Source organism: Alphaproteobacteria bacterium, from assembly GCA_033344895.1.
Lineage (GTDB): Bacteria > Pseudomonadota > Alphaproteobacteria > UBA8366 > Aestuariispiraceae > Pacificispira.
This window is the reverse complement of the sequence record JAWPMN010000001.1, coordinates 1420421-1476395: the sequence shown is the minus strand read 5'-3', so window position 1 is coordinate 1476395 and position 55975 is coordinate 1420421. Positions and strand designations below refer to the sequence as shown.

Annotated in this window: 58 protein-coding genes and 1 tRNA gene (2 of these 59 cut by a window edge); 21 read left to right on the top strand and 38 right to left on the bottom strand. The window is 64.2% G+C overall.

Annotated features, from left to right (window positions below; genetic code table 11):
* From R8L07_07210 to R8L07_07200, 3 genes are all read right to left on the bottom strand, one after another.
* A protein-coding gene (locus R8L07_07210; protein MDW3205318.1) for a FecR domain-containing protein crosses the window boundary here: on the bottom strand, positions 1–516 show its start. Its footprint begins 1011 nt before the window's first position; the window shows 516 of its 1527 coding nt (coding positions 1–516); the start codon lies at positions 514–516; its stop codon lies beyond the left edge, outside the window.
* Between the two features lie 94 nt (positions 517–610).
* Positions 611–2041: a hypothetical protein gene (locus R8L07_07205; GenBank protein MDW3205317.1), complete on the bottom strand. Its 1431-nt coding sequence runs from the start codon at positions 2039–2041 to the stop codon at positions 611–613.
* Between the two features lie 166 nt (positions 2042–2207).
* Positions 2208–3422: an argininosuccinate synthase gene (locus R8L07_07200; GenBank protein MDW3205316.1), complete on the bottom strand. Its 1215-nt coding sequence runs from the start codon at positions 3420–3422 to the stop codon at positions 2208–2210.
* Between the two features lie 321 nt (positions 3423–3743).
* Between R8L07_07200 and R8L07_07195 the strand changes: the two genes are divergently transcribed.
* Entirely contained in the window at positions 3744–5561 is a 1818-nt protein-coding gene (locus R8L07_07195; GenBank protein MDW3205315.1) for an ATP-binding protein, read from the top strand.
* Here R8L07_07195 and R8L07_07190 read toward each other — a convergent pair.
* Positions 5555–6085 (bottom strand): hypothetical protein, encoded by a 531-nt coding sequence (locus tag R8L07_07190; GenBank protein MDW3205314.1) that lies wholly within the window; start codon positions 6083–6085, stop codon positions 5555–5557. The two genes, R8L07_07195 and R8L07_07190, sit on opposite strands and share 7 nt — an antisense overlap.
* On the bottom strand, positions 6079–6243 hold the full coding sequence (locus tag R8L07_07185) for a hypothetical protein (protein ID MDW3205313.1): 165 nt from the start codon (positions 6241–6243) through the stop codon (positions 6079–6081). Before R8L07_07185 ends, R8L07_07190 begins: the two co-directional genes overlap by 7 nt.
* A gap of 249 nt (positions 6244–6492) precedes the next feature.
* Here R8L07_07185 and betC point away from each other — a divergent pair, with 249 nt between their 5' ends.
* Positions 6493–8046 carry a choline-sulfatase gene (gene betC / locus R8L07_07180; protein MDW3205312.1) on the top strand — a complete coding sequence of 518 codons (1554 nt, stop codon included), beginning with the start codon at positions 6493–6495 and terminating at the stop codon, positions 8044–8046.
* A gap of 3 nt (positions 8047–8049) precedes the next feature.
* Here the strand turns inward: betC and R8L07_07175 are convergent, their stop codons facing one another.
* From R8L07_07175 to R8L07_07125, 11 genes are all read right to left on the bottom strand, one after another.
* A complete protein-coding gene (locus tag R8L07_07175; GenBank protein ID MDW3205311.1) occupies positions 8050–8736 on the bottom strand; it encodes a nitroreductase family protein in 687 nt (228 codons plus the stop codon).
* A 27-nt stretch (positions 8737–8763) separates the two neighbouring features.
* Positions 8764–10263 carry a cobyric acid synthase gene (locus R8L07_07170; protein ID MDW3205310.1) on the bottom strand — a complete coding sequence of 500 codons (1500 nt, stop codon included), beginning with the start codon at positions 10261–10263 and terminating at the stop codon, positions 8764–8766.
* A gap of 32 nt (positions 10264–10295) precedes the next feature.
* Entirely contained in the window at positions 10296–10985 is a 690-nt protein-coding gene (locus R8L07_07165) for a lipid-binding SYLF domain-containing protein (GenBank protein ID MDW3205309.1), read from the bottom strand.
* A gap of 49 nt (positions 10986–11034) precedes the next feature.
* Positions 11035–11658: a cob(I)yrinic acid a,c-diamide adenosyltransferase gene (gene cobO / locus R8L07_07160; protein ID MDW3205308.1), complete on the bottom strand. Its 624-nt coding sequence runs from the start codon at positions 11656–11658 to the stop codon at positions 11035–11037.
* Positions 11659–11816: 158 nt separating this feature from the next.
* Positions 11817–12185 (bottom strand): LapA family protein, encoded by a 369-nt coding sequence (locus R8L07_07155; protein ID MDW3205307.1) that lies wholly within the window; start codon positions 12183–12185, stop codon positions 11817–11819.
* 37 nt (positions 12186–12222) lie between these two features.
* Positions 12223–12504 carry an integration host factor subunit beta gene (gene ihfB / locus R8L07_07150; GenBank protein ID MDW3205306.1) on the bottom strand — a complete coding sequence of 94 codons (282 nt, stop codon included), beginning with the start codon at positions 12502–12504 and terminating at the stop codon, positions 12223–12225.
* Between the two features lie 242 nt (positions 12505–12746).
* A complete protein-coding gene (gene rpsA, locus R8L07_07145; GenBank protein MDW3205305.1) occupies positions 12747–14435 on the bottom strand; it encodes a 30S ribosomal protein S1 in 1689 nt (562 codons plus the stop codon).
* Positions 14436–14686: 251 nt separating this feature from the next.
* On the bottom strand, positions 14687–15415 hold the full coding sequence (cmk, locus tag R8L07_07140) for a (d)CMP kinase (GenBank protein MDW3205304.1): 729 nt from the start codon (positions 15413–15415) through the stop codon (positions 14687–14689).
* Positions 15412–16008 carry a class I SAM-dependent methyltransferase gene (locus tag R8L07_07135; protein ID MDW3205303.1) on the bottom strand — a complete coding sequence of 199 codons (597 nt, stop codon included), beginning with the start codon at positions 16006–16008 and terminating at the stop codon, positions 15412–15414. The genes cmk and R8L07_07135 overlap by 4 nt, the downstream gene beginning before the upstream one ends.
* Positions 16008–17354 carry a 3-phosphoshikimate 1-carboxyvinyltransferase gene (aroA, locus tag R8L07_07130; protein ID MDW3205302.1) on the bottom strand — a complete coding sequence of 449 codons (1347 nt, stop codon included), beginning with the start codon at positions 17352–17354 and terminating at the stop codon, positions 16008–16010. The genes R8L07_07135 and aroA overlap by 1 nt, the downstream gene beginning before the upstream one ends.
* Positions 17355–17506: 152 nt before the next feature.
* Complete coding sequence (locus R8L07_07125; GenBank protein ID MDW3205301.1) at positions 17507–18166, bottom strand: hypothetical protein; 660 nt, start codon at positions 18164–18166, stop codon at positions 17507–17509.
* A 205-nt stretch (positions 18167–18371) separates the two neighbouring features.
* Here R8L07_07125 and R8L07_07120 point away from each other — a divergent pair, with 205 nt between their 5' ends.
* From R8L07_07120 to R8L07_07110, 3 genes are all read left to right on the top strand, one after another.
* A complete protein-coding gene (locus R8L07_07120) occupies positions 18372–18713 on the top strand; it encodes a TIGR02300 family protein (protein ID MDW3205300.1) in 342 nt (113 codons plus the stop codon).
* 98 nt (positions 18714–18811) lie between these two features.
* Positions 18812–18887, top strand: a tRNA-Ala gene (locus R8L07_07115).
* Positions 18888–19125: 238 nt separating this feature from the next.
* Positions 19126–19290, top strand: coding sequence for a hypothetical protein (locus tag R8L07_07110; GenBank protein ID MDW3205299.1), 165 nt, complete (start codon positions 19126–19128; stop codon positions 19288–19290).
* A gap of 548 nt (positions 19291–19838) precedes the next feature.
* On the opposite strand, the gene R8L07_07105 is transcribed toward R8L07_07110, so the two are convergent.
* The 4 genes from R8L07_07105 to R8L07_07090 all read right to left on the bottom strand — a co-directional run bounded on the left by R8L07_07105 (position 19839) and on the right by R8L07_07090 (position 23086).
* Complete coding sequence (locus R8L07_07105) at positions 19839–20120, bottom strand: helix-turn-helix domain-containing protein (GenBank protein MDW3205298.1); 282 nt, start codon at positions 20118–20120, stop codon at positions 19839–19841.
* 83 nt (positions 20121–20203) lie between these two features.
* Positions 20204–20773, bottom strand: a complete 570-nt coding sequence (locus R8L07_07100; GenBank protein ID MDW3205297.1) for a helix-turn-helix transcriptional regulator — start codon at positions 20771–20773, stop codon at positions 20204–20206.
* Positions 20774–20894: 121 nt separating this feature from the next.
* A complete protein-coding gene (locus tag R8L07_07095) occupies positions 20895–21653 on the bottom strand; it encodes a helix-turn-helix transcriptional regulator (GenBank protein MDW3205296.1) in 759 nt (252 codons plus the stop codon).
* A 68-nt stretch (positions 21654–21721) separates the two neighbouring features.
* On the bottom strand, positions 21722–23086 hold the full coding sequence (locus tag R8L07_07090) for a hypothetical protein (GenBank protein MDW3205295.1): 1365 nt from the start codon (positions 23084–23086) through the stop codon (positions 21722–21724).
* 169 nt (positions 23087–23255) lie between these two features.
* Here R8L07_07090 and R8L07_07085 point away from each other — a divergent pair, with 169 nt between their 5' ends.
* A complete protein-coding gene (locus R8L07_07085) occupies positions 23256–23933 on the top strand; it encodes a hypothetical protein (GenBank protein MDW3205294.1) in 678 nt (225 codons plus the stop codon).
* Between the two features lie 44 nt (positions 23934–23977).
* On the opposite strand, the gene R8L07_07080 is transcribed toward R8L07_07085, so the two are convergent.
* Together R8L07_07080 and R8L07_07075 are read right to left on the bottom strand one after the other, a co-directional pair.
* Entirely contained in the window at positions 23978–24706 is a 729-nt protein-coding gene (locus R8L07_07080) for a hypothetical protein (GenBank protein MDW3205293.1), read from the bottom strand.
* Between the two features lie 274 nt (positions 24707–24980).
* Positions 24981–26993: an ATP-binding protein gene (locus R8L07_07075; protein ID MDW3205292.1), complete on the bottom strand. Its 2013-nt coding sequence runs from the start codon at positions 26991–26993 to the stop codon at positions 24981–24983.
* Positions 26994–27160: 167 nt separating this feature from the next.
* Here R8L07_07075 and R8L07_07070 point away from each other — a divergent pair, with 167 nt between their 5' ends.
* The 3 genes from R8L07_07070 (at position 27161) to R8L07_07060 (ending at position 29749) form a co-directional block, all read left to right on the top strand.
* A complete protein-coding gene (locus R8L07_07070; protein MDW3205291.1) occupies positions 27161–27592 on the top strand; it encodes an NUDIX hydrolase in 432 nt (143 codons plus the stop codon).
* 74 nt (positions 27593–27666) lie between these two features.
* Positions 27667–28839, top strand: coding sequence for a pyridoxal phosphate-dependent aminotransferase (locus R8L07_07065; protein ID MDW3205290.1), 1173 nt, complete (start codon positions 27667–27669; stop codon positions 28837–28839).
* 103 nt (positions 28840–28942) lie between these two features.
* The gene (locus R8L07_07060; GenBank protein MDW3205289.1) at positions 28943–29749 is read left to right on the top strand and encodes a tetratricopeptide repeat protein; all 807 of its coding nucleotides are present in this window, start codon (positions 28943–28945) and stop codon (positions 29747–29749) included.
* Between the two features lies 1 nt (position 29750).
* Here R8L07_07060 and R8L07_07055 read toward each other — a convergent pair whose 3' ends face one another.
* The 13 genes from R8L07_07055 to R8L07_06995 all read right to left on the bottom strand — a co-directional run bounded on the left by R8L07_07055 (position 29751) and on the right by R8L07_06995 (position 41421).
* Complete coding sequence (locus R8L07_07055) at positions 29751–30728, bottom strand: type II secretion system F family protein (GenBank protein ID MDW3205288.1); 978 nt, start codon at positions 30726–30728, stop codon at positions 29751–29753.
* Between the two features lie 13 nt (positions 30729–30741).
* Positions 30742–31725, bottom strand: a complete 984-nt coding sequence (locus tag R8L07_07050) for a type II secretion system F family protein (GenBank protein MDW3205287.1) — start codon at positions 31723–31725, stop codon at positions 30742–30744.
* Between the two features lie 2 nt (positions 31726–31727).
* Positions 31728–33383 carry a CpaF family protein gene (locus R8L07_07045; GenBank protein ID MDW3205286.1) on the bottom strand — a complete coding sequence of 552 codons (1656 nt, stop codon included), beginning with the start codon at positions 33381–33383 and terminating at the stop codon, positions 31728–31730.
* Positions 33371–34579 carry a hypothetical protein gene (locus R8L07_07040; GenBank protein ID MDW3205285.1) on the bottom strand — a complete coding sequence of 403 codons (1209 nt, stop codon included), beginning with the start codon at positions 34577–34579 and terminating at the stop codon, positions 33371–33373. The genes R8L07_07045 and R8L07_07040 overlap by 13 nt, the downstream gene beginning before the upstream one ends.
* A gap of 10 nt (positions 34580–34589) precedes the next feature.
* A complete protein-coding gene (locus R8L07_07035; GenBank protein ID MDW3205284.1) occupies positions 34590–35177 on the bottom strand; it encodes a CpaD family pilus assembly lipoprotein in 588 nt (195 codons plus the stop codon).
* A 12-nt stretch (positions 35178–35189) separates the two neighbouring features.
* Positions 35190–36599: a type II and III secretion system protein family protein gene (locus R8L07_07030; GenBank protein MDW3205283.1), complete on the bottom strand. Its 1410-nt coding sequence runs from the start codon at positions 36597–36599 to the stop codon at positions 35190–35192.
* Positions 36596–37507 carry a Flp pilus assembly protein CpaB gene (cpaB, locus tag R8L07_07025; GenBank protein ID MDW3205282.1) on the bottom strand — a complete coding sequence of 304 codons (912 nt, stop codon included), beginning with the start codon at positions 37505–37507 and terminating at the stop codon, positions 36596–36598. Before cpaB ends, R8L07_07030 begins: the two co-directional genes overlap by 4 nt.
* Before the next feature lie 14 nt (positions 37508–37521).
* On the bottom strand, positions 37522–38037 hold the full coding sequence (locus R8L07_07020; GenBank protein MDW3205281.1) for a prepilin peptidase: 516 nt from the start codon (positions 38035–38037) through the stop codon (positions 37522–37524).
* 123 nt (positions 38038–38160) lie between these two features.
* Complete coding sequence (locus tag R8L07_07015) at positions 38161–38403, bottom strand: Flp family type IVb pilin (GenBank protein ID MDW3205280.1); 243 nt, start codon at positions 38401–38403, stop codon at positions 38161–38163.
* Between the two features lie 379 nt (positions 38404–38782).
* Positions 38783–39616 carry a serine protease gene (locus R8L07_07010; GenBank protein MDW3205279.1) on the bottom strand — a complete coding sequence of 278 codons (834 nt, stop codon included), beginning with the start codon at positions 39614–39616 and terminating at the stop codon, positions 38783–38785.
* A 15-nt stretch (positions 39617–39631) separates the two neighbouring features.
* Complete coding sequence (locus tag R8L07_07005) at positions 39632–40051, bottom strand: DUF350 domain-containing protein (protein ID MDW3205278.1); 420 nt, start codon at positions 40049–40051, stop codon at positions 39632–39634.
* A 44-nt stretch (positions 40052–40095) separates the two neighbouring features.
* Complete coding sequence (locus R8L07_07000; protein MDW3205277.1) at positions 40096–40800, bottom strand: hypothetical protein; 705 nt, start codon at positions 40798–40800, stop codon at positions 40096–40098.
* A gap of 30 nt (positions 40801–40830) precedes the next feature.
* Complete coding sequence (locus R8L07_06995) at positions 40831–41421, bottom strand: TetR family transcriptional regulator C-terminal domain-containing protein (protein ID MDW3205276.1); 591 nt, start codon at positions 41419–41421, stop codon at positions 40831–40833.
* Between the two features lie 198 nt (positions 41422–41619).
* Between R8L07_06995 and R8L07_06990 the strand changes: the two genes are divergently transcribed.
* From R8L07_06990 to R8L07_06970, 5 genes are all read left to right on the top strand, one after another.
* The gene (locus R8L07_06990; protein MDW3205275.1) at positions 41620–44169 is read left to right on the top strand and encodes a helicase-related protein; all 2550 of its coding nucleotides are present in this window, start codon (positions 41620–41622) and stop codon (positions 44167–44169) included.
* A gap of 78 nt (positions 44170–44247) precedes the next feature.
* On the top strand, positions 44248–44553 hold the full coding sequence (locus R8L07_06985) for a metalloregulator ArsR/SmtB family transcription factor (GenBank protein ID MDW3205274.1): 306 nt from the start codon (positions 44248–44250) through the stop codon (positions 44551–44553).
* Positions 44540–45448: an alpha/beta hydrolase gene (locus tag R8L07_06980; protein ID MDW3205273.1), complete on the top strand. Its 909-nt coding sequence runs from the start codon at positions 44540–44542 to the stop codon at positions 45446–45448. Before R8L07_06985 ends, R8L07_06980 begins: the two co-directional genes overlap by 14 nt.
* Positions 45449–45456: 8 nt before the next feature.
* Positions 45457–46071, top strand: a complete 615-nt coding sequence (locus R8L07_06975; protein ID MDW3205272.1) for a VOC family protein — start codon at positions 45457–45459, stop codon at positions 46069–46071.
* Positions 46072–46163: 92 nt separating this feature from the next.
* Positions 46164–46538 (top strand): RNA-binding S4 domain-containing protein, encoded by a 375-nt coding sequence (locus R8L07_06970; protein MDW3205271.1) that lies wholly within the window; start codon positions 46164–46166, stop codon positions 46536–46538.
* A gap of 98 nt (positions 46539–46636) precedes the next feature.
* Here the strand turns inward: R8L07_06970 and R8L07_06965 are convergent, their stop codons facing one another.
* Positions 46637–47137 carry a lactoylglutathione lyase family protein gene (locus tag R8L07_06965; GenBank protein MDW3205270.1) on the bottom strand — a complete coding sequence of 167 codons (501 nt, stop codon included), beginning with the start codon at positions 47135–47137 and terminating at the stop codon, positions 46637–46639.
* 115 nt (positions 47138–47252) lie between these two features.
* On the opposite strand from R8L07_06965, the gene R8L07_06960 reads away from it, so the two are divergent.
* From R8L07_06960 to R8L07_06935, 6 genes are all read left to right on the top strand, one after another.
* Positions 47253–48146, top strand: a complete 894-nt coding sequence (locus R8L07_06960) for a LysR family transcriptional regulator (GenBank protein ID MDW3205269.1) — start codon at positions 47253–47255, stop codon at positions 48144–48146.
* Positions 48147–48353: 207 nt separating this feature from the next.
* Positions 48354–48575, top strand: coding sequence for a hypothetical protein (locus tag R8L07_06955; protein MDW3205268.1), 222 nt, complete (start codon positions 48354–48356; stop codon positions 48573–48575).
* A 168-nt stretch (positions 48576–48743) separates the two neighbouring features.
* Positions 48744–50000 carry a sarcosine oxidase subunit beta family protein gene (locus tag R8L07_06950; GenBank protein MDW3205267.1) on the top strand — a complete coding sequence of 419 codons (1257 nt, stop codon included), beginning with the start codon at positions 48744–48746 and terminating at the stop codon, positions 49998–50000.
* 14 nt (positions 50001–50014) lie between these two features.
* Entirely contained in the window at positions 50015–50317 is a 303-nt protein-coding gene (locus R8L07_06945) for a sarcosine oxidase subunit delta (GenBank protein ID MDW3205266.1), read from the top strand.
* Complete coding sequence (locus R8L07_06940; GenBank protein ID MDW3205265.1) at positions 50317–53328, top strand: sarcosine oxidase subunit alpha family protein; 3012 nt, start codon at positions 50317–50319, stop codon at positions 53326–53328. The genes R8L07_06945 and R8L07_06940 overlap by 1 nt, the downstream gene beginning before the upstream one ends.
* Positions 53321–53929 carry a sarcosine oxidase subunit gamma family protein gene (locus tag R8L07_06935; protein MDW3205264.1) on the top strand — a complete coding sequence of 203 codons (609 nt, stop codon included), beginning with the start codon at positions 53321–53323 and terminating at the stop codon, positions 53927–53929. The genes R8L07_06940 and R8L07_06935 overlap by 8 nt, the downstream gene beginning before the upstream one ends.
* A 21-nt stretch (positions 53930–53950) precedes the next feature.
* Here R8L07_06935 and R8L07_06930 read toward each other — a convergent pair whose 3' ends face one another.
* Positions 53951–54418, bottom strand: coding sequence for a RidA family protein (locus R8L07_06930; protein MDW3205263.1), 468 nt, complete (start codon positions 54416–54418; stop codon positions 53951–53953).
* A gap of 191 nt (positions 54419–54609) precedes the next feature.
* On the opposite strand from R8L07_06930, the gene R8L07_06925 reads away from it, so the two are divergent.
* Complete coding sequence (locus tag R8L07_06925; GenBank protein MDW3205262.1) at positions 54610–55488, top strand: N-formylglutamate amidohydrolase; 879 nt, start codon at positions 54610–54612, stop codon at positions 55486–55488.
* A 3-nt stretch (positions 55489–55491) separates the two neighbouring features.
* Here the strand turns inward: R8L07_06925 and R8L07_06920 are convergent, their stop codons facing one another.
* A protein-coding gene (locus R8L07_06920) for a HAMP domain-containing sensor histidine kinase (GenBank protein MDW3205261.1) crosses the window boundary here: on the bottom strand, positions 55492–55975 show its 3' portion. It continues 920 nt past the right edge of the window; 484 of the gene's 1404 nt are visible here — the last part of the coding sequence; its start codon lies beyond the right edge, outside the window — the gene reads right to left on this strand; it ends in the stop codon at positions 55492–55494.

Genomic DNA, 55975 nt, shown 5'->3' with positions numbered 1-55975 from the left:
GCCGACCCGCTCCTTGGTCGCGCCCTCGTCCCCCGGCCCGATCAGAACGACCAGCGCCCGATCCCCGGACACGACGCCCGCGACGATGGTGCCGCGAATGCCGATGGTGCCCAGCGGCGTGCCGATGGAGACGGCATCCGGATCTTCCTGGCCCACCAACCCGGTGGTAAAGCGGAACGCGCCCTTCAGGACCTGGGCAGCGACCTTGCCGGCATTGGTTTCGGGGTCATAGACGAATTCGTCTATGACCAGTTCCGAATTGGGGCCGATGGTGAAGACGGTCTCGTCCAGCAGCAGAACCTGCATCTGACTGTCGGCGGAAGAGGAGATCGAATCGCCGAGGAAGATCTCGTCCCCGCTGACCACATCGCGGCCGACCGTGTCGGTCAGCCGGGCGACCTGGATGGAGCCGGTGACCCCGGCGGCGACCCCGGCCATTTCAGCGCCCTGCGCCGGCGGAAGGGCGGTCAGCCCTGCCAGCACGAGGGCCGCGGTCATCGATTTCCAGCAACGCATGCTTCGTCCTCCGCCTTTCACCGCCCCGGCGTCCTACCCCTGCACCCTATCGCACCGCACCGGCCGCCGGTAAGTGACATCGGTCACAGCCACCTCAGAATGTCCATTTCCGGGTCAGCAGCACCTCGGCCCGCCGGTTCCAGTACTGGAAGTTCCGAATGTTCGACGTCGACCGAAAAACTTCCCCCGTGGCCGAAGCGACGGTCTTGCCCAGACCGAGCCGGATCGGATCGGGCAGGCCGTCGAGATCGACCATCGAATTGATCGGGGCGCCGACCCGCGCCCGCATCCGGACGATATCGTCCTGGCGCTGGCGGTTCGGGTCGACGAAGGGATCGCCGCGAAAATCCTGCCGCCGGGCCAGCCGCAGGTTGCCGCCGACGAAAACCCCCTTGTCCAGGATGCGCAGATAGTCTGCCTCGACCCCGTGCCGCCAGTAGTGATCGAAGTTCCGGGCACCGTATTTCGAGCGCGCGTCATAGCTCAGGGTCAGACGGTTGCGCGCGTCCAGATCCCATTCCAGGCCGATCCGCCCGTCCAGGCGCCAGCCGGAATCCTGAACGGCGGCCGTGGTCTCCGATATCCGGTTGAAGGCTTCGTTCGTGTAGCCGGCCGAACCGAACAGGGCCATGTCCGGCGGCAGGGGCACCCGGATTCCGACCCGGCCCCCGAAATTCGCATAATAGCGTTCGTGCGACAGCCACAGGACGCTGTGAAAAACTTCCGGCGTCACCGTGACGCCCGGAAACCGCAGGCGCAGGCCGCCGTCGACGGAATAGGAGCCGATATCCAGCCGGTCGACGTTGACCTTGTCGTTGAAATAGCCGGTCGCGGAAGCGATCAACTGGTGGCGGGCCTGAAAGCCGAGGTCATAGGCGACGTCGATGCGGCTGAACGCGGTATAGGCGACGTCGCCCGTCCGGTCGGACTGATCGTCCAGCCGGGCAGGGACACCGGCGAAGACCACCTGGCGGTTGGCCGGTACGCCGGTGATGTTCCAGTCGTAGCTGACGCCGACCCCGTTCAGCAGGCTCGCTTCCCAGCGCCGGCGCTTGTTGTTGATCTGGGCGATCAGTCCATCCAGTTGCGCGCGCAGATCCGGCGGCATGTCCAGCTGCTGCAACTGCGCCAGTTCGCGTTCGGCCGATTGCAGACTGTCCAGCCGGATCAGCACCAGGGCATAGAACAGCCGCACCTCATGAAGCTGCGGTTCGACCAGCAGGACCCGCTCCAGGGTCGTGGCGGCGGATTTCAGGCGCCCCTGTTCCACCTGCTGGCGGGCATAGGCGACGTTCAGGGCGATATTGTCGGGGTCTTTCAGTATCTCGGCGTAGGAGACCTTGCGGGCATTCTCCGCCTGCAGCGCCTGGCGCACCTGGGTCAGCGCGTCGATATCATCCTCGGCGGCATCGACGTCGCTGCGCGTCCGATCGGGGTCCTCGATCTCGGCCGAATTGCCCGTGCTCTGGGCCTGGGCCTGGGATATGCAAACAGGCAGCAGCAGACAGACAAAAAGGGCGGCCAATCGGCGCGCCCGCACTATCCCGCATTTTGCCCTTGCGCTGCGACGCACGGCACTCCCCCAGACTCCAGCGATTCCGCGTCAGCGTCCAATGCCGCTGTGCCGGTGCGCCTCCCCAACGCCCGGCCGGGAGTCTACAATTCAGGATGTTGAAATGGAAAGGGTTTCGTTACCGCCCCATCAGCCGACCGCGCAGCCGCAGGCGCAGGGCGTTCAACTTGATAAAGCCCTCCGCGTCACGCTGGTCGTAGACGCTGTCTTCCTCGAAGGTGACGATGTCGGCGTCGTACAGGCTCTTCGGTGCGCTGCGGCCAGTGACGATGACGTTGCCCTTGTACAGTTTGGCGGTGACGCGACCTGTGACCGCCTGGCTGGCATGGTCGATCGCCGCCTGCAGCATCTCGCGTTCCGGCGAGAACCAGAAACCGTTATAGACAAGTTCCGCATAACGCGGCATCAGCTCGTCCTTCAGATGCATGGCACCGCGGTCGAGCGTCAGGCTTTCCACCGCCCGGCGCATGGCGAACAGGATGGTGCCGCCGGGGGTCTCGTAGACGCCGCGCGACTTCATGCCGATGAAACGGTTCTCGACGATGTCGATGCAGCCGACGCCGTGCTTGCCGCCCAGCTCGTTCAGCTTCGCCAGCAGCGCGGCCGGGCTCAGTGTTTCGTCGTTCACCGCAACCGGGTCGCCGTTGACGAAATCGATCACGATCTCCTCGGCCTGGTCCGGCGCGTTCTCCGGCGTGACCATGCGGCTGAGGATCAGGTCCATGTCGGCGGGTTGGGCCGGATCCTCCAGGATCTTTCCTTCGGAAGAGATGTGCAGCAGGTTGGCGTCCTGCGAGAAAGGCGCTTCGCCGCGTTTGTCCTTGGGCACCGGAATCTGATGCTTCTCGGCATAGTCGATCAGCTTCGTGCGTGAGGTCAGGTCCCATTCGCGCCACGGCGAGATGATCTTGATATCCGGCTTCAGGGCGTAATAGCCCAGCTCGAAGCGGACCTGATCGTTGCCCTTGCCGGTCGCGCCGTGGGCCACTGCGTCCGCCCCGGTCATTTCGGCAATCTCGATCTGGCGCTTGGCGATAAGCGGCCGCGCGATCGAGGTGCCCAGCAGATAGGTGCCTTCATACAGCGCGTTCGCCCGGAACATCGGGAAGACATAGTCGCGGGTGAATTCCTCGCGCAGATCGTCGATGAAGATCTCCTTGATCCCCATCATTTCCGCCTTCTGCCGCGCCGGCTCCAGCTCCTCACCCTGACCCAGATCGGCGGTGAAGGTCACGACCTCACACTGATAGGTGTCCTGCAGCCAGCGCAGGATGACCGAGGTGTCCAGACCGCCGGAATAGGCCAATACGACTTTCTTTACGGATTTGGTCATCTCACTTGTTCCCTGTGCTGACGCAATGTGGTGTTCGATGCGGTAGAACCATGACGGGATGCCGGTTTTCTCGCCTGTCACGGCGTTCTAGTGGGCCTGCGCGCCCTTGGCAAGCGGGGCTGGCAAGCGGGGATTTTCATGTTGGGGAGACGGTGGCCCCTTTCGCGATGCCGCAAGGAAGGATAGCCTGAACGCAGCGTATCGGATGACCCGAGGGGTGATATGACAGAGGGCAATCGCGATTCCGGAACTTCGCCCGATAGTCGGCTGGTGTATCGGAAACTCGCCCTGAGAGTTGTGTTGGCCCTGGCGCTTGTGGGCGTGTTGGCAAGTACCGAATTCCTGATCTCGAAGCAGGTCGTCGATTCCCAGAGTGCATATGCGCAACTGATCAATGTCAGCGGCCGTCAGCGGATGCTGAGCCAGCGCATTGCGGCGCTTGCCGTGGAGGCATCCCGTGAGGCAGCGCGGCACGGTGCTGCGCGGGAAGGGACGCGCGACGACCTGCATGCGGCAGTGGATCAGATGCGGGCGGCGCATACCGCCCTCGCCCATGGTGATTCCGTCTGGGGAATGCCGCCGCCCGACGAGACCGTGGCGGCATACTATTTTGCGGGTGACCCCACCCTGGACATGCAGGTCCGCTCCTTTCTGGAGGCGGCGGAACGGGTTGAGCGCGATACACGTACCGGTGTCGCGTCGGAGAACGACCTGGACCAGCTGGCGCGGGAGGCGCGGCACCCCCTGCTGCAAGGACTGGATGGTGCCGTCCTGCTCTATCAGAAGGCCGCCGAAGACGCCCAGACCAAGCTGTCGGTCGTGACACTGGTGCTGTGGCTGGCCATGCTGGCCACGCTGCTGATCTGCGGCGTGTTCGTGATCTGGCCGGCTCTCCGCCATGTGCGCGACAGCATGGCGCGGGTGGAGGAAGCGCGATACGACGCAGAGCGGGCCAATGCGGCGAAGACCCAGTTCCTCTCCAGCATGAGCCATGAAATCCGGACGCCGATGAACGGGATCATCGGCATGGCGGATCTTCTGGCATCCGGACCGCTTGCGCCGACGCAACGACGCTATGCGGAAATTGTTCAACGCTCCGCGCGGTCCTTGCTGTCGATTCTCAACGACATCCTGGATGTCAGCAAGATGGAGGCCGACCAGCTGGTCCTCGAAGCGGTGCCGTTCAACCTGTCGCGCCTGATCACGGAGGCTGCCGAGGTTTTCGGCAGCGATTGTTCGGAGAAGGGGCTGGACCTGTCTCTGGACCTGCGGCCGGAGCTGGATACCGTCGTTCTGGGGGATCCGACGCGGATACGGCAGGTGCTGACGAACCTGATCAGCAACGCCCTCAAGTTCACGAAGAAAGGCGGCGTCACGATCCGGGCCCAGCGGACCGAGGTGACGGAAAACAGGATCCGGGTCCGTATCGAAGTGGTCGACACCGGGATCGGATTCGACCCCGCTGCGGCGGAACAGCTGTTCGAGGCCTTCACGCAGGAGGACGAGTCCACGACCCGCCGCTTCGGTGGTACCGGGCTGGGCCTCGCCATCGTCAAGCGGATCATCGACGCGATGGACGGAACCGTCCGGGCCGAGGGACGTCCCGGTGCCGGCGCGACCTTTGCCTTCGAAGTGCCGTTGGAACTCAGTGCAGAGATTGTGGGGGACTCGCCGAAACCGTCGGTCATCGCCGATGAGGGGGATGATGCGCCGGACTGGTCATCCGCCCGCCTGCTGGTGGCGGAGGACAACGAGACCAATCGCGAATTGATCGGCACCCTATTGGCGGCTCTGGGGTGCGGCCTTGTCGACTTCGCGGAAGACGGCATCGTCGCGGTGCAGAAGGCCGGCGCCATGCGCTACGATCTGATCCTGATGGATTCGCAGATGCCCAACATGGACGGGATCGAGGCGGCCAGGACCATCCGGTCCACCGGCGGCCCGAACGCGGCAGCAACGATTGTGGCATTGACGGCGGATGCGCTGGACCGGGCGCGGGAACGCTATCTGGGACACGGTTTCGACGATTATCTGCCGAAGCCGGTTGTTCCCAACGCCCTGTTCGACGTTCTCAACCGGCATATCGTACCGCCGAAGCAGGGGCCTCAGAAAGCGGAGGCGACGGCGGAAAGTCAGTGAACCGCGCGCTGGTGTTGCGTAGAGGTCGATTCAATCTGAACCGGACCGCGCAGCTCCGGCAGGTCCCAATCGCGAATTGGCAGGACCAGGCCGGCGCGTTCCAGGCACGCCGCCCAGACGGAGAGGGGGGCCTGCACGGCGCGGGCGGTTGCGGCGGGCGCCAGGGTGTCCAGCACCGGTCGCGCGGCCGGGGCCGCCCCCGCCTGATAGCAGGCCAGCAGATGTAGAAGGCGGCGCTCATCCTCCGAGAGCGTTGCCGTGCAGGGATATCCGACGGACAGTTTCCTGTGGCCGCCGATCTGGAACGCCCAGAGCGTTCCGTCGATGGAGGGCATGGCGTCCGGTGCGCCGGCCTTTTCATAGGCGATGGACAGGATGTTTCGGTGAGACCCGTCCGGCGCGACCGATTGATTCCAAAGGCGAAGAGTCCAGACCGCAAGCCGCTCGGCGAATTTCAGGTCGTCGAAGCGGACCGCGTGGTACAGCGCGTCGATCGGTCCGGGTCCCGCCATTCGGATCAGCATGCCGCCACGACCTCCATCGTTCCGTTTGCCGCCTGGCGTCGCGACAGGCGACGACCGCGCAGCAGAAACAGGCTGTCGGCCCACCCACAGGTCATCGCGCGGGACGCGTTTTCCGATCTGCAGCCGGCGCGGGCGCCGGTTCCTGAGGCCAGTGTCATAAGCTTTCTCCTTCCGTTGCGCATCGGCTTGGCGATCCGCTTAACTCTCAATAACGCAATTGATAATCATTCTCAATATTAATTTCGACCTTTGTCCAGGCGGTCATTCACGCCGTATCTGGGCGCCATCCATGCCGTTTATGGATCGGCTGATTTTCGCGGTTTTCGCCGGTTTTCCGCTTGCGGGGGCGCCCATTCGCTGCCACAGGGCAAGAAGGGTTCACGCCGAAAATACGGGGAGATCACGTCATGGGCGCGCGCAACATTCTCATCTTCATGGCCGATCAACTGACGCCTTTCATGGTGGGTTGCTATGGAAACGACGCTGTTCGGACCCCGCATATGGATCGGCTGGCATCCGAAGGCGTCCGCTACGACGCCGCCTATACCAACAGCCCGCTGTGTACACCGGGCCGCTATGCCTTCATGACGGGACAGTACATTTCCCGCTTCGGCGGATGGGACAATGCCGCCTATCTGCCGTCGACGGTTCCGACCTTCGCGCATTATCTGCGCATGATGGGATATCGCACCGGTCTGGCCGGCAAGATGCACTTTGTCGGCGCGGATCAACTGCACGGATTCGAGGAGCGGCACACAACCGACGTCTATCCCGCAGATTTCGGCTGGGTGCCGGATTGGCGCCAGCCGGAGGAGCGGATCGACCTGTGGTATCACAACATGTCCTCAATCATTCAGTCGGGGCCGGCTGCGATCACCAACCAGCTGGAATATGATGACGAGGTCGGGGCGGCGAGCCTGAGGGCGATTTACGACGCCGCCCGTTCCCAGGACGGCCGGCCCTTCTGTCTGGTCTCCAGCTTCATCCATCCGCATGACCCCTATGCCGCGCGGCCGAGCTTCTGGAACCTGTACGAGGATACGGATATTCCGATGCCGACCGTGCCGCGGCCCGCGCGCGACGAAAACGATCCGCACAGCCTGCGGCTGGAGAAGGTCTCGGCCATCGACGCGGTCGATTTCGGACCGGAGGACATCAGGCGGACGCGGCGGGCCTATATGGCCAATGTCTCCTATGTCGATCACTGGCTCGGAAGGCTGCGTGAAGCGCTGGACGAATGCGGTCTGGCGGACGACACCGCGATCATGGTGGTCGCCGACCATGGCGACATGCTGGGTGAGCGCGGGCTGTGGTACAAGATGAGCTTCTTCGAATGGTCCTGCCGGATACCGCTGATCCTCCATGTGCCGGGTCGGACGCCGCAGGGCATGGTGGTCCGGGAACCGGTCAGTCAGGTCGATGTAACGCCGACATTGATGCAGATGGCCGCCGAAGGAACTGGTGCGGCGATACCGGACCCGGTCGACCCGCTGGATGGCGAAAGCCTGCTCAACTTCGCGGACGGCACGACGGCACGGAACCGCACCGTCGCGGAATATACGGCGGAGGGAACCGGCCAGCCGATGCTCCTGCTGCGCGAAGGGAGCTGGAAGTACACCTGCTGTCCCGGCGACCCGGAGCAATTGTTCGATCTATCCAGCGACCCGAACGAACTGACCAACCTCGCCGGGAACCCTGATCAATCCGACCGCCTCGCCATGTTCAGGGGCTGGGCTGGCGATCACTGGGATCCTGCCGCGATACGCGACCAGGTGCTGGACAGTCAGAATCGCCGACGGGTCCTGTCCGGCGCTCTTCGCATCGGTCGGCAGCATGCCTGGGACTGGCAGCCCAAACGCGACGCGACGGAGGAATACACGCGCAGTCATATGGACCTGACCCAGCACGATTTCGCATCGCGATATCCACGACCGGTCCCGTTCGAGCCGCGCTGGAAGTAACCGTCAGATCCAGCTGGTGTAGTCTTCCGGCGGGCGACGCGTGCCGCCGAAGACCGGAACGGTGCAGTCGGCTGCGGGATAACCCGTGACCAGAAGCAGGTAGGGCTTCTCGTTTTCCGGGCGTCCACAGATTTCGGACAGGAATCCCATGGGGCTGGGGGTATGGGTCAGGGTGGCCAGCCCCGCATGGTGCAGGGCGGCGATCAGAAACCCGGTCGCGATGCCGACGGATTCGGGGACGTAATAGTGCTTCACCCGGGTTCCGTCGGGCAGGCTCCCATAGCGCTGGGCAAAGATCGCGATCAGCGTTGCCCGTTCCAGGAATCCCTTGTCGGCGTCGGTGCCAAGCGGGGCCAGCGCGCGCAGCCATTCCTCCGGTGCGCGACCGTCGTAGAAGTCACGCTCTTCCTCTTCCGCAGCGATCCGGATCCGGCGCTTGACCGCGGGGTCCTCGATCACGGTGAAATGCCAGGGCTGCATGTTGGCGCCCGACGGGGCGGAGGCCGCGGCCTCCAGACAGGCTTCGAGGACCGCATGCGGGACCGGCCGGTCCTCGTAATCGCGCACCGTGCGTCGACGCTTCAACGTGGCGCGGAAGGCTTCCGCCCGGGCGCGCATTTCTTCCTCCGGGTAGCGGATATAGCCCTCAAGGGGCTCAAATACCGGCGTCTCGAAATCCGGTCCGGACATCGTGCTTCTCTCCCGTAACGGTCTTGATCAGGGGGCCGTGCGGCTCCGTGCAATGAACAGCATCCGGTCCAGATCGCAATGCTGCTCCAGATGGTCGGCCAGCCTGTCCAGTGTACGCTCGACCGTGGCCTCATACTGTGACCCGGCATCCCGGCCCTGACGGAACTGGGCCAGATAGGCGGCGCGGAACGCGTCGGAGGCGAAGATGCCGTGCAGATAGCAACCGGAGACCTGTCCATTGGCGCTTACGGCACCGTCCGGCCGCCCATCGATCTCCACGGCGGGCGTGTCGCAGCCCGGGCCGGTTGTCCGTCCCATATGCATCTCATAGCCTGAAATCGCCTGTCCGGTCGCCAGATCGCGGCCGGTTGCCTCGACCAGGCGCTTCGGCCCCTGAAGGACGGTGTCGACATCCAGCAGAGACAGGCCGTCCACTGTGCCCGGCGGCCCTTCGATACCCTGGGGGTCGGCGATTGTGCGTCCCAGCATCTGATAGCCCGCGCAGAGCCCCAGTACCCGCCCGCCGCGCCGCAGATGGCCCAGCAGGTCGATATCCCAGCCGTTGCGGCGAAAATCCTCCAGGTCGGCAATGGTGGCCTTCGACCCCGGAAGCAGGATCAGATCCGCGTCGCCCGGCAGCGGCTTGCCGGCCGGCACGATCTCGACCGATACATCGGCCTCTCCGCGCAGTGGGTCCAGGTCATCGAAATTGGCAATCCGGGACAGGCGGGGGACCACGATCCTGATCGGCTTCTGACCAGTCCCGGTGGTTGCGACGACCCCCCGGTCGATGGCGACGGCATCTTCAGCGGGCAACATAACCGCGTCCGGGAACCAGGGCAGAACCCCCAGGCAATCCAGGCCCGTGCGGCTTCCGATGGCGCTTATCCCGTCGTCGAACAGCGAGATGTCGCCGCGGAACTTGTTGATCAGATATCCGCGCAAACGTTCCTGCTCGGCCGCATCCAGCACGGCATGGGTGCCGACAACGCTGGCGATGACCCCGCCGCGGTCGATATCGGCGACCAGAATGACGGGCAGGTCCGCAGCTTCGGCGAAGCCCATATTGGCGATGTCACCGGCACGCAGATTGATTTCGGCCGGACTGCCCGCGCCTTCGACCAGAACCAGATCCGCATGCCCTGCCAGCCGGTCGAAGCTTTCCAGTGCCTTCGGCAGCAGGGTCTGCTTCAGGCCGTAGTAATCCCGTGCCTTGGCGGTGCCGAAGACCTTGCCCTGCACGATGATCTGCGACCCAAGATCGGTCTGCGGTTTCAGCAGGATCGGGTTCATGTCGGTATCGGACGGCCGGCCGCAGGCCCGGGCCTGAAGCGCCTGGGCGCGGCCGATTTCACCGCCGTCGGGGGTGACGGCGGCATTGTTCGACATGTTCTGCGGCTTGAACGGCGCAACCTTCAGGCCGCGCCGGGTAAAGGCCCGCGCAAGGCCCGCGACCAGCAGGCTCTTGCCGACATCGGAACCGGTCCCCTGAAACATGATTGCGGGGGTATCGGGTGCGGCCGTCATACCGCCAGGCTCCCTTGGGCCAATGGGATGGACTACTGGGAAATCAGGCTCTTCAGGGTGTTCCGCAGCGAATCCGCGTGTGGATTGCCGACTTTCCCTTCCAGCACGACGCCGTGCGGCGACACGTTCTGGCCGTAATAGGACCGGATCAGGCCGCCACGCGGCACCAGGGCGGTACCCTCGATATTCACTCCGACAAAGGCACCCTTGGAAATCGAATAGGCGATGATGTCGGCATCCAGATTGGTCGTGGTCGACGCCTCGGCGCTGCCGCCATAGGGGCCGATTGCGCCGCTCAACTCGCCGCCGATCTGAACCTGATCGTCCAGGATGGCCTGCAATCCGCGACCCGTCATGATGATCAGCATCAGTTCGGATGTCTGCCCCCCGATCTGCAGCCCGATCGAAGCGGATCCGACGGAGACGAAGGACGGGTAGCTCCATTCATTGTTCTGTGCCCGGGCCAGCAGCACGCCGGAGCCGCCCTCGCCGCCAATGATGAACCCACCCTTCAGCAGGGTCGGGACGACTACGACACCCTTGGCGCGACGCAGATAGGTGCGGATGTATTCCTTGAACTCCGGATGATCCCACATCCGCTTCACGGTGAATTCGGCATCATTGACCAGTTGTTCGGCATCCAGCTTGTCGGCACGTGCATTGCCGAAGGGCAGCGCGGTCGCCAAGGCGAGTGCAAGGGTAAACGCGGCGATCATACGCATAATGTCGTTTCCTTTCGTTCCGGCGCGCGGCTGCCCGTCCGGGCGCGGTTCAGAATTCGATACCGATCTGCGCCTTCACACCGGCGCGGAACGGATGTTTCACCTGGGTCATTTCGGTCACCAGATCGGCTGCCTCGATCAGCTCCTCCTTTGCGTTCCGGCCGGTCACCACGACGTGCAGCATTTCCCGTTTGCCCTTCAGCGTCTCCATGACGTCCGCCAGATCCAGGTAGTCGTAGCGCAGGACGATGTTCATTTCGTCCAGGATAACCATGTCGAAGCTGGGGTCGGCCATGGCCTCCTTGGCGAAATCCCATGCCGCCTGCGCCGCGGCGATGTCCCGGGCGCGGTCCTGGGTATCCCAGGTGAAGCCTTCGCCCATCGCCTTCATGACGCATAAATCAGGAAAATGTTTCAAAACTTCGCGCTCGCCGGTGTTCCAGACACCTTTGACGAACTGAACGATGCAGACCTTCTTGCCGTTTCCGACGGCGCGCGCGGCCAGGCCCATGGCGGCTGTCGTCTTGCCCTTGCCCTTTCCGGTATGAACGATCAGCAGACCCTTCTCGATATTCTTGTCGGCGAGCATCTTGTCGCGCGCTGCCTTTTTCTTGGCCATCTTCTCGGCATGGCGGCGGTTGATCTCTTCTTCGGTCATACCGTCGGTTTTCATCGCTTCGACCCTTCAAGCATACAGCTTCCGGAAGGGACCTGTGGTCCCGGATACGGGCGGAGAGTGCCGCCGATTCGTCGGCGACGCCAGACAGATTAGCCCTATCGGGGTAGTGAAGAAGATGAATGCGGCGATTTCTGGACGGGGTTCGCCGAAAACTATTCCGCTGCCAGGGCGGCGCGGTTTGACGGTTTCTGCAGCGCCGCTTCCTGGCGCTCCCGGGCCGCCATCGCCTCTTCCTCACGTTTGACGCGCGCGGCGTTCATTTCCATCTGCCGCAGCCGGAACTCCGCGTTCCGGACACGCCGGCGCAGTCGCCCGGCCCCGAGAAAGGCGGAGATCGCGCCGATCGTGAACCCGATCAGAAGAACGATAAAGACAAGCAGCGCAATGGGCAATTCGACCACCGTCTCGAAAGGATAGATGCCCAACGCCACCGGGCCCGTATTGGCGACGGCGAAGGCGACGGCGACGATGATGATCGGCAGACCGATCACGATACCGAGGATTTTCGAGATGGCGCGCATGGGGTCCCTCCGAGGCTTTTCGTCGGCGATACCCAGTTTACTGCGACTCGTTCAGACGCTCACGCAATTGTTTGCCGGTCTTGAAGAACGGGACCGACTTGGCGTCGACATCGACCGCTTCGCCGGTGCGCGGGTTGCGGCCGGTTCGGGCGTCGCGCTGCTTGACGGAAAAGGCGCCGAAGCCACGCAGTTCGACCCGGTCCCCGCGGGACAGCGCGCTGGTGACCTCGTCAAAGACGGTTGCCACGACTCTTTCGACGTCGCGCTGGAACAGCCCGCGATTCTGCGCGATACGGGCGATCAAGTCGGATCGCGTCATTCGGATGTCTCCCGCCTGTTTACCTGCGCGCCGCCCGCTGAAACGGTTGTTTCTTCTCCGGCGCGACTCTCAACCCTTGCAGACCCTGCCAAAGGGCCGTTTTCCCGTCAAGGACAAAGACTTGTCCGAAACCCGCCATGTCATTGGTTTCGCCGCATTTCCGACGGCAACAGGCCGACAAAACGAAAGGCCGGCCCGCTTGCGCAGGGCCGGCCAGACGTTTTTCCGTCAGACGGAGACGATTATTCGTCGCCTGACTGCTCTTCCTTCTTCTTCAGCGCGGCGCCCAGGATATCGCCCAGGGACGCACCGGAATCCGAGGAGCCATAGTTGGCCATGGCCTCTTTCTCTTCCGCCGTTTCGAAGGCCTTAATCGACAGGGTCAGCTTGCGGCTGGACTTGTCGATGGCGGTGATCTTCGCATCGACCTTCTCGCCTTCGGCGAAGCGGTCCGGACGCTGTTCCGAACGATCGCGGCTCAGCTCCGCCTTGCGGATGAAGCCCGGCAGCGAGTCCTTCACCGTCACTTCGATGCCGTTGTCCTGAACCTTGGTGACCGTGCAGGTCACGACGTCGCCCTTGCGGACGCCGTCCATGGCTTCCTCGAACGGATCGCTTTCCAGCTGCTTGATGCCCAGCGAGACGCGTTCCTTCTCGACATCGACGTCGAGAACCTTCGCCTTGACCCGGTCACCCTTGTTGTAGCCGGCCAGCGCCTCTTCCGGGGCGGTGTGCCAGTCGATGTCGGACATGTGAACCATGCCGTCGATCTCTTCGGTCAGACCCACGAACATGCCGAATTCGGTGATGTTCTTGATCTCGCCTTCGATCTCGGCGCCCACCGGATACTTCTCGGTGAAGGTATCCCACGGGTTTTCCTGGCATTGCTTGATGCCCAGCGAGATGCGGCGCTTGTTCGGGTCGACGTCCAGCACCATGACTTCGACTTCCTGGGAGGTCGAGACGATCTTGCCGGGGTGGACGTTCTTCTTGGTCCAGGACATTTCCGAAACGTGGACCAGACCTTCGATGCCGGCTTCCAGTTCGACGAACGCACCGTAGTCGGTGATGTTCGTGACGCGGCCCGTGAAGGACGCGTTGACCGGGTATTTGGCTTCGACGCCTTCCCACGGATCCGCCAGCAGCTGTTTCATGCCCAGCGAGATGCGCTGGGTTTCGCTGTTGAAGCGGATGACCTGAACATTGACCGTCTGGCCGATGGACAGTTCTTCCGACGGGTGGTTGATGCGGCGCCAGGAGATGTCGGTGACGTGCAGCAGCCCGTCGACACCGCCCAGATCCACGAACGCACCGTAATCGGTGATGTTCTTGACGACGCCTTCCAGAACCTGGCCTTCCTTGAGGTTTTCGACCAGTTCGGCGCGCTGTTCGGCGCGGGTCTCTTCCAGGACGGCACGGCGGGAGACGACGATGTTGCCGCGGCTGCGGTCCATCTTCAGGATCTGGAACGGCTGCGGCGTGTTCATCAGCGGGGTGATGTCGCGCACAGGGCGAATGTCCACCTGGCTGCCCGGCAGGAAGGCCACGGCGCCGTTCAGGTCGACCGTGAAGCCGCCCTTGACGCGGCCGAAGATCACGCCGTTGACGCGTTCATTGTTGTTGAACTGCTCTTCCAGCTTGATCCAGCTTTCTTCGCGGCGGGCCTTCTCGCGGCTCAGCATCGCCTCGCCGTTCTTGTCTTCCATCCGCTCGACATAGACCTCGACGGTGTCGCCGACGGCGATTTCGGCCGGCTGACCCGGGGCGGCGAATTCCTTCACCGGCACACGGCCTTCAGCCTTCAGCCCGACATCGATCAGCGCCATGTCGTTGTCTACGGAGATCACGGTCCCCTTGACTACCGTACCTTCGAGCGAGTCGCGCTCGCCCAGGGATTCTTCCAACAGCTCGGCAAAGCTCTCTTTTGCCATGGTTCAAATGTTCCTTTCAGTCTGGTTCGGTTTTCCGGCCGTCCGGTTGTCTCCGGCGGTCTCGCCCCAAAACGAACAACGGCCCGCCGCGCGCTTGGGGCTTATCGCGCGGCAGCCGGCACATGTTTACTACTGTCGCCCTTCTTTTCCGCCAGGGTTCGCGGCGTCAGCCGCGGCCGAGTGTCGGGGGGCGCTCCCTGTGCTCTCGCAATCGGTGCTTTCGCAATCGGTACGCTTGCGTTCCGGTTCGGTCAGAAAAGGTCGGGATCCCCCGAATCCTCCGCCAACGCATCCAAAGCCTCCTGCACCTTGCCGCCCACGATCTTCAGGGCTTCGGCGAAAGCCTGTTCCACATCCAACTCCGAGGTGTCGAGCACCGTCGCATCGGAAGCGGGTTTCAGCGGGGCGCTCGCGCGGTTCATGTCGCGGGCATCCCGGGCTTTGAGTTCCTCCAAAACGCGGGGGTATATACTGGTCTCGCCCCGATTGAGCAACTCTTTGTGGCGTCGGTCGGCCCGAACTTCCACGTTTGCGGTCACAAACAGCTTCGCCGTCGCCGCCGGGCAGATCACCGTGCCGATGTCGCGCCCGTCCAGAACAGCCCCCTTCTTGCCCTCCGGCGGCATGGCGGCAAAGCTGCGCTGGAACTCCAGCAATGCCTGTCGGACACCGTCGATCGCGGCCACTTTCGACGCCGCGGAGGCGGCCTCGTCGCCGCTCAACGCGGGGTCGTCCAGTTCCGTCATGTCCAGCGCGCGGGCGGCCGCTTCCGCCGCCTCCGCGTCTTCCGGGTCGCCGCCGGTACGCAGGACCTTCAGCCCGACGGCGCGGTACAGCTTGCCGGTGTCCAGATAGGCGAAGTCGAACTGCGTCGCCAGCCGCCGGGCCAGCGTGCCCTTGCCGCTGGCCGCCGGGCCGTCCACGGCCAGCACCGGGCACGTTGGCAGAACTGCGTCAGAATCAAGCTCGCCGTCACTCATCGTCCGTCCCTCGCATTGTTCCTCGCGATCGCCATCAAGACCGGCGTATCGGCGTCATCCATAGTCATCGAAAAGGCGGTCGTCACCTCGATTGCGTTGAACCCCGCCTCGCGCAGTGCCTGTTCGACGGCGGGTTTCGAGAATCCGGTTCCGGCATCGCCCGGCGCCAGTTCCCAATCCCATTGCACGAAGATTGCGCCTGGGGCGAGCAAGCGACGCATCCTGCCCAGTGCCGCCGCGTAGTCCGGCAGAAAGGCGCAGACCGACGAGGCCGTGATCAGGTCGAAAGGCGCTCCGAGACCGGCCGGCTCCGGTGCCGTCGCGGCGGTCAGATCGGCGGTCACGGCGGTAACCCGCGAGAGTCCCTTCGCAGTCAGGCGCGCGATCATCTTCGGCGACAGGTCCACAGCCACGACATGCGCCGCCCGGTCGGCCAGTTTCTCGGTCAGCGTGCCGGTGCCGCATCCGAAATCCAGCACCCGAAGGCCGTCGACCGACTGGCGTGCCGTCAGGGCGGCGAAGGCCTTGTCGGCATAAATGCGCACGGCCGGGTTGTCGTCCCATCCCGCGGCCCAGTCGTCCCATTCCGCCATTACGAGACTGTCTCCGCCCCCAGCCCGCGCATCAGGTCGAGGAAATTCGGGAAACTGGTGCGGATCGGGGCGGCGTCGTCGACGGTAACGGGCTTTTTCGTCACCAGGCTCAGGACGAAGAAGCTCATGGCGATGCGGTGGTCCAGATGGGTCGCGACCGTCGCGCCGCCGGCGATATCGCCGGGCCGGCCTTCGACCGCCATCCAGTCCTCGCCGTCCTCGACGGTGACGCCGTTGGCGATCAGGCCGTCCTTCATGACCGCGATACGGTCGCATTCCTTGACCCGCAACTCGCCGACACCCCGCATCATGGTGCGCCCTTCCGCACAGGCGGCGGCAACGCTAAGGACCGGGTATTCGTCGATCATGCTGGCGGCGCGTTCCGGCGGCACGTCGATGCCTTTCAGCGCTGAATGCCGGACGGTCAGGTCGGCGACCGGCTCGCCGCCCGCAATGCGTTCGTTCTCGATCTCGATGTCGCCGCCCATATCGCGCAGCGTGGCGATCAGCCCGGTGCGGGTCGGGTTCATGCCGATATTGGGCAGGCGCACTTCCGATCCCGGCACGATCAGCGCAGCGACCATCGGGAATGCGGCAGAGGACGGGTCGGCCGGCACCAGAATGTCCGCCGCCATCAGTTCCGGTTCGCCCTTCACCGCGATGCGTGCGCCGCCGCCTTCCATGTCCTCGCGGATCAAGGTGCCGCCGAAATGGGTCAGCATGCGCTCGGTATGATCGCGGGTGTCAACGGATTCGATTACCGCCGTCTCGCCGCGCGCCATCAGCCCGGCCATCAGCACGGCGGACTTAACCTGTGCCGACGGAACCGGCAGTTCATAGGTGATCGGCAGGACGGGTTCGGCCCCTTCGATCATCAGCGGCAGGCGTCCGCCCTCCCGGGTCTCGATCCGCGCGCCCATGGCGCAGAGCGGGTCGGTAACCCGCTTCATCGGGCGCGAGCGAAGCGACGCGTCGCCGGTCATGAAGCAGCGGATGCGATGCCCGGCCAGGATGCCCAGCAGCAGACGCGCGGCGGTACCCGAATTGCCCATGTCCAGCACGTCCTGCGGTTCGGCCAGTGCGCCCAGTCCGACGCCGGCGACCCGCCAGGTGCCGTCGCCGTCACGTTCCACGATGGCGCCGAGCTGGCGCAGCGCGGAGGCGGTGGCCAGAACGTCTTCGCCTTCCAGCAATCCGGTAATGCGCGTCTCGCCAACGGCCAGTCCGCCCAGCATGACGGCACGGTGCGAAATCGACTTGTCGCCCGGTACCCGCGCGGTTCCGGACAGCGGCCCTTCGGCACGGGCGGAAATCGGCTCGGCGACGGCGTTGGCGGAAGCGCTCATGAAAAACGGGCCTCGATACGGACGGAGTGCGCAGACCCGGGACGAATGTCCGGCGGGCGTGCGGCTTTTAGCACGCGCTCCCCGGTGTGAAAATCCGCTCTATGGGGCCTGCGACGTCCGGACCGCCGGTTCGGGAACACCCGGCCATGGGGCTAGGCAAAAAGTGCCGACCCGCGTTCCCTGTCCGGATCGCGCGGCAGCCCTTTGCTCCGGGCGTCGTCCCGTGCCGGGTCTATGTCTTGCGCTGCGCTCCGGAACAGGCGCTCCCGCGCCTGGATTTCCTGTGTTTGGCCTTCCTGGGCGCTGATCAGAACGGCCATGGAGGCCGGGCCCATGCTCACCCCGGTCCCCGGGGCCCCACCGATTGCGAACCCTTCGGCGGACGGGGGTTGCGACGTTGCGGTCTGTGCGGCATTCGGCAGTTGGAACGGGCCCGTGACGGCACCTGCCTGCTTGCCCTCGCCGGACAGGGAGGACGCGGCGAGGCGCTCCTGGATTTCCTTCTGGATCATTTGTTCGATGGAGCCGCGGGACGCGCTGTCCATACCGGCAAGATCTGCCTCGCTGAGGCCCATGGCCGCCAGGATCTCGGCGCGCATCTCCTCAAGCTTTCGGGCGCGCTCCTCTTCCGCCCATTTGGCGAACCCGATTTCCTTGATCCGTTCGACCGCCGCGACATTGGCGGCCTTCGCTTCGTCCGGTGCGGCGGTGGCCCGGGCCGCCTGCGCGCCAGCATAGGGCTTCTTGCCCTGGGGCACGCCACCGGCGCCGGTCATGGCGCCGCCGAACAGGGGGGAGATGGCATCGAACACGAGGGGGTACTCCCGCAGGAATTGTGTCGAGCGGTCGAAAGCAATTCCCGTGCCGTTCGCGGAAATCCCGGTTGTTCGAGAAATAGCTTTTGACAGTGCGACCTGAATTTGGCAAAGGCGCGCGCCATGGGTCGTTTGCGGCCCGAATGATGATTTCCGGAACGGCGCGAAAGGCGCGGTTCCAATCCCGAAGGAGGACGACGGCGTGGCGAAACCGGAATGGGGCTTCAAACGCACATGTCTTAGCTGCGGCGCGAAGTTCTACGACATGAAAAAGGACCCGATCGTTTGCCCGTCCTGTGAGACGGTGTTCGATCCGGAAGCGGCAACCAAGCTGAAGCGCGGCCGCCAGCAGATTGCCGACGAGAAGGCGAAGAAGGAAGCCGAGAAGAAGGCGGCGGCCAAGGACGACGACGATCTGGATACGGATCTCGACGATGACCTGGGCGACGACGACGATGACGGCGTCCTGGAAGACACGTCCGATCTGGACGACGACGATGTGCCGGTCGTCGGCGGCAAGGGCGAAGACGACGACGATTCCTGACCGGGGGTCGGAAAACTACTTGCGGGACGGCGCGCTGTGTGTATAACGCATGCCGCCGCGCCGGATAGAGGCTCAGCCTCCACCGGCGACGTCCCAAAGGGGCCATAGCTCAGCTGGGAGAGCGCTACACTGGCAGTGTAGAGGTCAGCGGTTCGATCCCGCTTGGCTCCACCATCGAAAACCCTCGGGAAACCGGGGGTTTTCGTCGTTTCGGGGCGGCGCTTTCCGAAGGCTGTTTCGGGACCATGGTCCCGATATCCTCCAATCCGTTCCCCAAAATTGCCACTTCGGCTGCGAAATGTTCCGGATTGTACTTGCGATAGACCCGTTCCACGGTCTTGCGGCTGGTCTCTGTCAAATACGCGATCCGGTCTATCGGCACTCCCTCCTGGGCCAGCCAGGAAATCACCGAATGCTTCAGGGCATGCGGCGTGACCTCCGGCCGGCCGATCTGCGTGACGGCGTGCCGGAAGCTGTTCTTGATATCCTGGACCGGGTTCCCGTCGACCTCTATGACCGTCTCGCCCTTCGCCTCGGTATGCGCCGCCTTGAGCACGTCCATGACCGATGGCGATAGGGGAATGACCGCCCGGCGCTTGTTGTTCGGGGCCTTGTCCGGGTGGTTGAAGTCGACCACGCCGCGCGCGAAGTGAACGCGGTCCCAGGTCAAATCCAGAATGGCACCCTTCCGTGCGCCGGTACTGCCGGCGATCAGGATGAACAGCCATGTATGCCGGGGCATTTCGACCGTCAGCAACCGGCGGAATTCGTCCCGCGTCAGGAACACGTCCCGGGGCCGTCCCCCGGCCGGAATTCTGATCGATGGGGCCTTCGCGATCAGCTCCGCCTTCGCGGCCGCATTCAACGTCGAGCGGAGTTCGATCAACTCGTGCCGTCCCTGCCGGCCGATGGATTGCCGGTACTGCACATACCGCGCGACCTGCTCCGGCGTAATTTGTTCCGGTCGGAGGGCACCGAAGTGCTCCTCCAGCATCTTGTGATAGCCCTGCATGACCGAACGCGCCCGGGCCTGTCCGGCGGCGTCTGCAAGGCGTCGACGCCAGTTGAACAGGTCCAGTATCGTCGGATCGGGCGGCGGCTTGGACAAGCCGGACACATAGTCGGCTAGCCATCGTTCCGCCTCCTGGCGATCTTCCGTTTCAGTCGAGTAGCGGTGCGGGCCGTCGATGACGTACCAGAACCGCTTTCCGGGCCGGCGGTGCAGCCGGGGCGGTTGGCGGGGCCGTGGCATGTTCCTTCCTCCAGGGTCTCAGCTAAGTCCGATATCTTGATTCGATACGGACTTCGGCCTGATCTCCCGAAACGGATTGCCGGCAGCACACCTTGGCGGATGCGCCGCAGGACAGTTTCCTCACAGACGCCGACAATCGTCGCGACTTGCGCCACGCTAAGATAGCCGCGCCGAACACGTTGCCCGGTTTGTTGTGGAATTTCGAAGGGGGGTGTATATTCTCCCTCGGACAAATCACTCACGTCTGATCCTCCTCTTTTGGTTGGTCAGAGGCTGCGCTAACAGCCGCTGAGGGGTTTTGCGAAGGGCGGCCCGGATCATCGCGATCCGGGCCGTTTTCTTTGTGGTCCGTGACAACGCCAAGGCGCGTGTCGACCTTCTCGACTTTCTCGAAAAGTTGCTCCAGATAGTGTTCGATCAATCCAAGCTTGCCATGGAGATATCCATAGTCTCGCTCGGCACCTTTTTCTTGGAAATGGCGTTTGAAGCTGAAAGCGTCGGGATCCTCGAAAGCGATACCTGTTTCAGGATCAATGTCAGTCGGTGCTTGTTTCTCGCTTTCGCGATAGACGACCTCAAAAACGTCCCGAGGGTCGATATCCAAAATTTTGCAAAGTCGGGTCAATTTCGGAAGCGGAGGGTACTTTCCATCCTCCAGGCCAGCCTTTTCCCATTTTGCCAGGGAATTCGGGTTAACGCCGGCTAGTTCAGCCAATTTGGCCCGAGATAACTTTCTAGAAAGCCGCTCTCTTTCCAGCATGCCGCCGAGGCCACGATAGTGATAGTAGAAGACGTCAGTGTCGCTCATAATGGGACAAACATAGTCCCATTTCACCATATAGGGCAATAGAAAAGTCTGTATCTAGTCGAGTAACTGGCGGCACCGCCACATCTTGTGTCTCGGCGCCGCCAGTTATTGAACCCACAGCTTAGAACGGCGGATCGTCCGTCAGGTGCTTGAGGGTCTTTCCCGCCGTCACGATACGCCGAATGATCGGCTGGATACCCGGATAGAGCCTTTCCATTTCCGGCCAGTCGCTGAGAAGGCCGGGACGCTCCAGACGGTCCATTTCTGCCAGTTCCCCGGCCAGAGCATGCGCCTGGGCTTCGTCCAGGGCGAAAAGGTCCAGACCGATAACAGCCGTGTCGACGATCCGGTCTTCGATAAATCCGCAGTAATCGTGACCTTTGCACGGGTCTGCGTCGAAGAGGTCCAGGATTGTCAGGCCGTCCACCGTGTCGTGCCGGGCAAGTCCGCGCAGGCGAGCGAGCCTGTTCAAATCCTCCGGTTCCAGATGCGACAAGGCATCCTTCGCCATCGTCGCCAGTGCCATGGCCTTCCGCGCGCTCCCTTCGAAGCCATCCGACCGCAGGCCGTCGATTTCTTCCAGGATCAGCGACGCGCGGTCCATCGGATCGAACGCCAGCAAGTCGTGCCCCTCGGCGGTCTGGGCAGAGGCCGGTTTGCCAGTACCCAGGAATTCGGCCGGATCGATTTTCAAGGCAGAACACAGGGCGCGGAGCCGCGTTGCGGAAGCCTCCTGTGTGCCGGCCTCGATCTTCTCGATCACGCGCGGGCTGATTTTGGTCAGGTCGCCGAGACGCGCCCGAGAAAGTCCGGCGCTGTCCCGGGCATCCTTGATGCGCTTGCCGATCGTCTCCGGCGTCAGGGTGTCGATATCGGTCATGGTGAATTTTCCTTTCCGTTACGTATACGTACGTAGGGGAAACGCTTTCCCCGGTGGTTCCCCGACCCTTAGTTAAGGGATACGGAGGAGTTGCCCCGGGACATTCCCGGGTACGGTCCCGGGCTCATTCCCGGGCACGTTTCTGCGGTCCCGGGGAAGTTCCCGGGGCCTTGTGTTCGCGAATCCAGGTCTGATTGTCCGAAGTCCCATCCGTCCGGATCTCCCGTGGACGGATTTGGGTCCGGTGGTCGGTCCCTCTCCGGGACAGTTGTCGTTGTAGTGTGCCTCATAGGGGCGTCGCCTTCGGCGGCGCGCCGGTCGGTGTCGACGCGGGTCCGGAATATGGCCCGGGCGTCCGTTACGGTGTCCTGGAGGCGGTTCCGGCGGATCAGGTCTTCAAAGTCGCCGTCATAGTTCTGGACGATCAGGCACGGCTCCATGCGCCGGGTGAATTTCGGCATGGGGCGGGTGATCGCCAGGACCCGGTTGTCTTCCGGCAGGCTGTCTGACGGCTCCGGGCGCTCCTGGGCGTCCTTGCGCTCCGTCACGCGCCATATCCACCGGTCGTCGACCGTGGGCACCAGGACAAGCTTCTGACGGTTCTCCCGAAGCTTCCGGCGGAAGATGCGCAGTGATCCGAGAGGGTGGAAGAACTTCAGGCCGCGTTCCCGAATTTCGGTCAGCTCACCATCCGGGCCGATCCGCATTGCGACCTCGCCCGTCTCCGGATCGATTTTTGGCCGGCCACCAGCGATCTGGAGGAACAGTTCGCCCAACTCTTCGTCGGTCAGTGCCTCGAACTCCTGGGGCTTGAAGACGTATTTGACCACTTCCGCCGGCTTCTGGACCGGGCTGTCATGGACGTAGCCCTTGGGGAAGTATCCCCGGGCGAAGTCCAGGAACTCCCGCCAGCGTTTCGCGCCCAGGTGACGCCGGCATTTGAACAAGACATGGCTATGCAGGTTCAGCATCGCCGTGTCGTCGTCATCCCGCTGAATGGTGTTCTCGACGTTGTAGAACTCAACGTCGATCCCGAGGCCTTTCAGCTTCGGATGCGCGGCGAATTTCGACATGAGGCGGGTATGCGCCTTGTGGCATGCGCGATAGCGGCGCAGCGGCACCCACCCGCCGGATACGACCAGCATCCGCAGCCGGCCGCGCTTCGTCACGTCGAACAGGTAGCGGACGCTTTTCAGCATGTCGTGGACGTTCCGCGACTGCGGTGCCGGCAACATGTTGCAGTTTCGGAAGGGATGGACGCGGACGGCCTGGCCCGTGACCAGGCCAACAATCGCCGTCTGGCGGCCATAGGTGCGGCCATCGATCCCGACGCGCTCCAGACGTGCGATCAGGTCTTCGGTCTGCTCTTTCAGAAGCCGTTCGCGGCGCTGCCCATCGAGGAAGGTATCGCGAGCGACCTCGCGGCCGATCATCGCTTCACCGATTTCCTTTGCGGTGATTTCCTTCGGGCCGGCGTTCCAACCGTAGTCGTCCCGACTAGTGATCGCTTTGGGAGTGGGAAGAGCTTGGGGACTCCCTCTACGTGGACAAAAGGCCGTTGACGGCAAAACGCCGCTTGCGAGACAATCAAGCGATGAAGCCATGGCTCATCTCCTGATCCCAAAGAGCACTCACATCATGCGTTGGAAGTCCTTGATTGCCGTCTTCTCTGTTCTTGCGGTCTTTGCCGTGGCAGCTGCTGGCTTCGTTTCCCTGCTCCTGCTGGGGCAATTCTCCGCGACGTTCGACGCAGCCGTTGACCGATATCAAACTTTGATCGGAGGGCTTTACGGTGCGTTTGCGGCAATCTTTACAGCCGCTACCGTTGCTTGGACGACTTTGGCACCGCTTGAAGCCCGTCGGACAAGGGAACTTCGGGACGAGCAAATTGCAGAGACCGCCGACGCTTGTGGAATTCGTGTGGCGGTCGCGGAACTCTACCGGGAAATTACCTTTAACAAAAAACGCGCCGAACAGGGGGGGGACGGAACAAGTTTCAAAATCCCCGAAATACTTAGAGATAGAGATGTCATCAAAACACAAGAGCCAGAAATACAAATCCGTATTGGCGCTCTTGTGGAAGACGCTTTTGTAATGAATGATGTGATTACAGGAAGCATACCTGATGAGTTGCGCGAAAAAGGCGTCTCTATGATCGACGCGATGGAAGATAATGCTAGGCGACTTCAAGGTAAAATAAGCAACGTTATTCAAAGTAGTTTGGATAAGACGGGTGACGGGGATTGGTATAGGGAGTTTCTCAATAAGAGGTCTTATTGAGTGTCCCGCTCTGAATTTGATTTCGCGCTCTAAAAATTTGGAAGTCATGACACGCTGCCTTTGTCGCAGCACTCGCCAGAGGGGGAAGCGGGGGCCTTGCCCCCACACCCCCGCGTCTCGCCGACGGGCAGGGGTACAGGCAGAGAAGGGGCGGCGTTGCCGCTCCCTTCACTTCCTGACCCCTGTGGCGACGGTGGGGGCGTCTCCGGGGCGTCAAGACCCTCCCGCCGCGCCTTGGCGGCGCGGTCTCCCGAGGAGGGTCTGGACTCCCCTCCGTCGCCTGGAGCGGGGATCAGCTTTTTGAGCCGGTTGGCAACCGTCGATCTGGAAACGCCGGTGCATGTCTCGATCTGGCGGAGCGAGTAGCCTATGCCATGGAGGCGGAGAATTTCACGGTCGCGGCCGCGCAGGTAATCGGCCTTGGCGATCCGGCCGAGGGCGCGGGCGACAGGTGCGGTCAGGCCTCGCTCCGAGGCGACGCGAGACCAGACCACATTCGCGGGCAGGCCCTCGAATTTGAGGCGGTCCACTTCCGCCAGGATCGCGCAGCCGAGTTTCAGGTTCTCGGTGCGCTTCGCCGCAGCCTTGGCTTCCATTTCCCGCCGCCGGCCCTGCTCTTCGCGCGTCGCGGCCAATCGCGGATCGATCCGTAAGGCGACGGTCGACAACAGGCTTTCCAGGGCCTCCCAGGACATGACCAGGGACAGGCGGCAGCCGTTGCCGTGTTCTTCGATTTCGAGGGAGAAGTCTTCGCTGGTCAGCCGATCAACCATGGTCGCGGCCTCCCGTTTCGGAGGCGCGCCGCACGGCCGCGTTTCGGGACCGCGGTCCCGATTGGCTGTCGTGGCATGTTGTAAGGTGCGGAAATCCGGTGTTGCCGGTTGTCGTTACTTGCGGTCCAAGTCGCTCTTTGAGGGGCTGTTCTGAGCGGCTGGCAGTGTAGAGGTCAGCGGTTCGATCCCGCTTGGCTCCACCATCGAAACCCTCCGGGAAACCGGGGGGTTTCGTCGTTTCTGAGGCACGTCACGGTGTTTGTGGTCGGCGGATTTACTCCGCCGCTGTCGGCTCTACCGGGGTTGCGCCGGGCAGGGTGACGGTGACCCTGGTGCCCTTGCCCATCTGGCTTTCGAAGGCGATGCGGCCGCCCATGGCCTCGGCGAGGCGCTTGGTGATGGCGAGGCCGAGGCCGACGCCTTCTTCGTTGGCCTGATAGACCGCGTCGCCCTTGGCGAAGGGCTCGCCCAGCAGCGGCAGGCGGTCCGGCGGGATGCCGATGCCGGTATCCTTGACCGAAATGGCGATCATGCCGTCGGCGGCCGGCGCGGTCGTGACCGTGACGCGGCCGTCCGGCGGCGTGAACTTCAGCGCGTTGCCGACGATGTTGATCAGGATCTGCTGGATCGCCCGTTCGTCGCCGACCACCACCGGCGCCGGTTCCGGCACGTCCCAGACCAGGCGGGGCCCGGGGCCCCCTTTCCCGGTTCGGGCGCCGGTCAGGCTGGGCAGGGTTTCGATCGCATCGCCCAGATCCACCGGCAGGCTGGCCAGGTCCAGGGCATCGTTGTTGATCCGCGCCAGATCCAGCATGTCGTTGATCAGGTCCAGCAGATGCCGGGCGCTGTAGTGGACATCCTCCAGATACTGATCGCGCTTTTCCGCCGTCAGGCGGACGACATTGCTGCGCATCAGATCGGTGAAGCCGATGATCGCGTTCAGCGGCGTGCGCAATTCGTGGCTGAGGGTGGCGAGGAACCGGTCCTTCGCGGCGTTGGCTTCCTTTGCCTCGGCCAGACGGCGACCCAGTTCGGCCTTGTTTTCGATGTCGCGGGTCACGTCCCAGTTCAGACCGATGACGGACGCCACGGCGCCGGAATCGTCCCGGCTTGGCTCGGCATAGGCCTGAATCCATCGCGGCGCGCCGTCATTGCCGCGCCGGATGCGGAACAACCGCTGGAAGCGCGTGCCGTTTTCGATACTGAGATTGAGCGCGGCTTCCGTCGGCTGTACGTCTTCGGGATGACAGACCGCGCGCCAGTCGTCGATATGGTTGCCGAATGTTTCGGGATCGACGCCGAAAATCCGGAACATCTGATCGTTCCAGTCCAGACCATGGGTTTTGGGATCGTATTCCCAGACCCCGATCGCGCCGCTGTCGACCGCAAGGTTCATGCGTTGGGCATGACGCCGGATCTCGCGATTGATCCGGGCGAGCCGCCCATAGACCAGCGCCAGAGGCAGCGGGAAGACCAGGACGGACAGCGCAAGGGCGATCAGCAGCGGCCGGGACCGGTTCACCCAGGCCGCCAATCCGGCCTCGGACGAGAAACCGGCCACCAGCGTCAGATCGGCAACCCGGGACCGGTTCCAGGCAATGACCATGGAAGGCGCCCGCCCGTCCATGTCCCGCGTGACCATGATTCCGGCCCGCTCCAGCCGGCCGGCGACAGCGTCGCTCAGGCGGGTTTGCAGGCCGGTATTCGGGCCGATCGACATCCAGACATCGCCATTGTCCCGGACCATGGAGACCTCGGCGCCCGCGGGCCAGTCCGCATTGCGCCACCAGCCCAGGATCTGGTCGACATCGATGCACAGGCCGCCGAAACGGGCCGATCCCATGGCGCCGAACCGTACCGTCAGGGCCGCCCGCAGCGCCCCTTCGGTGCCGGACGGCGCCGCCGGGCCCAGGGCCGTTCCCAGGCGCGCGGTCCTGTGATGCCAGTCCGGATTGGGGCAGGATGCCAGCGCACCGCCGCCCTTCGGGTCGGCCTGCATTTCCTCTGGGATCGCTACCGCGCGGCAATCGGCCCCGGACAGCTCGTAGCAGGAAATCCGGAGCTGCGTTGCGGCGGCCAGCCGGGCAACGGCGATATGGCCGTTCAGATGGGCGTCGGTGGCAAGCGTGACTTCCTGCAGCAACTGCTTTAGGCGGGTTTCCGTCAGAGAGATGAATTGGTGATAGGAGAAGGTTGCGATCAGGCTTCCCAGAAGCAACACGATCGCTGTGGTGATGAGCCAGACGCTCCACGAAACTCGGCGAAAACGCCGATCGCGATACATCATGATATCCCCGCCCCGAGCGCGCCGATTTGGCAGGCGCGCAATCCCGGGCAAAATAAGAGTAGTCAACAGCTGTTAAGGTAAGACTAAAAATATCCCAGAAATCGGGTATTGAGCTTTTTCCGTCAAATTCCGCCTGAAGAACGGCAAGAAAACAATGAGAGGTCGCGGTGCCGGAAAAACTACCAACACTTGGCGTGGGCACGGTCGTGATTCGCAACGCTGCGGACGGACCCGAAATTCTACTGGTCCGGCGCGGCAAGGCGCCGCGCAAGGGGCAATGGTCGATACCGGGTGGCCGGCAGGAATGGGGCGAGACGGCCCGTCAGGCGGCCGCGCGTGAAGTGCGGGAGGAAACCGGAATCGAGGTTGAGATTGTCGCCCTGATCGACGTGATCGATGCGCTCAACGCCCTCCCCGACGGCACCTTGTCCCATCACTATACTCTGATTGATTTCGTGGCCCGCCCGATCGGAGGGTACCTGCAGGCCGGAGACGATGCCGATGAAGCGCGCTGGGTCGCGGCGGAGGAGGTCGATGGCATGCTGGAATGGGACGAGACGCGCCGGATCGTTCGGCGGGCGCTGGAGATGGTCGACTGACGTCTTGCAAGGCGGGGCGACCTGGGCCAGCATCCCGGCGCCCGCGCGCGATACAATTCAGGGAACATAACGTCATGCCGATCGGCCACATCCGGCCCGCCGTCGCGGGTATCGAGGAACAGCAGATTCTCGCCGTCTCCAAGCTGGCCCTGGGGGACCCTTCGGTCATAGCGATGTGGTATGGCGAAAGCGATCTCTCGACCGACACCCGGATCCGGGAGGTCGCGATCAATTCCCTGAATGCCGGGGAAACCTTCTATGGCCACAAGCGGGGTCTGCCGGAATTCCAGACGGCGCTGGCCGACTACATGTCGGATCTGTACGACCGCCCGATCGGCGCGGACCGGGTGTCGGTGACCCAATCGGGCATGTCGGCCATCATGATGATCTTCCAGACCATCCTGGATCCGGGTGACAACGCCGTCATCGTCGGCCCGGTCTGGCCGAATGCACAGTCGGTCGTACGCGCCCTGGCCGGGGAGCCGCGCTACGCCGTCCTGGACAATGACGAGGCGCGCGGCTGGCATCTCGACCTGGAGAAGGTCTATGCCCAATGCGACGACCGGACCCGGGCAATTTTCGTAAACACCCCGAACAATCCGACCGGCTGGGTCATGCCGCTGGACCAGATGCGCGAACTGCTGGAATTCGCCCGGGAGCGGGGAATCTGGATCGTGTCGGACGAGGTCTATGCCCGCATGGTCTATGACGGCCGCGCCGCGCCCAGCTTTCTGGAAATCGCCGAGCCGGATGACCCGGTCCTGTCGGTGAACAGCTTCTCCAAGAGCTGGGCCATGACCGGCTGGCGCATCGGCTGGATCACCCACCCCCCACAGCTGGGCGAATTGCTGGGGAACATGATCGAGTTCAACTATTCCTGCGTCCCGACCTTCCTGCAGCGTGGCGGCGTTCATGCGGTCGAGCAGGGGGAGAGCGCTGTTGCCACGATGATCGATCATTGCCGGACCGGACGGGCGATCTGCAGTCAGCGCCTGCCGACCCTGCCCCATGTCAGCGGCTACCGGGAGCCGGATGCCAGTTTCTATGGCTTCTTCCGGATCGACGGAACCGCCGACCGCACGCTGGAAACCTGTCAGCGGCTGGTCCGGGAAGCGAAGGTCGGCATCGCGCCCGGTACCGCGTTCGGTCCTGGGGCGGAGGGCTGGTACCGGCTGTGTTTCGCACTGTCGCCGGATCGCCTGTCCCAGGCCTTCGACAGGCTGGAAACCGGACTGGCGAATCTGTAGCAGATAGCCGAGATTTTAGCTGAAATACCAAATACTTCCCGGGCGATATTCGTTGACGGGAATGCATGCTGCGTGGCCAGAATGGTTGCTGGAGGTACGCGGTATGAAAAAGTTCGGATATCTGCGCGGTACGGCCGTGGCGCTCAGCCTCGGGCTGTTGACCGGATGCGTGACGGATATGGAAGCCAAGATGGCCGCCGGGTCGCCGACGGTCCCGGCGCTGATGAAGGCGGGGGATTCCCGGCGTGTCAGCGGCGACCTGCCGGGCGCGGCGGCGCTCTATCGCAGCGCCCATGAGGCCGGCCCCGATGAGGCCGTGCCACTGATCCGGCTGGGGGAGACCCTATCTGCGGCCGGGGCGCATGTGGATGCGGCGGAGGCGTTCCGCGCCGCGCTGCTCCGGGCGCCCGACGACCACAACGCCATGCGGGGGCTTGCCAACGCGCTGGTCGGGCTGGGTCAGCCGGCCTTGGCCATTCCTTATTTCGAGCAGGCCCTGGCGCGGGCGCCGGATGATTGGCGTGCCGATCTCGGACTGGGGGTCGCGCATGACCTTTCCGGTGATCCCGCTGCGGCGCAGGCGCGCTACCGTGCCGGCCTTGCCAAGGCACCGGACAATCCGGATCTGATGAACAATCTGGGGCTTTCCCAGGCGCTGGCAGGCGATACGCAGGCCGCGGTTCCCCTGCTGGAAGGGCTGATGCAGGTGCATGACCGCGATGCCCGTTATCGCAGTACGTTGGCCATCGCCTATGCCCTGGATGGGCAGGAACAGGCGGCCGCGCGCCTGATGGGTGAAACCGAGACGGCAGAGACCGTGACTCGAAATCTCTCGGTCCTGCGCATGGTCCGCGCATTGCCCGACCACGCCCGGAAGGCCCTGGCGATACAGACCGTCTATTCGGGATAGCTCACAGGGTGATCAGGGCATCGATGGTCTTCAGGATGCCCGGCCCGATCAGGACGATGAACAGGGCGGGCAGTATGAAGAGCACCATCGGTACCGTCAGCACGGCGGGCAGGCGCGCTGCCTTTTCCTCCGCCTTCATCAAACGCTGATCGCGCATCTCCGCCGCCAGGACACGCAGCGACTGGGCCAGCGGCGTGCCATACTGTTCCGCCTGGGCCAGCGTGCCGGTCAGGGCCGACACGCCGGGCAGGTCGGTGCGCCGGTCCAGATTGGCCAGCGCCGCGCGGCGCTCCGGCAGGAAACCCAGTTCGACCGCCGTCAGTTCGAACTCGTCCGCCAGTTCCGGGCAGCCGGATCGGAATTCCCGCGCGACGCGCTGGAAGGCGGAATCCAGGTTCAATCCCGCTTCCGTACAGATCACCATCAGATCCAGCGCGTCCGGCAGGGCACGGCGCAGAACGGTCTTTCGGCGGTCCGACTGATTCTTGCAATAGGTGTCCGGTGCGATGTAGCCCGCACCGACCGCCAGGCAGGACAGGGCCAGCTTCAGCAAGGGCGGCAGATCGCCGGCGATCTGCAGGACATAGACCAGAAAGGCGGCGATCAGACCGAAGACGGCGGGCAGGATCATCTTCGCGGCCAGAAAGACGGCAATGGCGTCACGCGACCGGATGCCCGCGCGTTCCAGCTTCAACTGCGCTTCCTGCGCCTGGGCGCTGCCCATCAGGCGGAACCGGTGCACCAGGCTCTTGGCAAGGCTCAACCCCGTTGGGGCGAAGCCCCGGCGCTCCGGGGATTTGATGGTGCGGCCCAGATCGGCCCGGCGTTCCAGGAGCGCCCGGGCGCGCCGGTTGGATGGCCCGCGCTCGGTCAGGGAGATCCAGAGCGCCGCGACCCCGGCGGCGGCGGCGGTTCCGGTGGCGGCCAGAAGGGCGGTCTCGCCGGTGGCGGCCGCGATGATCTGTTCCGCTATGGCCATCGCCTGTTCCCCTTCAGATGTCGAACTTGACCATCTTCATCATCACCGCCGCGCCGATCGCGATGCTGGTCAGGCCGCAGGCGACCATGATCAGGCCCCGCGGGTCGCTGAACAGCAGCATGACGTAGTCGCGATTGACGATGTAGATCGCAGCGGACACGGCAAAGGGCAGAGAGCCGATGATATAGGCGCTGGCCCTGGCCTCCGACGAGACGGCGCGGATCTTCAGCTTCATCTGGCGTCGCTTGCGCAGAATGTCCGACAGGTTCTGCAGTGTTTCGGTCAGGTTGCCGCCGGTTTCCTTCTGGATCGACAGGGTGATCCCCAGAAAGCGCAGTTCGGGCACCGACATGCTCTCCGACACCCTGGCGATGGCGTCCTCGACCGAATGGCCGATGCGCACGAGGTCGACCACCTCGCGGAAGATGCCGGCCACGGGTTCCGGCGCCTCCCGGCCGACGGCGGACAGCGACTCGCTGACCGGCAGGCCGGCCTTCAATCCGCGCACCACGATATCGATGCCTTCGGGCAGGTTTGTCAGGAAACGGGTCTCGCGGCTGCTGATCCGGTTCGACAGGAACATGTGCGGCAGCAGCAGCGCCGCGCCCAGCCCGCCCAGCAGTATGACCCCGACCGGCATGCCAAAGAACAAGAACGCGGCCGCCGCGACACATCCGACCGTGACGGACAGGGCGATATAGCGCCTGGGATCGGGCTTGTATCCGGCGCGGGACAGGCGGCGCACCAACTGGCTGCGGCGCGGCAGCAGACCGGACAGGACGCCGGAACTCGGCTTGTCCCGCGTCAGGCGAACGGCCTCCACCGCGGCGCGGGATTCCGGCGCGGCGCGGGCCACGACGCGGGACAGGCGAAGGTTCCGGGCCCGCCGACTTCGGTCGAGGGCGGTCATCACGGCGAGCCCGAGGGCCAGCCCGGCGACCAGGGCGAGGCCGAGCAGCCCCAGTTCCAACCAGTCGCTGGAGAGGCCCGCCGACATGGTCAGATCACCGCGTCCAGCAAGGGACGTTCCAGACCGTAATAGCCGGCCTTGTCGGTGAAGGCCGGGCGCAGGCCGGCCGGTTCGAAAGTGCCGATCAGCTTGCCGTCGGCGCCCTCGCCTTCATAACGATAGCGGAACAGTTCCTGCGTCGTGATGATGTCGCCTTCCATGCCGACGACTTCCGTGATGCTGGTGACCCGGCGTACGCCGTCGCGCATGCGGCTGACCTGCACGATCATGTCGATGGCGGCGACGATCTGGGTCCGTACCGCTTTGGGCGGCAGGCTCGCCCCGGACATGCCGACCATGTTTTCCAGGCGTGTCAGCGCCTCGCGCGGATTGTTGGCGTGCAGGGTGCACATCGATCCTTCATGACCGGTATTCATGGCCTGCAGCATGTCCAGCGCCTCGCCGCCGCGCACCTCGCCCAGGATGATCCGGTCCGGTCGCATGCGCAGCGCGTTCTTGACCAGGCCGCGCATGGTGACCTCGCCCTTGCCCTCCAGATTCGGCGGACGGGTTTCCAGGCGCACGACATGGGGTTGCTGCAACTGAAGCTCGGCGGCGTCCTCGATCGTCACCACCCGCTCGCCGGTATCGATCATCCGGCTCAACGCATTCAGCAGGGTGGTCTTGCCGGACCCGGTTCCGCCGGAGATCAGGATGTTCAGCCGCGCGCGCGACGCGATCTGCAGGACCCGCATCATGGCGTCCGACAGGTTCGCCTGCCGCGCCATGACTTCCAGTGTGATCTTCTTCTCGGCAAATTTCCGGATCGAGATGGACGCCCCGTCGATGGCCAGGGGCGGCACGATGATGTTGACGCGGCTGCCGTCTTCCAGGCGCGCGTCGCACATCGGCGAACTTTCATCGACGCGCCGGCCGATGCGGTTGACGATGCGCTGGGCGATGGACAGCAGGTGCTTGCCGTCGCGGAAGGCGACATCGGTCAGGATCAGCTTGCCGTGCCGTTCGACATAGACCTGCTTCGGGCCGTTCACCAGAATGTCGGTGATCGACGGGTCGTCCAGCAACGGATCCAGCGGCCCCAGCCCCAGCATGTCGTTGACCAGTTGGGTGACCACGTCGCGCTGTTCCGCGCCGTTCAACTGCAGCCCCAGTTCCCGCAGGAGTTCCGGCAGCATGCGTCCGACCTCCAGGGCCAGTTCCGGGCGGGGCAGTTTCACCGCCGCGGCGGGGTCGATCCGTTCCATGAAAGGCCCCCGCAGCCGCCCCAGCGCCTCCGCCACGCCTTCGCGGCTGGTCGTCAGTTCGTCGCGCCGGGCGGGGGCCGGTCTTTGCGCCGGCTGGGCCGTCGGTGCCGGCATGTCCATCGCCGATGTCTGACCCGATGCAGGATCAGATGTCGGGGTCTTGCCGGCCAGATACCCGTTCAGCAGTGCCGTCGTCAGGTTGCGGCGCTGCAGGGCGTTCAGCGCCAGACCGGTCTGGTCGAGATATCGGTCGACTTGCGCCCGCACCATATTGGCCTGATCCGGACGGTCCGCAGGGGCGGTCCCGGCGTCGGTCTGGGCATTCAGGAGTTCGCGAATCTGATCCTGCAGCCGGTCGCGCAGTTCCATCAGATCCGGCAGGCCGCCATCGTGCGGATGGCGCCGCGCCGCCCGGCTGGCAATGTCGTCTACCAGAGCCATTTGCGTTTCGCTCCAGTCTTGCGGACGCCATCCGTCGGGCTGGCGGGGACCGCCCGCTCCGCGATGTTGCGGACAGCGCGGGAATAGGCGTGTTTCGGTCTCAGCTTCGACACGACGGGTTTGCCGTCGGAAGCTGCCGCCGCTGCGGCCCGGCTGTCCAACGGTACAAGCCAGTCAACCGCGCATTCGCAGGCGCGCTCGAATTCCCGCCTTTCGATGGGCGGCGGACCGGAGGGCGGAACCGTGCCGATCAGTGTCACGGCCGTGTCCGGGGCGCTTTCCCGACACAGCGTCCGAAGGCGGATCGAATCGCGCAGGCCTCCCAGGCTCAGATCGGTGACCAGAACCACCTCGTCCGCCCTGCGGATCAGGTCGCGGGCGGCGGGCAGCATGCCGCGCGGCAGATCGACCAGGATGGTCGGGACGCTTTCCGCCACAGCCTCGATCAGGCGCACCGGGCCGTCCGGCACCGGGACGGTTTCCAGTCCCGGATGTTCCTCCGCCCCCAGCACGAACAGGTTGTCGGTGGCATTGATCATGGCGCTGCCGACGAATAGCGGATCGATCCGCTCGGGATGCTCAAGCGCCTCCCGCAGGCCGCGTCCGGGCAACAGGTCCAGCGCCAGTGTGGCCGTGCCGAAGATCAGGTCCAGGTCGACCAGCGCGGTCTGGGTGTTCAGTTTCTCCGCTGCCCACCAGGCCGTGGAAACCGCCAGTGTGGTCGCACCGACACCGCCGCGGCAGCCCAGGAAGACCGTGACGCGCGGTTCGACCGCGGCGTCGTCGGAATTTTCCCGGGCCGGCCGGCTCGCCGGCACGCGCAGTGCGGCCAGCAGGTCGTCGTCTTCCAACGGGACGACCAGATAGTCCGAGGCGCCGGCTTCGCGCAGGCGCCGATAGGTCCGGACATCGTCCCGTCGACCGACCGCCAGCAGGCGGGCCGTGCAGCGTGCCGACAGGACGGACAATGCTTCGACCGCGTCATCCGGGTTGTCGATTTCCAGAAGGATCACCTCGGCGGCGGGGGCGTCATCGGACAGCGCGGCGGTCAGGCCGCCGGGCAGCACTTCGGCCATCGCGATGCCGCAACCGTCGGCCAGGCGGGCGAGCCCGTCGGAAATCCGGGCGTCGTCGATATAGGCGACGACGCGGTCGGGCAGGCGAGTGGCTGTTTTTCGGGTCTGTGCGTGTTCCATGGCCGTTTCCTCAATCACCCACGGTGGCCGCATCAGCCGGATCGGGGACCCATTTGATGGTGCGCTGACGATAGGCGCGGATCGCCAGAATGTCGGCGGCGGTGCCTTGTGGTCCTATGGTCTCCCGCCCGGCCAGCAGATCGTTGGGATCGGCCACCATTCGCGCCAGGTTCGATGTCTGGGAGCATCCCCAATGGGCGTCGGGTTTGTTGTCGAAATCCGCTTCGTCGGACCAGTCGCCGCAACTCGGTGGTGTCACGATCAGCCGCACGAAGGTGGCTCTGTAGGGCTTGTTCGGACCGGTTTCCCCTTCCGGTGCCGGCAGCACCCGGACCCCGGTCGCGGCAAGACGCCGTCTCAGGCTCTCCCGGGTTTCCGCCGGGGCGGTCACCACCAGTCGGTCACCATAGCGGGCGTCATTCCGGGCCAGCAGGAGGTCCAGCGCTGTATCGCCTGCAAGGCCCGGTGCAATCTCCGCGCTGTCCGTGATCGTGTCGAAGATCGGTTCCCGGCGCAGTTCCACATCGCTGCGGGTCTGGGTGGGACCGCAGGCGGTCAGCAGTCCGGCGACAAGAAGGATAAGCGTGATGGGTCTCATGGCAGTGCGTCCTCAGCGCAACAGGAATCCGCCGGGCCCTTTCAGGCCCTGGGTTCCGTCGCTGTTCAGCGGGGTTCTGTGGGAATCCGGCACGCGCGGGCTGTGGTCGGCGGCATTGGCCATCCGTTCCCGGTCGGATGCGGGCTCGAAACCGTCGGTCGGCAGTGCCAGCTTTCCGGAGGTCGGGCGCACCACATAGGGCGTCACGATGACCACCAGCTCGCTCTCGTCGCGCTGAAAATCGGTGGACCGGAACAGGGCGCCCAGGATCGGGATGTCGCCCAGCCCGGTGACCCCCGACACGTCCTGATTGGTGGTGTTCTGCAGCAGGCCCGCGATGGCGAAGCTCTGACCGCTGTTCAGGTTCACCGTAGTCGTTGCCTGGCGGACGGTCAGGGCCGGAATGTTGAACCCGTTGAAGGAAACAGCCCCGGCCGTCGCCAACTGGCTGACCTCCGTGCTGACCTTGATATGCAGGCGGCCGTCGCCCATCACCACCGGCATGAAGGCCAGGCTGACGCCGAATTTCTTGAAGACGATGGTGATCGCGCCGTCGTCGCCGTCCGGGACCGGAATCGGGAATTCGCCGCCGGCGAGGAAGTTCGCCGATTCGCCGCTCAGCGCCGTCAGGTTCGGTTCCGCCAGAACGGTAATCAAACCCTGATCGTCCAGCGCGTCGATCAGGCCGTTGACGTCGAAGCCGCTGCCGTCCTTTGCCAGCGACAGGATGCTGGATCCGTCTACCGCGCCGGAGATGAAGCCGCCGGTCGCCAGTCCGAAACTGAATTCCCCGGCAGTCTTCAGAATGTCCCAGCTGAAGCCCAGTCGCTTGGTCGTCTCGCGGCTGACCTCGGCAATGCGGACGCGCAGGTTGACCTGGTTCGGTGCCCCGACGCGCATGTGGTTCAGGATCAGCCCGTCCTCACCGATCACGGTCCGCGCCAGTTGAAAGATGTCTTCCGCGGCCTCGGCGCTGGGCACATGGCCGGAGATCACCAGCGACTGCCGGATCGATTCCAGATCGACCTGCGCATCCGGCTGAATGATGGCGATCAGTTCCTGCAGTCGCACCGTGTTGTGACGCACCTGAACACGACGCGACAGCAGCACCTCGTCGTTCTGGCCGATGACGGTCAGGGTCGTTTCACCCGCAGCCTTGCCGAACACATAGAGCAGCATCGGCGTCCGCAACTGCACATCCGCGACCTCGTCATTGGCGACGTAGACGGCGGTTGCGCGCCCGGCCAGTTGCAGCATCTCGCCCGCCCCCAGATCGAGGGCGATCGGTCCGGCGCGGCCCGGCGCGTCGGCGGTGTGGGTGTCGGCCAGGACCGGGGTCGCGACCGGCGGCGCCGCGATGCCCCATCCCGTGCCGGCGACCGCGGCCAGGGCCAGTGCCAGGGTTCGAATGCCGGGGGTCATGATCCCGTATCCCTGAACTCGACGGTCTCCGTTTCACCGCGCCGGATCACCGTGACGGTGACCTTGGGCGGGGCTGGTCTTGCCGGCGCACTCCGCACCGGTTGCGCCGGGGCGGAGATCGGGGGCAGCAGACGGCTGGCCTGGCTGTCCCAGGTGTAGGTCTGTGCGTCAGGGGAAGGGGTCGCCGTCGCCAGGGCGTCGGAATCCTGCGCCAGAGAGCGCAGAGCGAGGGACAGGCGCCCCATTCTGAGGGCGACGGCGATCACTTCGGCCGCCTTGGAATCGACTTCCAGCGTGGCCGTCTTGGCGAGGGTCGGTTCACCCTCGGTATCGTCTGTGCGCTGGTCGACGGCCAGCACCCTGATGTCGGTCAGCACGGTCTCCGTCGCCAAGCGCTTCATGCGCTGCGACAGCTCGACCTCATGGGTCAGAAGCAGGTCCACCCTGTCGCCGGGGAAGACGAAGCCCGCGATGCCGGTCGTGGCGTCGACGGGCACCGAAACCGCACGCAGCCCGGGCCGAAGCACGGCCGCCAGGAAGCCGCGGTCGCCCGGCCGGATCACGCGGCCGACGGTCAGGGGCTCCCCGGAGGTGATCGCACCGCGGATCACCGCGCCGGTCAGGCCCTCTTCGCCCATCGTCGCGCGGGTCAGATAGGTTTCAGGCAGGTTCTCGCTGGGGAACGGGGTCCAGACGAATTGATCGATATGCAGGAAAGTGCCGCTCGGCAGATCCTCCCTTGCGACCAGAACCTCGACGGTGTCGATGGTCTCGACCTGGACCGGCGTGCTGGTCTGCAACGCCAGCAGCTCTGCCCGGCGGTCCTCCAGCCAGCCGCGCGCGACCGTCACCGCGCCGAAGGCGGCGCCCCCGGCGACCAGTAGAAGAAGAAGCAGTTTGACACGCATGGCCCGTCTCCTTCTCAGACGCCGAGCGGCGGCCAGAGGCCTGCAAAGGCGAAAAGCGCGGCCGCCGCGATGGCGACGGCGTAGGGGATCTGGGCGGGCGGGTCGGGATCGACCGGCAGGCCGGCCGCCATCAGCAGAGTGCGGACCGGGCGGCTCAGCATCCACACGAATGCCAGGATGGCGCCGAACAGCAATGTCTGCAGGACCAGCGCGACGGCGACCTGAGGCCCGGTCCACAAGGCCAGGACAGCCATCAGTTTCGCATCCCCCGCGCCGAAGAAGCCGAGCGCATAGGCAGCAAAGCCGAGGGCCAGTACCGTGGCGAATGCGGCAAGATGCGTTCCGGGCGCGGCGCCGGACACCAGAATCCAAATCGCGCCGCCCGCAAACAGCGCGACAATCGTTCTGTTCGGAATGATGAAGTGGCGGAGGTCCGTCGCCGCGGCCCAGACCGTCAGTGCGATACCGGCGATCAGAACCGCGTGCCGGGCATCCCCGGACTGCCACAAGGATAGAAGTGGATCGAACATCGCTACCGGTCCCTCTCGGTGCGGGTTGATTGCAGGTCACCCGGCCGCCGGGAGGCGGGAAACGGCGCTATTATCCCCCGCGCCGAATCCCGCCCCATTCCCGACAGGGCCAGGGAAATGCGATCAGCCGCCTGTACCGCTGGTCGAGCCGTCGCCCGTGCCGCTGCCCGATCCACTGCTGGTCGCGGATTGCGCCGCGCTGTCCAGCTCGGTCTGGACGACCGTGAAGATATCGACCAGGGACGTGCCCATCAGCTGCAACGCGCCGATGGCGGCGACGGAGACCAGACCCGCGATCAGGCCGTATTCGATGGCTGTCGCCCCGGATTCGTCTTTCAGGAACTCTGTCAGTTTGTTCGTCAGCATGTTTTTGTCCTCACCTCTGCAAGACACGATTTCGGCGGACTTGCCGATTTGGTGGCTGTTTGCCGGTGTCGACATTCAAAAAGTCAGATTTGAAAAGCAATGAGTATCGAATTGGATAATGATCGAAATAGTGTTGGATTTATTCTGTAATGGAATTCAAATTATTTTCGAAATTTAGATAAATCTAACTGTATTGTTCATGTCGTTGTCACACCACAATATTTTGATTTGCGGTATGATAATATTGATAAACAATGCAAAAAATTTTGTCCTTATTAATTTATAAGCCCGTACGAAAGTTCCGCCGGGAGGTCGTTTCGTCTTCTGTTTTGGTTAAAAACGCGACGGTTTCCGCTGCATCCGACGGTGTCAGGTTACCTCATTCGACCAGACAAAAGACCTGGGCGACCGCGCCGGCACTCCGCAGAGCGTCTCCGAGCCCGTCAAATCTGCTTTCGCTTATGTCGTCCGGGGTGGGGTAGAATCGAATATCTGCCTGCCTTCTCAGGCCGGCCGCCGCCAGGGCCGCGGGAAAGCTGCGCGGGGCCGCCGTGTTGAAACGGCCTCTGCGTGGCGAGCCGGAGATCACCACGCCCGCAACCAGGCCTTCCGAAACGAAGAGGGGGCCGCCGCTGATCCCGCCCAGCGATCCCTCGAAATCCGGGAAGCGCGCGGTTTCCGCCCAGGTCAGGATCGGCTCCCGCTTGTCCTGTCGGGTGCTCCGGACCGAAACGGCGCGCCCGATCAGGGTGCCGGTCACGTCGCCCGGATTGCCCTGCGGATATCCGATTCCGTAGCCGGTTTCCCCGAGTGTCGGCAGGCGGTCGGCAAACGCCAGGGCGGGGCGCTTCAGGGTCTCGGACAGAATTGCCAGATCGGCATCCGGATGAATCCAGATCCGGTGGACGCGCACCGCATTTTCCCGGTCGCGCAGGATTCCGACCTTGCTGCACCCTTCGACGACATGACGCGCGGTCATCCATACGCCTTCGGAATCCAGGGAAAATGCTGTGCCGACGCTGTTTCCCCGGCGGTCGCTTTCCTGGACCATTACCACCGGGTCCCGGGGGCTGGGGTCGGGCAGGGCCGGGCCGGCAGGTGCCGGCCGCCGACGTTCTTCCCGCGGCTGGGAACCGTCATCGAACAGCCCCAGCAGCGAGGCCGCCAGCACCCCGAACATGATCAGCAGGGCGATGATGTCGATCGGACGCATGCGGCGGGGTCCGGCCTATCCCGACACCGCCGCCGCGTTGAATGCCGCGACGGACAGCTTGGTGGCGGAAACCAGAATCGCCGGGCCGATCTCGCCGGCTTCGACACGTTTCGGCAGGCCGCGCAGCACCAGGTCGATGGCCCGGTAGACCAGAATCTGAACGATGATCGTCACCGCGCCCCAGACCAGGATGTCGGCGGCGCTTACGCTGGCCGCCATGGCAAAGGCCAGGGGAATTGCCAATCCCAGCATCGCCCCCGACAGAGTGACCGCCGCCGCAACATTGTTCTGCCGGATCAGTGCCAACTCGTGATACGGCGTCGAGACGGCATACAGCAGCACGCCTGCGATCCAGATTGCCAGGGTCAGCCCGAAATGCAGCAGCAGATAGGGGAACCCGGCCAGCAGGCTCTGCAAAATGGGAGTGAATTCCATGAGATGTCCTGTTGCGTGGTCCCTGGGGCCGTCCGCTGCCTGGCCTATTCGCCCGGCGGCGGCGTCCAGGCGAGGATCATGTGCGGTGATGGATCGTTCAGGTCGTCGATGCTCCAGACATACAGGCTGGGACTGCCCTCGACCACCTGATTGGCGTTGTGATACCCGACCTTGGCGTCGGTCCAGACGCGGATTTCGCCCTGAATCCAGAAGCCATTGGCAATCAGATCCTGCCGCATCTTTGCGGGCAGGCGGTCGCCGAACAGCTCCATGATATGGGGTTCGCGGGCGAAGCCGGCCTCCGCCAGCGATTGCAATGCCGGGTGACCGGTCGCCTCGAAACGGGCAACGTAGTCTTGGGCGCTTTCCGCGGTCCACCGGCGCAGACCCAGCATGATGCCCCGACGGGAGGGGAAGCTGAACTGCTTCTCCTTTGCCAGACTGCCCTGCTTCTCATACTTCACCTGATACTCGGCATTGCCCTGATACGAGACTTCCTTGAAGCCGGAATTGCGCCGCATCTCGTTCTCGTAGATGCCGACATACTCATCGATGGCGTCACCCTTCAACTCGCCGGTACCGATCCGCTGCAGAAACTGAAGCTGGGTCAGCGTGCCGTCATAGGCGATCGAATAGCGCCCGTCCGGGGCAACCTGCATCGTCAGTTCGAACTTGTTGGGCAGGTAGCAGCTCGCGGTCAGCGCCACAATCAGCGCCAGCAGGCATGAACGGATCAAATGGTGCATCATGGCAGGAAGCCTATCCCTCAATCCGGTCGGTTACAAAACGGAATCCGACAGAATGGCATCGATGGCGGTTCGGGCCTCCCCGGGCTGCAGGCCGCCTTCCCGCGTGGCGCATTCCGTCCAGTATCCATCGATGATCACGGCCAGGCGCAGGGCCAGCATCGGTGCGGCGCCCGGATCGGCGGCCATGGCGCGCAGCGACCGGCGCAGGGCTGCGACCTGGCGGCACCGCACGGCAGCATGGATACGGGCATATTCCGGCTCGTAGGCAACACGCGACGTGAACTGCAGCCAGCAGGCCGCCCGCCGGACCGTCAGGATTGCGGGGTCCAGATGGGCATCGATACAGGCGGACAGCGCCGCGCGTCCCGATCCGTCGGCGATGCCCGCGGATTCCAGCCGGTCGCGATAGGCGGTGACGACAGGCATGCGGACAGCGCGCATGGCAGCATGAAGCAGGCTCGCCTTGTCGCCGAAATAGTGGTGCACGATCCCGGCGGAGGTCTCGGCCCGCGCGGCGATCCGCTGGGTCGTCGCGGCGTCATGGCCCTCTTCCGCAACGACGGCCAGACAGGCTTCGATCAACTCCTGACGACGGATTTCTTCAATTGAGCGGCGTGCCACCGAACCCCATATCCCCTTTAGATCAGATACTTGTATCATTGAACCATTTATTGATTGATCGTTCAACTTATTGTTCGTATGAAAAATCAATGAACCCGTTCAGAAATCGACGGGTTCCGGTTCACCTGTCCTCCAGATTCGTCTAGGCTCACCCACATGACAGGACGAAACGTGCCCGGTCCGGGAACGCATCATGCGATGTCATCGCACCGCCGCGGCTCGATCCGCGCCGTCCTGGGGCCGACGAATACCGGGAAAACTTTCCTTGCCGTGGAACGGATGCTGGGTCACGCGACCGGCATGATCGGGTTTCCGCTGCGCCTTCTGGCGCGCGAGAATTACGACCGAATCGTCGACAGGGTGGGACGGGCCTCGGTCGCGCTGATCACCGGGGAGGAAAAGATCATCCCCCCGAATCCGCGTTTCCTGGTCTGCACGGTGGAAGCCATGCCGATGGAACGGTCCGTCGACTTCCTGGCCATCGACGAAATCCAGCTCTGCGCCGATCCAGAACGCGGTCACATCTTCACCGACCGGCTGTTGCATGCCCGGGGACGCCAGGAGACCATGTTCCTGGGCGCCGACAGCATGACGGAGATGATTCGTCTTCTTGTGCCCGATGCGATGATCGAGGGGCGGGACCGGCTGTCGACCCTGAGCTGGGCCGGGGAAAAGAAGCTGAGTCGCCTGAAACGGCGCAGCGCGGTCGTCGCCTTCTCCGTCGATCAGGTCTACGAACTGGCGGAGGCATTGCGTCAGACGCGGGGTGGAACGGCGGTCGTGCTCGGTGCGTTGAGCCCGCGCACCCGCAATGCCCAGGTCGAGATGTACCAGGCAGGCGAAGTCGACTATCTGGTGGCGACCGATGCGATCGGGATGGGCCTGAACATGGATGTGGACCATGTCGCCTTCGCCCAGTTGCGCAAGTTCGACGGCGCCCGGCGGCGGATGTTGACGGCACCGGAGATCGGACAGATCGCCGGTCGGGCGGGGCGCCACATGAATGACGGCACATTTGGCGTCACCAACAACATGAAGCCGCCGGACCCGGAAATTCTGCGCCGCGTCGAAGATCATGACTATCCGCCGGTGAAGCACCTCTTCTGGCGCAACCGGTCCCTCGATTTCGCGACGCCGAAACGGCTCTACGCCAGCCTGAACGAATATTCCGGCCGCGACGAGCTGATCCGGGCGCGCGACGCCGACGATCAGCTGGTTCTGGCCGCCTTGATGCGCGACGAAGGGGTGCAGGGGCGTACCGGCAGCCGCGACCGGGTTCAGTTGCTCTGGGACGTCTGCCAGGTGCCGGATTTCCGCAAGACGATGCCGGAACATCACGCGACACTGGTGGCGAACCTGTTCACGCATTTGGTCGACTGCGACGGGCGCCTGCCGAGGGATTGGGTGGCCGGCCATATCGAACGCCTGGACCGCACCGACGGGGATATCGATACGCTGACCGCGCGGCTGGCCCATATTCGCACCTGGACCTACATCACGCACCGCGCGGACTGGCTGGACGGGGCGGCCGACTGGCAGATGCGCACCCGCCAGATCGAGGATTCCCTGTCCGATGCGCTGCATCAGCGGCTGACCGACCGCTTTGTCGATCGTCGCGCCACGGTCATCGGCCGATCGCGCGGCGCCGACGGGGCCGAGATGCTGTCCGCCGTCAACGCCAAGGGTCAGGTCATTGTCGAAGGTCATGTCGTCGGCCATATGGAGGGGCTGCGTTTCCTGCCGCACGATGCCGCGGACCGGCGCGAGGCGAAGGCTCTGATGGCCGCCGCCCATCGGGCGCTGGCATCGGACGCGCCTTTGCGGGTCCGCGCGGTCGAACAGTCGGAGGACCAGGCATTCGGCATGACACCGGAGGGCCGCGTCACCTGGCAGGGGCGGGAGATCGCCCGGGTGGAGCGGGGCGATTCCCTGTTGTCGCCGCGCTGTGTCCTCCTGTCCCATTCGCTGGCCGATTCGACCCTTGCGGAACGGGTTCGGCTGCGTGCCCAGGCATTTCTGGACGGGTATCTCCGCCGTCGGCTGCCGGCTCTGTACGAGCCGAAGGTTTCGGCGGACGAGCTTGATTCGCCTGCCCGCGGGCTGCTGTTCCAACTGCGTGAAGGGCTTGGGACGCTCGCCCGGCGGGAGGCGCGGGACAATCTCAAGGCGATGGGCGAACCGGCCCGTGCGGCGTTGACCCGTGCCGGGCTGCGCCTTGGCCGCCACTGGATCTATCTGTCCGGCATTCTGGATGTGAAGGCGGTGCGCGCGCGGGCGATCCTGTGGGCGGCGGCGGCCGGTCGACCCGTGCCGGAAATCCCGAATGCCACGGCCCCCAGCCTGCCGGTCGACCGCGTGCCGGAACAGGTCTGGCCCCTTCTCGGCTACGCGGCGCTGGGGCCGGTCGCGTTGCGGCTCGACCGCTGGGAGCAATTGGCAGCCCAGATCCGGAACCACAAGAAGGGCACGCCGCTTCAACCCGATGCGGCCTTCTGCGCCCGGATCGGTGTGCCGGAAGGCGACCCCGCCCTGTCCGGCATCCTTCGCGCCCTGGGGTTCAAGCCGGACGAGACGGCGGCCGCGAACGGTGCCGTCTTTGTGCCGGTCTCGCGCAATCGCGGCGCCAAGAGGAAGGGGCACAAGAAGCAGAAGGCGGCAAAACCGGCCTCCGCACGCCCCAATCCGGATTCCCCATTCGCGGTCCTGCAGGACCTCGTCGTCGAAAAGAAGTCCGCCCGGAACCGCTGATCACGACCGAATGGCCCGATTTCAGCGGAGAAATCATTACATGATTGCGTAAATAGCAATATAGCTATACACAGAAGTATGGCTGACCGAATTGAGCAGGCCAAAGCCTTGGCCAGCGACGCCCGCATGAACATTCTGGCCTGGCTGAAAGAGCCGGACCGGCACTTCGCGCATCAGGTGACCGGCGACCCGGCGGAGATCGGCGTTTGCGTCACCCTGATCGCGGAAAAGCTGGAAATGGCCCAGCCGACGGCCAGCCGTCATCTCGATCTCTTGCGTCGCGCGGGGTTTGTTACGGTTCGGCGCATTGGCCAATGGGCCTTCTTTTCGCGGAACGAGGATGGATTGGCCGAATACGGGAGGTGGATCCGTGACTCCCTATGAACAGGCTGACGCGGCCCTTTTGCCGGAATTCCGGCGGCATCGGATCGATGTCGGCGATGGCCCGGTCCAAGTCCTGACGGCGGGGGAAGGGCCGCCCTTGCTGATGCTGCACGGCGATCCGCAGACGCATCTGTGCTGGCACCTCATCGCGCCGCGTCTTGCGGAACGGTATTCCGTGGTTCTGACCGATCTGCGGGGTCGGGGCGAAAGCCACAAACCGGGTGCCTGTGCGGATCATCTGCCCTATTCAAAACGGGCCATGGCGGCGGAACAGGCAGCCGTGATGCATGAACTTGGACATGACCGGTTTGGTCTGGTCGGGCACGATCGCGGTGGGCGGGTCGCCCGCCGCCTGGCCTTGGACTTTCCCGACCGGGTAACGCGGCTGGCGATTCTCGACATTGTACCGGCCCTGGATTTCTATGACGCCGTTTCCGCCGATCTGGCGCAGGACTACTACTATTTTTTCTTTCTGACCCAGCCCCGTCCGGGCCCGGAGCGACTGATTGCCGGCGACCCGCAGGGCTTCATGCGGGAAATCCTGACCGGGCTATCCCCCGGACCGGTGCCTTATCACGACCGGGCCCTGTCGCTCTATCTGCAATCCGCTGCAAGTGAGGCGTCCGTGTCCGCCATGTGCGAATGCTTTCGGGCCGGCTTCACGATCGACCGCGACCACGACCGCGCCGATCGCCGGTCCGGGCGCCGGATTATGTGCCCGACCCTTGTAATGTGGGGCACGGATGGTGTCGCGGGGCGCCATTTCGACATGGGGGAGGTTTGGGCACGCTGGGCCCCGGATCTCACATTGGCGCCGGTACCGGGTGGTCACTTCATTCCCGAGGAGGCCCCAGAAGACGCGTTCGCGGCGCTATCGGATTTTTTCGAACAGTAAGGATCGTCATGACCTATCGTCTGGATCACATCACCGTCGTCTCAGCCGACCTTGCCGCGGGTGTCCGCCATGTCGAAAACGCGTTGGGCGTGATTGTCCCGGCCGGCGGCGCGCATGTCCAGATGAGCACCCATAACTGCCTGATGCGACTGGGCCCCGGACTGTTTCTGGAGATCGTGGCGCCAGATCCGGATGCGCCCGCGCCGGGGCGTCCGCGCTGGTTCGGTCTGGATCGACCCGGGTCGACGCGGCTGGCGACCTGGGTGGTCGGCGTCACCGATCTGGACGCGGCGCTGACCCGGTATCCGGTCGCGGGTCGGGCGGAATCGATCACGCGCGGAACCTTGAACTGGCGCATTTCAGTCCCGCCGGACGGGTCTCTGCCGATGGATGGCGCCTTTCCTACCCTGATCGAATGGCCGCCGGGACCGCATCCGGCGGAGGCCATGGTCGATCTGGGGTGCCGTCTTGCCATGCTGCGCATTGGCCACCCGGACATAACGCCGGTCGACTCCTTCGCACAGGATTATCTGGCGGACGACCGGCTGTCCTTCGCGCATGCCGCGGAGGCCGGGCTGGTCGCGGAAATCGAAACGCCGGCCGGCAAGCGCCTTCTGGTCTGAATTCCCTCGCATTCCGCCAGGGGAATCGGGGATACTTGTTGCGGGTTCGAAGGGTGCGATCCGTTTCCCACTGCCGGGTGTTCCGCCGACCGATGACCAAGCAGCGTATCGACAAATGGCTCTGGCACGCGCGATTTTTCAAGACGCGCAGCCTGGCCTCAGATGTTGTCTCGGCAGGTCATGTCCGGATCAACCGCCAGCCGGTCCGAAAGCCCAGCCACTCGGTGACAGCGGGCGATGTTCTGACCTTTCCCCAGGGCCCGCATGTTCGCGTGATCGAAATTCTGGGACTGGCGGAACGCCGTGGACCGGCGCCCGAAGCCCAGGCGCTCTATTCGGATCTGTCGCCGCCGCAGCCCAAACCCAAGGTGGACCGCCCGGCCCCGGTCGCGGTCCGTGATGAAGGCGCCGGACGTCCGACCAAGAAGGAACGGCGCGAGATCGACCGGCTACGCGGCGAGGACTAAGCGGCGAGAACCAGACGGGGAAAGCCAGTCGGCAAAAACCAGTCGGCGGCGGGCCCGCGCCCGCCGCCACTTTCATTGTTTCCGGCTGGTGCGCCCGATCAACTATAGGCGCCCGCGGAGTACGTCAGTTCGTAACTGTGCGAGTAGATTTCGAAGACGATGCCGAACGGATCCTCGACATAGACCATGCGATAGGGCTTCTCGCCGGGAAAATACTCGCGTACCGGCATGCGCTGCCTGCCGCCGGCATCGACGATGCGCTGCAGCAGGCCCTCCAGATCCGGGTCCTGGACGGCAAAATGAAACATGCCGATCTGCCGATGCTGCAGATTGTCTTCCGGTTGGTAGTTGTCCGGAAATTCGAACAACTCGATCCCGATCCGGTCCGCCGTCGCCATATGCGCAATTCGGAAGGACCCCCAGTTGGGCCCGAAGACGTCCGTGCACATGACGCCAATCGGGCTGTCATCCTCGGTTATGCGCGTCGGTTCCATGATGACGTAGAAGCCCAGAACGTCGCGATAGAAGGCAACGGCGGCGTCCAGATCTGGAACCGAAAGCCCGATATGAGAGAAGGTGCGGGGGGTGACATTCGACATGGCTGATTCCTTTCCTGTGATTTCTGTCGCCTGACCGATGACAGGAATCTGGACGGCCCAAGTCGAATAATGAAATTATCATTATGACTAATTATGATAACAAAATGAAATAACGATGTTGAACGCCACCTGGCTGGAAACCTATGTAACGCTTTGCGATGAAGGCCATTTCACGCGTGCCGCCCGGCGTCTCAACATGACCCAGCCCGGTGTGTCGCAGCATCTGCAAAAGCTTGAACAGCAGGTCGGCCAGGCGCTGCTGTCCCGCGATGGAAAGAGCTTCGTGCCGACGCCGGCGGGCGAAGCGGTTCTTGCCCTGGGGCGGAGTCGGCGGGAGGAGGAAAGGCGGCTGCGCGCGGCATTGGCATGGGATGACCCCGATACCGGCGCGGCAACGCTCGCCTGCTCGGGAAGTCTGGCTCTGCTGCTCTACCCGTCGTGCCTGACATTGATGCGGGACGCTCCAGGCTTGCAGATCCGGCTCGAGGCCGCGCCGCAGGGCCGCATTGTCGACGGTGTGCAACAGGGCGCGTTCGACTTGGGTATCGTCGATACTGCCCCGACAGGTGCCAGATTGACCGGTACCCGGATTGGTCAGGATGAACTGTGCCTGATCCTTCCCAACTCGGCGCCGGCAGCGCCGGATTTTGCGCGGCTGCAGGAACTTGGGTTCATCGCCCATCCCGACGGGGCGGGCTATGCCGAACAGGTTCTGGCGGCGAACTATCCGGCGGATTTTCGGGGGGCGGAAAGCCTGAGGGTACGAAGCTATGTCAATCAGATCGGGCAGATCCTGGAACCCGTCGCCCAAGGAATTGGCTACACGATCCTGCCGCGCAGCGGTTATGAGGCATTTCACCGCCGCGATCGGTTGAAAGTGGTCGAACTGGACGAGCCGGTGGTCAGCGACCTCTGGCTGATCCAGCGAAAAGCCCGCGTCCTGCCGGCACAGGTCGCGCGTCTCGGCGACCTGGTCCGAAGCAGTTTCCGGCCGACGAACCATGCCTGATCGCCGGGCGATTCGAGAGGCCTAGGCCTTCAGCGATCTGTCGCCCCGGCCGTCACAGCCGAAGGACCCACACTCGGCTCCTGTCGCGGTGCGCGACGAGGATCAGCCGGACATGCCGGCCAGATAGCAGGGCAGAATTCCGGCGCCGGCCCCGTCGCGGATGGCGGCGGCGACCTTGCGCAGATCCTGTGGCCGGTTCATTACTCCTTGCACTATCTGGGCTTCACGATCCTGCCGCCTTTTGCGGCCTATGGTGTGCAGGGGCATGGATTTTCCTATCGCGATGAGGGCGCCGCCGAGGCGCTGCGCGCCGATCAGCTCGCCGGCTGGTCGGAGCATTTGCGCCAGCGGGAAACTCTGCCGCCGATACGGTTTCCGGGCTGGTCGGACTGGGATCAACATGGCGGTGCCAGAGCGCTGGTGGAGTAATCTGTCGGTTCCAGGCCAAAGATGGCGAGATTTGAATGATCCGGGACGGATTCCAACGTGTCGCTTGCCGCGCGATTCGATTTAGATAGCCTGCATTCGCGCTGGTCTAAGTCTTGGGGTATCCGCGACTTCAGCCCTGCCGCCGTTTCAGGAGTGATTGAACTCGCCATGTCCCGGTATTCCGTTTTCAGTGTCCTCAAGGGCGGACTGACCGGGCAGAAGCATTGGGTGCGCGCATGGCGTGACCCGGAGCCGAAGCCCGAATATGACGCGATCATCATCGGCGGGGGCGGCCATGGCCTGGCGACCGCCTACTATCTGGCCAAACTGCATGGCATGACCAACATCGCCGTGCTGGAGAAGGGCTGGCTGGGCGGCGGCAATACGGGCCGCAACACGACCATTGTGCGGTCCAACTACATGCTGGAGGCGAACGCCCATTTCTATGAGCATTCGCTGAAACTGTGGGAAGGCCTGTCGGTCGATCTGAACTACAACGTAATGTTCTCGCAGCGCGGGGTCCTGAACCTGGCCCATAGCGACGCGCAGATGGATGCCTATGCGCGGCGCGGCAATGCGATGCGGCTGAACGGGATCGATGCCGAATTGCTGGACCGCGAGCAGGTTCGTCGCTACGCGCCGGTGCTGGATTTTTCCGACAATGCGCGTTTTCCCATTGTCGGTGGCCTGCTGCAGCCGCGCGGGGGCACGGCGCGCCACGACGCGGTCGCCTGGGGGTTTGCACGGGCCGCCGACAGCCTGGGTGTCGATATCATCCAGAACTGCGAGGTGACCGGTTTCGACATCCAGGGCGGTGCGGTGAAGGGGGTTCAGACGACGCGCGGACCGATCAAGGCGGAAAAGATCGGCATGGCGGTTGCCGGACATACCAGTCAGGTCGCGGCGCTGGCCGGGCTGACGCTGCCGATCGAAAGCCATCTGCTGCAGGCCTTCGTGTCCGAGCCCCTGAAACCTTTCATCGACGGGGTGGTCACCTTCGGCGCCGGACATTTCTACATCAGTCAGTCCGACAAGGGGGGGCTGGTCTTCGGTGGCGACCTGGACGGCTACAATTCCTATGCGCAGCGCGGCAACCTGCCGCTGGTCGAACATCTGGGAGAGGAAGGGATGGCCCTGATGCCGTCCATCGGGCGAATCCGGATGCTGCGCCATTGGGCCGGGGTGATGGACATGTCGATGGATGGCAGCCCGATCATCGGCAAGACACCGGTGAAGGGCCTCTATCTCAACGGCGGCTGGTGCTATGGAGGGTTCAAGGCGACGCCGGGTTCCGGATGGGTCTTTGCCCATACCATCGCCCATGACGAACCCCACTGGATCAACCGCGATCTCGATCTGGCGCGTTTCCGTGACGGTCGGATGGTCGACGAGCGCGGGGCCGGGCCGATCCCGGGCCACCATTAAGGAGGACGGACGGAATGTTCCGCTTCACCTGCCCCCATTGCGGCGAACGCGATGTCGTCGAGTTCAGCTATGGCGGCGATGCCAGTGTCGCCGTGCCGGACATCACCGTTGGCCAGGACGCCTGGTTCGACGCCGTCTACCAGCGTGATAACCCGCGCGGTCCGCATGTCGAATACTGGCATCACGTCGCTGGTTGCCGGCGGTGGATCCGCGTCGAGCGGAATACGCTGACCCATGAAATCCTGGCCTGCGGGCCGGCGGCCGGGCCGATGCCCGATGAAACCGGATCTGACGAAGCCGGCGGGGAGGGCGCGTGATGGGCAGCGAACAACCCAACCGCCTCGACGGGTTCGGGCGTATCGAGCGAAGGGAGCCGATGCGCTTCACCTTCGATGGCCGGGAATACACCGGATACAAGGGCGACACCCTGGCATCGGCCCTGTTGGCAAACGGGGTCAAGCTGGTGGCCCGCAGCTTCAAGTACCACCGTCCGCGCGGCATCTTTTCCGCCGGCGTGGAGGAGCCGAATGCCCTGGTCGCCCTGCGGGAGGGCGCCCGGAGGGAACCGAACACCCGTGCGACGGTAGCGGAACTCTATGACGGGCTGGTCGCGGAAAGTCAGAACCGCGCACCCAGTCTGAAATACGACATTCAGGCCCTGAATCAGATGATCGCCCGGTTCATTCCGGCGGGCTTCTACTACAAGACCTTCATGGGCCCCTTCGCCAATACGAAGCTGTGGATGTTCTTTGAAAGGATCATTCGCAAATCGGCCGGGATGGGCCGGGCATCGGGCGAAGCGGATCCCGATCGTTACGACCGCATGCACGCCCATTGCGACGTTCTGGTGGTCGGCGGCGGTCCGGCGGGGCTCAGCGCCGCGCTGGCCGCGGCGGAAACGGGGGCCCGGGTGATCCTGGTCGATGAAACATCGCGTTTCGGCGGGCGGCTGAATCAGGATGCCTACAGGATTGGTGACGAACCGGCGGGGGAATGGGTGGCACGGACCGTTGCCAGGTTGGCGGCGCTCCCCAATGTCAGGCTTCTGACGCGGACCACCGCTTTCGGCTATTACGACGGCAATCTGATCGGTGCGGTGGAGCGGGTGTCGGATCATCTGTCGGTGCCGCCGGCGCATCTGCCGCGTCAGCGCTGGTGGCGGTTCCGGGCAAAGCAGGTGATCCTGGCCACGGGCGCGACCGAACAGCCGCTGGTTTTTGGCAACAATGACCGGCCGGGCGTCATGCTGGCCGGTGCGGTGCGTGCCTATATCAACGAATTCGGGGTGCTGCCGGGCCGGCGTGCCGTGATCTTCACCAACAATGACGATGCCTACCGAACGGCGCTGGACGTGCTGAATACCGGGGGCGGTGTGGTTGCCGTCGTCGACGCGCGCCGGGACCCGCGTTCCGCCCTGATCGATCGGGCGCGGGGCAAGGGTGTCGCGATCCTGACCGGTCAGGCGGTGGTGAACACCCATGGCCATTTCGGGCTGCAGGCCGTGGATGTCGCCCCGGTCGAGGGCGGACCCGCGCGGCGACTGGATTGCGACCTGCTGGCGATTTCCGGCGGCTGGCAACCGAATGTGCATCTCTCCAGCCAGACCGGGGCGAAACCGATCTGGAACGGGAAGCTGAACTGTTTCCTACCGGGCGCGCCGAAACGGCCGGAATCCTCTGCCGGGTCCGCGGCGGGCCGGTTCAGCCTGGCGTCGGTGCTGTCCGACGGCCTCGCGCGCGGCACCCAGGCCGCGGCGCTGACGGGACATTCCCTGGATCGTGCGATCGACCTGCCCCGGGTCGAGGCCGAAACCCCGGCCCCCCCGGAACCGCTTTGGGAGGCGCCGGATCCGTTGACGGGTCATCCGAAGAAGTTCGTCGATCATCAGGACGATGTCAGCGCCGATGATGTCCGGCTGGCCCATCGCGAAGGCTATGTCTCGGTCGAGCATCTGAAGCGCTATACGACGCTGGGCATGGGGACCGATCAGGGCAAGACGTCGAACGTCACCGGGCTGGCGATCATGGCGAAACTGCGCGGTGAGCCGATCCCGGCGGTCGGTACGACGACCTTCCGCCCGCCCTATACCCCGATCGCCATCGGGGCGATGGGCGGCACGGAACGCGGTCAACACTACAAGCCCCGCCGGCGCTCGCCGATGCATGACTGGCATCAGGAACGCGGTTGCGAATGGGTTCCGGCGGGTCTCTGGGACCGGCCGCGATACTATCCGGAGGCGCCGGGCGAAACCCTGCGTCAGGCCTATATCCGCGAAACCCGGCAGACCCGCAGTTCCGTCGGGATCTGCGATGTCACGACCCTGGGCAAGATCGACATCCAGGGCCCGGACGCCGGGGAACTCCTGAACCGGATCTACACGAACGGCTTCGCGAAGCTGCCGGTCGGCAAGGCGCGCTACGGCCTGATGCTGCGTGAGGACGGGCTGGTTCAGGACGACGGCACGACGTCGCGGCTGGGCGAGAACCACTATGTCATGACCACGACCACGGCCAATGCCGTCACCGTCATGGCCAAGCTGGAATTCTATCTTCAGGCCGTCTGGCCGGATCTGCGGGTGAAGGTGGTCAGCGTCACCGAACAATATGCGGCCATCGCGCTGGCGGGGCCGAACAGCCGGGCGCTGATGCAGCGTATCGTCGATATCGATCTGTCCGATGCGGCCTTCCCCTTCATGGCCTGCGCATCCTGCAAGGCGGTCACGGACGACATCCCGGCGCGCCTGTTCCGGATCAGCTTTTCCGGGGAACTGGCCTATGAGATCAACGTGCCGAGTGACTATGGCCGCCTGGTCTGGGAAACGCTGATGGAGGCAGGCAAGGAATTCGGCATCGTACCCTATGGGCTGGAGGCGCTGGGCAATATGCGCATCGAGAAGGGCCACGTCGCCGGCGCCGAACTGGACGGACGCACCACCGCCGACGATCTGGGCCTGGGCAAAATGATGTCGACCAGGAAGGATTTCATCGGAAAGGCCCTGGCACAGCGCCCCGGCCTGACCGGCCCGGACCGCAAGAAACTGGTCGGTCTGGTTCCGGTCGATGGCCGGTCCTCCCTGCCCAACGGCGCCCAGATCATCGAGGTTGCCGACCGCGACAAGCCCCGCCCGGTGAAGATGATCGGCAATGTCAGCTCCAACGGTTTCAGCCCGGAACTGGATACGCCGATCGCGCTCGGCCTGCTGGAGGGGGGGCTGACGCGGGAAGGCGATACGGTGCTGGTCGCCTATCCGCTCAAGAACCTCTATGTCCCCGCAACGGTACGCAGTCCGCATTTCGTTGATCCGGAAGGGAAGCGCCTCCATGGCTGACATTCAAACGCCGCCGCGCCGCTCCGCCCTTGAAGGGCATTATCAGTCCGGGGATTTCGGGTGGGTCGCCGACGACGCGCCCGGCATCGTCATGACGGAACGGCGGGGACTGGCCATCGTTCACATCGATGCCTGGGCCGAGAGGCAGGGCGAAGTTCAGCATGCGCTGCGTCAGGATTTCGACATCACCCCGCCGGAGGCCCTGCGCGGCGTTGAGGTAGGTCAGCGTGCGATCCTGTGGGTCGGACCCCGGCGCTGGCTGGTGGTCGAGAAGGAGACGCGCGATCTGCACGCCGCGATTGGCAGATCGATTCCGACGGACTGGGCGGCGATCACGGATCAGGGACATTCCAGGGTCTGCTGGCGCCTGGAGGGGCCGGCGCTGCGCAGTGTCCTGGCAAAGGGATCGACAATCGACTTTGACGCTTTCGGGGACGGCGATTGCGTCGGGACGATGCTGGGCCATTTCACGGTGACGGTGTTCGGGCGCGGCGCGACGGGCGCCGACATCTTCTGCGCCCGCTCCTTCGCACCGGATCTGCATCACTGGCTGGTTGACGCCAGCCTGGAATACGGCCTGCGGATCACCGACCCGGCCTAGGATGCGGTTCGGGCGAACGGTCTAATCGACCTCGATCACCGCATCGATTTCCACCGCGACATTCATCGGCAGCGATCCGGCGCCCATGGCGAATCGGGCATGGGCGCCCTTTTCCCCGAAGATGTCGCCGATCAGGTTCGATGCGCCATTGATGACCTGGGGATGCTGGGTGAAATCAGGCGGGCAGTTCACGAATCCGCCCAGCTTCACGACCCGCACGACCCGGTCCAGATCGCCGTCCAGCGCGTCCTTCGCCTGGGCGATGATGTTCAGGGCACAGACCCGCGCGGCTTCCTGAGCCTGCTCGACGGTCAGGTCGACCCCGACCTTGCCGACATGACGCAATTCGCCGTTCCACAGCGGGATCTGCCCGGCCACGAACAGTTGGTTGCCGGTCCGGACATAGCCGACATAGGCGCCTGCGGCCTTCGGCGGGTCGGGAAGGTCCAGTCCCAGTTCCTGCAAGCGCGCGTCGATGTTACCGGCCATGTCTTAGTCCCCGCTGAGCGAATGGTTCCTGTCGGCGCGGACTATAGACAGCGCGCCGCGGCCCTGTCCATGGCGCGTGCGGTCGAAAATCCCGGCCGCGACCACAAGGCGCTTTGATTCTGGGCGTTGCGTTGCTATCTCCATCGGGCAGGATTGTTACAGAAACGCTTCCAGAGGAATTCCCGACAGGCATGCGGTATGAAGTTCCAGGCGTACTCGATCTGACGCTTCCGGAATCGGAGGGCGTGCCGCTGATTCTGGATTCGCCGCATTCCGGCCGGGACTATCCGGAAGATTTCCAGCCGCTGGTCGGGCGCCACGATCTGCGCCGCGTGGAAGACGCCTATGTCGACAGTCTGTTCGAGCGGGCGCCGGATTTTGGTGCGACGCTGCTGAACGCGCGCTTTCCGCGGACCTATATCGACGCGAACCGGGCCGCGACCGACCTCGACCCCGCCATGCTGTTGAGCCCCTGGCCGGAGACGATCCGCCCTTCGGAGAAGTCGCGCCTGGGTCACGGGCTGGTCTGGAAGACTTATCCACCCGACCGGCCATTGTATCCCGGCAAGCTGCCGGTGGACGCGGTGCGCCGCCGGATCAACGAATACTGGCTGCCCTATCATGAGACGCTGGAGACGGAGATCCGACGCCTGCACATCACCCATGGGCAGGTCTGGCATCTGAACTGTCATTCCATGCCGTCGACGAGCAGCCCGTATATTCCGGGCCGCGCCGGCATGCGGGCGGATTTCGTTCTGGGCGACCGGGACGGTACGACCTGTGGTCGCGACTTCACCGTCTTCGTGCGCGATACGCTGGAGGCGATGGGCTATTCCGTGCGCCTGAACGACCCCTATCGCGGGGCCGAACTGGTCCGTGCCTATGCCGCGCCCACCGAAGGCCGGCACAGTCTTCAGATCGAGATCAACCGGGCGCTCTATCTGGATGAACAGACGATCAAGCCGGGGCGCGGCTTCGATACCCTGCGTCATACGCTGACGGAACTGATCCGTGCCGTGGCGGACTATACCCGCGACCGCATCGATCCGGTCGCTGAGGCAGCCGAATAGCGGTCAGACCTGGTCGGAATCTTCCCGGGCGGAGGGAACCGCTTTCGGCAGGACGACCTGAACCTTTGTTCCCTTGTCGACGGCGCTTTCGATCTGAAGCCGGCCGCCCTGCAACTCCGCGAAGGACTTGACCAGAGACAGGCCCAGCCCGGTTCCACCCAGATTCTGCTGTCCGTTCTTTCCCGACCGATAGAACGGGCGGACGACATCGTCGATCTCGTCCTTCGGAATGCCGGGTCCGGTGTCTTCCACGAACAGGATGGCGGTTTCGCCCTCGACCCGCATGCCGATCAGGACATCGCCGCCGGCCGGGGTGAATTTCAGGCTGTTCGACAGCAGGTTGATGCAGGTCTGCTTCAGCAGGCGCCGGTCGGTAAAGACTTCGTTCTTCAGCCGGGGCAGGCTTGTCCGGATATTGATATTCTTTCGCCGCGCCTCTTCCGAGAACATGATCAGACACTCCCGTAGGAGTTGGCCGGCCTCAAAG

Excerpts from the sequence above, each read along its gene's own strand:
- R8L07_07200 (MDW3205316.1), bottom strand. The coding sequence starts at position 3,422 with ATGACCAAATCCGTAAAGAAAGTCGTATTGGCCTATTCCGGCGGTCTG.
- R8L07_07190 (MDW3205314.1), bottom strand. The coding sequence starts at position 6,085 with ATGCTGATCCGAATGGCGGGACCCGGACCGATCGACGCGCTGTACCAC.
- R8L07_07185 (MDW3205313.1), bottom strand. The coding sequence starts at position 6,243 with ATGACACTGGCCTCAGGAACCGGCGCCCGCGCCGGCTGCAGATCGGAA.
- betC (MDW3205312.1), top strand. The coding sequence starts at position 6,493 with ATGGGCGCGCGCAACATTCTCATCTTCATGGCCGATCAACTGACGCCT.
- R8L07_07175 (MDW3205311.1), bottom strand. The coding sequence starts at position 8,736 with ATGTCCGGACCGGATTTCGAGACGCCGGTATTTGAGCCCCTTGAGGGC.
- R8L07_07170 (MDW3205310.1), bottom strand. The coding sequence starts at position 10,263 with ATGACGGCCGCACCCGATACCCCCGCAATCATGTTTCAGGGGACCGGT.
- R8L07_07165 (MDW3205309.1), bottom strand. The coding sequence starts at position 10,985 with ATGCGTATGATCGCCGCGTTTACCCTTGCACTCGCCTTGGCGACCGCG.
- cobO (MDW3205308.1), bottom strand. The coding sequence starts at position 11,658 with ATGAAAACCGACGGTATGACCGAAGAAGAGATCAACCGCCGCCATGCC.
- R8L07_07155 (MDW3205307.1), bottom strand. The coding sequence starts at position 12,185 with ATGCGCGCCATCTCGAAAATCCTCGGTATCGTGATCGGTCTGCCGATC.
- ihfB (MDW3205306.1), bottom strand. The coding sequence starts at position 12,504 with ATGACGCGATCCGACTTGATCGCCCGTATCGCGCAGAATCGCGGGCTG.
- rpsA (MDW3205305.1), bottom strand. The coding sequence starts at position 14,435 with ATGGCAAAAGAGAGCTTTGCCGAGCTGTTGGAAGAATCCCTGGGCGAG.
- cmk (MDW3205304.1), bottom strand. The coding sequence starts at position 15,415 with ATGAGTGACGGCGAGCTTGATTCTGACGCAGTTCTGCCAACGTGCCCG.
- R8L07_07135 (MDW3205303.1), bottom strand. The coding sequence starts at position 16,008 with ATGGCGGAATGGGACGACTGGGCCGCGGGATGGGACGACAACCCGGCC.
- aroA (MDW3205302.1), bottom strand. The coding sequence starts at position 17,354 with ATGAGCGCTTCCGCCAACGCCGTCGCCGAGCCGATTTCCGCCCGTGCC.
- R8L07_07110 (MDW3205299.1), top strand. The coding sequence starts at position 19,126 with ATGCTTCAGGGCATGCGGCGTGACCTCCGGCCGGCCGATCTGCGTGAC.
- R8L07_07100 (MDW3205297.1), bottom strand. The coding sequence starts at position 20,773 with ATGAGCGACACTGACGTCTTCTACTATCACTATCGTGGCCTCGGCGGC.
- R8L07_07095 (MDW3205296.1), bottom strand. The coding sequence starts at position 21,653 with ATGACCGATATCGACACCCTGACGCCGGAGACGATCGGCAAGCGCATC.
- R8L07_07090 (MDW3205295.1), bottom strand. The coding sequence starts at position 23,086 with ATGATCGGCCGCGAGGTCGCTCGCGATACCTTCCTCGATGGGCAGCGC.
- R8L07_07085 (MDW3205294.1), top strand. The coding sequence starts at position 23,256 with ATGGCTCATCTCCTGATCCCAAAGAGCACTCACATCATGCGTTGGAAG.
- R8L07_07080 (MDW3205293.1), bottom strand. The coding sequence starts at position 24,706 with ATGGTTGATCGGCTGACCAGCGAAGACTTCTCCCTCGAAATCGAAGAA.
- R8L07_07075 (MDW3205292.1), bottom strand. The coding sequence starts at position 26,993 with ATGATGTATCGCGATCGGCGTTTTCGCCGAGTTTCGTGGAGCGTCTGG.
- R8L07_07065 (MDW3205290.1), top strand. The coding sequence starts at position 27,667 with ATGCCGATCGGCCACATCCGGCCCGCCGTCGCGGGTATCGAGGAACAG.
- R8L07_07060 (MDW3205289.1), top strand. The coding sequence starts at position 28,943 with ATGAAAAAGTTCGGATATCTGCGCGGTACGGCCGTGGCGCTCAGCCTC.
- R8L07_07055 (MDW3205288.1), bottom strand. The coding sequence starts at position 30,728 with ATGGCCATAGCGGAACAGATCATCGCGGCCGCCACCGGCGAGACCGCC.
- R8L07_07050 (MDW3205287.1), bottom strand. The coding sequence starts at position 31,725 with ATGTCGGCGGGCCTCTCCAGCGACTGGTTGGAACTGGGGCTGCTCGGC.
- R8L07_07045 (MDW3205286.1), bottom strand. The coding sequence starts at position 33,383 with ATGGCTCTGGTAGACGACATTGCCAGCCGGGCGGCGCGGCGCCATCCG.
- R8L07_07040 (MDW3205285.1), bottom strand. The coding sequence starts at position 34,579 with ATGGAACACGCACAGACCCGAAAAACAGCCACTCGCCTGCCCGACCGC.
- R8L07_07035 (MDW3205284.1), bottom strand. The coding sequence starts at position 35,177 with ATGAGACCCATCACGCTTATCCTTCTTGTCGCCGGACTGCTGACCGCC.
- R8L07_07030 (MDW3205283.1), bottom strand. The coding sequence starts at position 36,599 with ATGACCCCCGGCATTCGAACCCTGGCACTGGCCCTGGCCGCGGTCGCC.
- cpaB (MDW3205282.1), bottom strand. The coding sequence starts at position 37,507 with ATGCGTGTCAAACTGCTTCTTCTTCTACTGGTCGCCGGGGGCGCCGCC.
- R8L07_07020 (MDW3205281.1), bottom strand. The coding sequence starts at position 38,037 with ATGTTCGATCCACTTCTATCCTTGTGGCAGTCCGGGGATGCCCGGCAC.
- R8L07_07015 (MDW3205280.1), bottom strand. The coding sequence starts at position 38,403 with ATGCTGACGAACAAACTGACAGAGTTCCTGAAAGACGAATCCGGGGCG.
- R8L07_07010 (MDW3205279.1), bottom strand. The coding sequence starts at position 39,616 with ATGCGTCCGATCGACATCATCGCCCTGCTGATCATGTTCGGGGTGCTG.
- R8L07_07005 (MDW3205278.1), bottom strand. The coding sequence starts at position 40,051 with ATGGAATTCACTCCCATTTTGCAGAGCCTGCTGGCCGGGTTCCCCTAT.
- R8L07_07000 (MDW3205277.1), bottom strand. The coding sequence starts at position 40,800 with ATGATGCACCATTTGATCCGTTCATGCCTGCTGGCGCTGATTGTGGCG.
- R8L07_06990 (MDW3205275.1), top strand. The coding sequence starts at position 41,620 with ATGTCATCGCACCGCCGCGGCTCGATCCGCGCCGTCCTGGGGCCGACG.
- R8L07_06985 (MDW3205274.1), top strand. The coding sequence starts at position 44,248 with ATGGCTGACCGAATTGAGCAGGCCAAAGCCTTGGCCAGCGACGCCCGC.
- R8L07_06975 (MDW3205272.1), top strand. The coding sequence starts at position 45,457 with ATGACCTATCGTCTGGATCACATCACCGTCGTCTCAGCCGACCTTGCC.
- R8L07_06970 (MDW3205271.1), top strand. The coding sequence starts at position 46,164 with ATGACCAAGCAGCGTATCGACAAATGGCTCTGGCACGCGCGATTTTTC.
- R8L07_06965 (MDW3205270.1), bottom strand. The coding sequence starts at position 47,137 with ATGTCGAATGTCACCCCCCGCACCTTCTCTCATATCGGGCTTTCGGTT.
- R8L07_06960 (MDW3205269.1), top strand. The coding sequence starts at position 47,253 with ATGTTGAACGCCACCTGGCTGGAAACCTATGTAACGCTTTGCGATGAA.
- R8L07_06950 (MDW3205267.1), top strand. The coding sequence starts at position 48,744 with ATGTCCCGGTATTCCGTTTTCAGTGTCCTCAAGGGCGGACTGACCGGG.
- R8L07_06945 (MDW3205266.1), top strand. The coding sequence starts at position 50,015 with ATGTTCCGCTTCACCTGCCCCCATTGCGGCGAACGCGATGTCGTCGAG.
- R8L07_06940 (MDW3205265.1), top strand. The coding sequence starts at position 50,317 with ATGGGCAGCGAACAACCCAACCGCCTCGACGGGTTCGGGCGTATCGAG.
- R8L07_06935 (MDW3205264.1), top strand. The coding sequence starts at position 53,321 with ATGGCTGACATTCAAACGCCGCCGCGCCGCTCCGCCCTTGAAGGGCAT.
- R8L07_06930 (MDW3205263.1), bottom strand. The coding sequence starts at position 54,418 with ATGGCCGGTAACATCGACGCGCGCTTGCAGGAACTGGGACTGGACCTT.
- R8L07_06925 (MDW3205262.1), top strand. The coding sequence starts at position 54,610 with ATGCGGTATGAAGTTCCAGGCGTACTCGATCTGACGCTTCCGGAATCG.